Here is a 56350-nt window from a genome sequence, read left to right on the forward strand (position 1 = left end):
GGTCCCGTACTTCAACTACATCACCGAAGGCGACCGCGTGGTGGCCGAGGGCGTCACGCACGGCGAGCTCGCCGACGGGACTCCCTGGCGCGCGACGGAAGGGCTCGGCGGCCGCTTCTGCAACGTCTTCGAGATCAGGAACGGCAAGATCCACCGGCTGCACATCTACCTCGATCCCGACTACGGGGATCAGGACGTGGACCGCTACCCGTGGCTCAAGCGCTCCTCCTGAGCGCCGCGGACGTCGCTGAAACGGACTTCATCCCACCGCTTTCCCGCTGCGTGTCGCCGGTCACGAAACCCCTTGGAATAACCGGGAGCGGCCTAGGGTTTTGATGCATGCACATGGAACTACTCCGGATTGGGAGATGGTGATGGCGAAGGAAGCGAACGAGCTGGCTCGCCCGGCGAGCAGCCTGCTGACAACGGATGACTCGGTGCTGATCCTCATCGACCACCAGTCGCAGATGGCCTTCTCCGTGCAGAGCACGACCATCGCGGAGGTCGCCAACAACACCGCGCAGCTGGCCGCATCGGCCCGGCTGTTCGGGGTGCCGACCCTGCTGACCACGGTCGCGGAGTCCTTCAGCGGCCCGGTGTTCGAGAAGGTCACCGCGGAGTTGGACGACGACGTCGTGCGCAACCGCGTCGAGAGGACGACGGTCAACGCCTGGGAGGACCCGCGGGTGGTCGACTGGGTGCTGAGCACGGGCCGGAAGAAGATCGTCATCGCCGGCCTGTGGACCGAGGTGTGCGTGGCGTTCCCGGTCCTGTCGGCCATCGAAGCCGGGTTCGAGGTGTACTTCGTCGAGGACGCGAGCGGTGGTGTGTCCGAGACGGCGCACCGCGCCTCCGTCGACAGGATGGTGCAGGCCGGTGGCGTCCCGGTGGCGTCGGCCCAGTACCTGTACGAGTTGCACCGCGACTGGGCGAACGCCGACAAGTACAACGACGTCATCGCGATCGCCAAGAAGTACCAGGGCGTGTTCGGCGTCGGCATCGAATACCACCAGGACAAGGCCGCCCGCGGGGCGGAGTGAACGTCCGCAGGTGGAACCGGTGAGCCGCTGGAGCCACCCGCCGTGACTCCAGCGGCTCACCCTCCGCGGAACCTCGCGCTGAAGGCGCCGAGGCCGTCCGCGATCAGAGTTGAGTTCGAGGGGAGCTGATGTCAGTGCTAGCCGCCGTGGTCCGGGAACTGGGGTCCGAGCCGGTCGTCGAGGAGTTCGCGGACCCGGCTCCCGAAGACGCCGCCGACGTCGTCGCGGCCGCCTTGAACCCCGTCGACGTTGCCGTCCTGAACGGGCAGATCCCCTTCAGACGCCTCGCACCGCCGTTCGTGGCCGGCCTCGAAGGCGTGGCCCGGTTGCGGGACGGCCGTCACCGCTACTTCTTCGCCCCGGAGCCGCCTTTCGGCTCCTTCGCGGAGTCGGTGCCGCTGGCCGGCGCCGAGATGACGGCCGCTGTGCCTGCCGGGCTCGATCCGGTGGTGGCGGCAGCGCTCGGCGTCTCGGGACTGGCCGCGCACCTCTCGCTCACCGCCACCGGCGGCTTGGTCGCCGGGGAGGACGTGCTGATCCTCGGGGCCGACGGGCAGGTCGGGCGCGTGGCGGTCCAGCTGGCGAGGGCGTTCGGCGCGGGCCGCGTGATCGGCGTCGTCCGCGACGGCGACAGCCGTCGGGTGCCGCTGGCGCTGGGCGCCGACGCGGCGGTGTCGTCGACCGACGTCGACGGCCTCGCGGAACGCCTCCGGGCGGAGGCTCCGGACGGGGTGGACCTGATCCTCGACCTCGTGTGGGGGCCTGTCGTCGGGCCGTCCCTCGCAGTGGCCCGGCAGAACGCCCGGGTCGTCCAGGTCGGCAACTCCGGTGGTCCGGACGCGACGCTGAACGCCCCTTCGTTCCGGAACAGGGGAGTGCGGTTCCTGCCGCACTCGAACTTCCTGTTCAGCCCCGAGGACCGCGCCGCCGGGTTCGAGGAGCTCGCCGCCCGTGCCGCCCGGGGCGAGGTCGAGGTCGAGGTGGAGCGGGTTCCGCTGGCCGGAGCTCCGGAAGCCCACCGCCGCCTCGTCGCCGGAGCCGCCAAACGAAAGCTGGTGCTCACCACGACGTCCGGAACGGATTGAACCGAACCACTTCACCCGCAGAACACCCTGAAAAGGCGCGTCATGACGACCTTCGCGCGACACCACGTGCAGCCCGATCACATCACCGATCTCACCGCAGGCTTCCTGACGCGTGAGGTGGCTCCCGGCGTGTTCGTGCTGACCAACGGCAACTACCAATCCCTGTTCTTCACCACCGGCGAAGGCGTCGTGCTGGTCGACGCGCCCGAGCCGCTCGTGCGCTTCATCGAGCCCGCGGTCGCGGATGTCACCGACGAGCCGATCACCACGTTGATCTACTCCCACGGGCACTCGGACCACATCGGAGGCGCCCACCTGGTCGGCTCCGATGATCTGGAGATCATCGCCGAGAAGAGCACGGCGGAGTTCGTGGAGTCCAAGCAGGACCCGCGTCGACCGGTGCCCACGTCGACCTTCGACACCGATCAGACGATCCAGAAGGGCTTCCGGAAGATTCAGCTGATCCGCGAGGGCTTCCACTCCGCCGAAGGCGACGTGGTGGTGTACCTGCCGGAGGAGAAGGTCATGGTCGCCATCGACCTGATCGGTCCGGGCTGGGTGCCGCTGCACGCGTTCGACATCACCGAGAACATGTACCGCTACCTGGGCGCCTTCGACCGCCTGCTGGCCTACGACTTCGAGGCGTTCATCTCCGGCCACACCGCCGACGTGGCGCGGCGCCACGACGTCGAGATCACCAAGGAGTACACCTTCGACGTGTACGAGACGGTCAAGCGCATCCACGGTGAGCTCAACTTCGAGGAGCTGCTCGCCGAAGACCGGGACAACGAGCAGGCCGGCATCAAGAAGATCATCGATGTCACCACGCAGCGCGCCACCGAGGAGCTCAAGTCGCGCTGGCTCGACGGTCCGATGAAGGGCGTCGAGCTGTGGACCGAGAGCCACAGCCTCGCCATGGTCCTCTACGTGAGGTGGACCGACTGAGGCCGCTCCGCCAGATTCGAAAGTGTCTCGAATACTCGTAATATGGTAGCTTCCGGGTGTGGTCAAGAGCGGTGGATCGACGCGAACCGAGGGCGTCTACCAGCGGCTTCGCGCCGACATCCTGGGCGGGCGGTTCACGCCGGGGGAGCGGTTGAAGTTCCCGGAGCTGTCGGAGCGGTGCGGGGCCAGCGTCGGTGCGTGCCGCGAGGCGCTGACCAAGCTGGCCGCCGACGGACTGGTGACGACGCGGGCGCACCAGGGCTACATCGTCACCCCGTTGTCGCACGAGGACCTCGCGGACCTGACCCGAGCGCGGGTCGAGGTCGAGTCTCTGGTGCTGCGGCTCTCGGTGTTCGAAGGTGACATGCAGTGGGAATCGCAGGCGGTGGCCGCGCACCACAGGCTGGCGCGAACTCCGTTCCACGGCCCCGACGATCCCGACCACCCCAGCGACGAGTGGTCGGCGGCCCACGCCGCGTTCCACACGGCCTTGCTGGCGGGTTGCGGCAACCAGCGGCTGCTGAACACGGCCCGGTCGCTGCGCCAGGAGGCCGAGCTCTACCTGCAGTGGTCGGTGTCGTTCGGCGGCGAACCCGACCGCGATCTCGACACCGAGCACCGGGAGATCCTGGAAGCGGCCGTCGCCCGCGACGCCGACCGTGCGCAGGAGCTGCTCCGCGACCACATCGCCCACACCGCCCAGCTGCTCATCAGCTGCGCTCCCGACGAGCCCAATGGTGCGGCTCGGCGCATCGTGGGGGAGGCATGACCGACCGGTGAAGCGCGAGCGCTGAAGCGACTTCAGGGAGTGATCGACATGGCAGGCGAGACGCCCAAGAGGGCTGACGACCACCTGCTCACGCCGGACAACGCCGTGCTGGTGCTCATCGACTACCAGCCCGAGCAGGTCGGCACCGTCCGCTCGATCGGGCACGACGAGATGATGCTCAACATCACCGCCGTGGCCCGGGCGGCCCGGGAGTACGACGTGCCGGTGGTCCTGAGCACCGTCGGCGTCGAGCTCGGCGTCAACACCGGCACCATCGCGGAGCTGCGCGACGCGTTGCCCGCCACGAAGGAGATCGACCGGACCACGCTGAACTCCTGGGAGGACGCGGACTTCCGCGCCGCGGTGGAGGCGACCGGCCGGAAGAAGATCATCATGACCGGCCTGTGGACCGAGGTGTGCGTGGCGTTCCCGACGCTGGACCTGCTCCGCGAGGGCTACGAGGTCTACCCGGTCGAGGACGCGATCGGCGGCATCAGCCGCAGCGCTCACGAGCAGGCCATGGTCCGGATGACCAACGCGGGCGCCCAGCCGGTCACCGCCATCTCCCTGGTCGCCGAACTGCAGCGCGACTGGGGCAGGCCGGACGCCGACAAGCTCCGAGGCGTCCTGCGCTGGTACTTCCCGAAGCTCGACGAGCTCGGCACGACCCGCTGAGGACCGGCCGCCCGCGCCGAAGCGGAAACCGACCCGCCGCATCCTCGCGATGTGCGCCGGGGCGGGGTCGGATGCGGTGCGCGGCGCACGAAAGTATCAGCACCCCGCGCTTTATCCGTCTAGTTCGGTTCGCCGTGCCGACATAGCTTGTGGACATCAGGCACCTCTGACGAGTGTTCCCCCCTCGTCGGGTGCTGCCCAATCGGTGTCCACAAAGGAGTGACTCCCGCATGTTCGGCATGCCGCGGCGCCTGCTGTTCGGCTACCTCGCCCTCGCCGTGTTCATGACCGGTGATGGTTTCGAGCTCACGTTCTTGTCCCGCTTCCTCGTCGAGAGCGGTTTCTCGGCCACTCAAGCAGGGCTCGTCTTCACCGTCTACGGGCTGGTGGTCGCCTTCTCGGCGTGGACCACCGGCGTGCTGGCCGAGGTCGTCGGGGCTCGGCGCCTGATGGTGCTCGGCGGCGTCCTGTGGATGGTCCTGCACGCCCTGTTCCTGACGGTGGGACTGCAGAGCGTGATCGGCACGATCCTGATCTACAGCCTGCGCGGGGTGGCCTACCCGCTGTTCATGTACTCGTTCGTCGTGCTCATCGCGCAGTCGGTCCACCCCAGCCGCCTGGCCTCGGCGATGGGCTGGTTCTGGGCCTCGTTCTCGCTGGGCATCGGCGTCATGGGCGCCTACGTGCCGAGCCTGCTGGTCCCCGTGATCGGCGAGTACGCCACGCTGTGGGCCTCGCTGATCTTCGTCGCGGCTGGAACGGCCATGTGCGCCTTCCTCGTTCCCGGTGCCCCGCCGGAGGCGGACCGCTCGCGGGAGCTCGCCCGCGAGGGCCGGACCCGGGAGCTGCTGCGCGGGGTGACGATCCTGGTCGAGAACCGGCAGATCGCGCTGTCGGTGGTCATCCGGGTGCTGTGCAACCTGACGCTCTACGCCTTCCCGATGATGATGCCGCTCTACCTGACCACCGACGAGGTCGGCGGGCAGGCGTGGTTCTCGCTGCCCGAGTGGATGACCCTGTGGGCGATCACCAACGCCATCACCATCGTCTCCAACATCATGTGGGGCCGGCTCGGGGACCGCTTCGGCTGGATGCGCCAGATGCGCTGGTACGGCTTCGGCGGCATGGCGATCGCGACCCTGGCCTTCGCCTACTTCCCGGTGTGGTTCGGGGCGAGCTTCGCGCTGATGATCGTCCCCGCCGTGCTCTTCGCGCTGTCGGTCACCGCCTTCGTGCCCATGGGCGCGATCTTCCCGGCGCTCGCGCCGGAGCACCGCGGAGCGGCGATCTCCGCCCACAACCTCGCCTCCGGGCTCACCACGTTCGCGGGCCCGGGCATCGCCACCGCGCTGCTGCCGGTGATCGGCCCGATCGGCGTGTGCTGGGCCTTCGCGGGCCTGATGGTGCTGGGCACCCTCACCACCTTCTTCATCCACCCACCCCAGCCGGGCATCACCACCGAGACCGGCCGGATGCTCCCGCGCCGCGAGCGCCTGGCCAACGCCGCCTGAGAGGACCTGCGACGATGAACCCCACGACCGTCCCCACCCCGCAGGAGAAGACGATGGACGCCGTCGTCCTCGAACGCCCGCACGAGATCCAGATCCGCCCGGTCCCCGGCCTGGGCCAGGTCGGCCCCGGTGAAGTGCGCGTCGGCGTGCACACCGTCGGCATCTGCGGCAGCGACGTCCACTACTACACCCACGGGCGGATCGGGCCGTACGTCGTCGAGGCACCGATGGTGCTCGGCCACGAAGCCTCCGGCACCGTCCTGGAGGTCGGCGAGGGCGTGACCCACCTGGCCGTCGGCGACCGGGTGTGCATGGAGCCGGGCATCCCGAACCCGCGTTCCCGCGCCTCGCGCCTGGGCATGTACAACGTCGACCCCGACGTGCGGTTCTGGGCCACCCCGCCGGTGCACGGCTGCCTGCAGCCGGAGGTCGTGCACCCGGCCGACTTCACCTACAAGCTGCCCGACCGGCTGTCCCTGGAGGAGGGCGCGCTCATCGAGCCCTTCGCGGTGGCCGTCCACGCGGTGACCAAGGCCGGGATCTCGCCCGGTGACGTGGTCGCCGTCGCGGGTGCGGGGACGATCGGGGTGCTCACCGCCATCGCCGCCGCGGCCAGTGGTGCGTCCCGCGTGTACATCTCCGACGTCGCGCCGGAGAAGTTCGCCAAGATCGAGGCGTACCCGACGATCCACCCCGTCGACGCCACCCGGCAGGACCTGGCCGAGGTGGTGCGCGAGGCCACCGACGGCTGGGGCGCGGACGTGGTGTTCGAGGCCAGTGGTAACCCGCGTGCCTTCGCCTCGCTGTGGGAGACCCCCGCGCCGGGCGGGACGGTCGTGCTGGTGGGCATCCCGGTGGACCCGGTGCCGCTGGACGTCGCGGCCGCGCAAGCCCGGGAACTGCGCATCGAGACGGTGTTCCGCTACGCCAACGCCTACCCGCGAGCCATCGAGCTGGCGGCTTCGCCGTCGGTGGACCTGGGCGATCTGATCAGCGCCACCTACCCGGTGGAGGAGGCCGTCGCCGCCTTCGAGCGCGGCGCCGAGGCGCGACCGGGCGACACCAAGATCCAGATCAGAGTGGCGGGAGCCTGACGGTGGGTGCCGCCGCGCGGAGCAGCACGGGCGACACCGCTTCGCCCGTGCGGGAACTGGTCGTCCCGGACCCGTCGAGCTCCGTGCGGTGGCACCAGCACGACTGGCCGCATCCGCTGGCCCGCTGGCACCACCACCCCGAGGTCGAGGTCCACCTCGTCCGCGAGTCCTCCGGGACGATGATGATCGGTGACTACGTGGGTCCGTTCGGGCCCGGAAACCTGTGCCTCATCGGGTCGTTCCTCCCGCACAACTGGATCTCCCACCTCGACGACGACGAACCGGTGCGCAACCGCGACGCGGTCCTGCAGCTCGACCAGGACCGGTTCTTCGCCGCCGCTGAGAAGCTGCCGGAACTGGAGTCCCTGCGCCCGCTGCTGGACGACGCGGCTCGCGGCATCGAGTTCGGCGGCCGCTCGGCGGAGGAGGGCACGGCGGCCCTGGAAGCCGTGCAGGGCACCTTCGGCCTGCGGCGCCTGGCCGCGGTCACCGAGCTGCTGAGCGTGCTCGCCGAGTCGCCCGAGTCCGACCGCCACTACCTCGACAGCCACGGCGGTTCCTACCGGCTGGACGTCGAGGAGACCGAGCTGTTCAACCGGGCGCTGAACCACATCACCGACCACCTCGCGGATCGGTTGCTGCTCCGGGACGTGGCCGACGAGGTGGCTTTGAGCCGCGACGCCTTCTCCCGGCTGTTCTCCAAGGCCACGGGTGTGGGCTTCAGCCGCACCGTGAGCCGCATGCGCGTCACGGAGGCCTCCCGCCTGCTGCGCACGACGCGGCTGCCCGTCGCGGAGATCTGCTACCGGGTGGGCTTCACCAACCTGTCGAACTTCAACCGCCAGTTCCGCGCCGCCACCGGCACGACCCCGTCCCGCTACCGCCGGCTCAACCAGCACTGACCGAGACCGCCGGGGTCAGCTGGAGAAGTAGCCGCCCCATCCGTCCCGGTAGAAGCCGCGGATGTGCTTCTCGACGTGCTCCTGCGCCGCGGCGCCGTCGCCGGCTTCCAGCGCCTGGTAGATCGCGCGGTGATCGTTCCTGAGCCCGTCGGCGATCGGGTACCACGCGTCGCCCAGGTCCCGGAAGGCGTTCAGCAGCGGTCGGCGCATGGATTCGCGGATCGCGATCGTCATGTCGGCGACGAGCCGGTTGCCGCCCGCTTCGGCGATCGCGACGTGGAAATCGGTGTCCAGCTCGTTGAAGCGCTCGCGGTCGCAGTCCGGGTCGTCCATGGCCGCGAGCAGCTCGCGCATCTCCTCCAGGTCCTCCGGAGTGGCGCGCTCGGCGGCGTGCCGGGCGCTCTCGCGCTCCAACATGACCCGCGCGTCCACGACGTGCTGGATGGGGAAGTTCGCCAGCGCGACGTGCAGGCGCAGCAGCCGGTTCAGGGCGCTGCTGGGCGTGGCGGCCACGGTCGTCCCGGCATCCGGTCCGGTGCCGACCGACATGCGCAGCACGCCCTGCGCCTCCAGCGCGCGGAACGCCTCGCGGACCGCGCCCCGGCTCACGCCCAGCATCTGGGCCAGGTCGCGCTCGGCGGGCAGCCGATCGCCCACCTTCAGCTGTCCGGTCACGATCTGCTCTTCAACCCGCTCGATCACGAGCTCGTAGGTCCGCGCTCGCGCCACTGGGCGCCACGATCCGTCCGCGTTCGGATCGTCGTCGATCTCGCTCCCGGCCATCGGCGCCCCCGAAACCTTTACATCCCGTTCTGAGCCTCTTAGGGTACAGCCACCTTATGGTCCGACCACATAAAGGTCGACATCGGCGGTCTTGACTCAGAGAGGTGTCACGCCCGTGTACCAACCGGATCCAGCGCCGATCGGCGGAAGCCTGGTGCTCTCGGCCGTGCTGGCCGCCCTGCCCCTCGTCACCGTGTTCGTGCTGCTCGGCGCATTTCGCGTGAAGGCCCACTGGGCGGCCCTGTCCGGGCTCGCGGTAGCTCTTGCCGTGGCCGTTGCCGCCTACGGGATGCCGGTCGGCATGGCGTTGTCCTCAGCGGGGCAAGGCGCCGCATTCGGCCTGCTGCCGATCATGTGGATCGTCTTCACCGCGATCTGGCTCTACCAGCTCACGGTGACCAGCGGGCGTTTCGAGGACCTGCGCACCTGCTTCGGCATGATCTCCCCGGATCCTCGTATCCAGGCCGTGGTCATCGCGTTCTGCTTCGGCGGTCTGCTCGAAGCCCTCGCCGGGTTCGGCGCACCCGTGGCGATCACCGGCATGATGCTGGTCGCGATCGGATTCCCGCCGCTGCGCGCCGCGGTGACGGTCCTGCTCGCCAACACCGCGCCGGTCGCCTTCGGCGCCCTGGCCACCCCGATCATCACCGCCGGTGAGCTGACCGGGATCCCCTACGAGCACATCGGTGCCGTGGTCGGGCGGCAGACTCCGGTGCTGGCGCTGGCCGTGCCGTTCCTGCTCGTCCTCATCGTCGACGGACGTCGCGGTCTGCGGGAGACCTGGCAGGCAGCGGCGGCGACCGGTGTCGGCTTCGCCGTCGCCCAGTTCGTCTGCGCGAACTACATGTCGGTGCAGCTGACCGACATCGTGTCCTCCCTCGTCGGCGCCGTGGCGCTGGTGATCCTCCTCCGCTTCTGGCAGCCCCGCGGCGGCGAAGCGGCGCACGACCGCATCGGACGCGCGACACCGGCCGACGGTCCCGGCGATGGCGCTGCTGCGACGCGGACGATCGTGGGGGAGCGGCAGCGGCTCAGCGCCGCCCGGACCGCGATGGCCCTGCTGCCCTACGTCCTCGTCGTGGTCGTGTTCTCGGTGGTCAAGCTGTGGGAGCCGCTGGGCGACGCGCTGGACGCCACGACCGTGAAGATCCCGTGGCCGGGCTTGCACGGCGAGCTGCTGACGGCGTCCGGGGAGCCCTCCAGCACCACCGTTTTCAGCCTGAGCTGGCTGTCCTCGCCCGGAAGCCTGCTGCTGCTCTGCGGGTTCGGCGTCGTGGCCGCCTACCGGATCCCGTTGCGCGCCGCCTTCTCCGACCTGGTCGGCACCGCGAAGTCGCTGCGGTGGTCGGCGCTCGCGGTCGTGGGCGTGCTCGCCCTGGCCTACGTCATGAACCAGTCCGGGCAGACCACCACGATCGGCACCGCCATCGCCGCCGCGGGTGCGGCGTTCGTCTTCCTGTCCCCGGTGCTGGGCTGGATCGGCGTCGCGGTGACGGGGTCGGACACCAGCGCCAACGCCCTGTTCGCGGGGTTGCAGCAGGTGGCAGCGCAGAAGGTGGGCGTGGACCCGGCCCTGCTGGTGGCCGCCAACACCTCCGGCGGTGTGATGGGCAAGATGGTCAGCCCGCAGAACCTGAGCATCGCGGCGAGCGCGGTCGGTCTGGTCAACCAGGAGGCGACGCTGCTGCGGGTGACGCTGAAGTGGAGCCTGGGACTGCTGCTGGCGCTCTGCGTCCTCGTCTTCCTGCAGGCGACCGTCCTCGCCTGGATGCTGCCCTGAGCGCTGTTGAGGGGATTGCGTGGCGGTGCGGGTGGGCGGAACCTGAGCGCCTTCGTGGACTCCGTGCGCCGCTCCTCGAGCATGCCACCACGCGGAGTCCCGGCGTACTCGCCGCGAAGGCGCTGGCGAACCGGCGGTGCGAGTGCCTTGTGCGGTGGAAGGGGATGCGGCTCCGCCGCATGCTCAACCGGCTCCGAGCGGACCCGGCCACCCATCGATCGACGACGAGAGGAAACCCGTGAGCGAGCGGCAAATCCCCCGCTGGTCCGAGCTGAAACCCCTCCTGCGACCGCGGCCCGTCGAGCTCGACGGCACCCGGCGCAGGCTCTCCCGGGCGCACACGATCGCCGACCTCCGGCAGCTGGCGCGTCGCCGCACGCCGAAGGCGCCGTTCGACTACACCGACGGGGCCGCCGAGGAGGAGATCAGCCTGCGGAGGGCCCGGCAGGCGTTCCGGCAGGTCGAGTTCCACCCCGCCGTGCTCCGCGACGTCTCCGCGGTGGACCCGTCCGCGGAGATCCTCGGCGCGCGCTCGGCGCTGCCGTTCGCGTTCGCCCCGACCGGGTTCACGCGGATGATGCAGCACGAGGGCGAGCGGGCGGTGGCCCGCGTCGCCGAGCGGGCCGGCATCCCGTTCTCGCTGTCGACCATGGGCACGACGTCCATCGAGGACGTGGCCCGCACCGCGCCGAACGCGCGGAAGTGGTTCCAGCTCTACCTCTGGAAGGACCGCCGAGCCAGCGAGGACCTCGTCAACCGCGCGCTGGAGAGCGGTTACGACACGCTGATCCTCACGGTCGACACCCCGGTCGCGGGCGCCCGGCACCGGGACGCGCGGAACGGGTTGACGATCCCGCCCGCGCTGTCCGCGCGCACCTTCGTCGACGGCGTGCTGCACCCGGCGTGGACCTTCAACCTGCTCACGACCGAACCGCTGTCGTTCGCCTCGCTGTCCTCCTGGGACGGCACCGTCGCGAGCTGATCAACACCATGTTCGACCCCACGGTGACCTTCGCCGACCTGGAGTGGCTGCGGGAGCTGTGGCCGCACCGGCTGGTGGTCAAGGGCGTGCAGAGCACGACCGACGCCCGCGACGTCGTCGCCGCCGGTGCGGACGCGGTGGTGCTGTCCAACCACGGCGGTCGCCAGCTGGACCGCGCTCCCACGCCGTTGAAGCTGCTCCCGCGGGTCGTCGACGAGCTCCAGGGCCGCGCCGAGATCCTGCTGGACACCGGCATCCTCAGCGGTGCCGACATCATCGCCGCCGTCGCCAACGGCGCGAGCGGCTGCCTGATCGGACGGGCCTTCCTGTACGGCCTGATGGCCGGTGGCGAGCGCGGGGTCGACCGCGCGGTGGAGATCCTGAGCTCCGAGATCACCCGCACCATGCAGCTTCTCGGCGTCAGCCGGATCAGCGACCTCACACCCGAGCACGTCACCCTGCCCGCATGAGACCGGTGGCCTGAGCGCTCGGTGCTCAGGCCACCGGCCGACGCTCACGTTCCGCTACCACCACGCGAGCAATACCCGAAAAGCTCCTAGTGCCGGACGATCTGGCGCTCGACGTGGTCGTGCAGCACCTGCCGCATCCGCTCGACGGAGCGGCCGGGCCTGGCGGAGAGCACCTGGATGCCCAGGCCGTCGATCAGCGCGGTCAGCGGCACGGTGAGTTCCTCGGGGTCGGTGTCGCTGACGAACACGCCCTGCTGCTGGCCCTCCCGGATGGTGCGGGCGATCGTGTCGTGCCAGCGGGTGTAGGAATCCGAGTGCAGCACGCCCATCTCCGGGTTGCGCGCGCTCTCGTTCCACACCTGCAACCAGATCGACCACTCCAGCCGCAGCAGGCCGGGTTTGGGCAGCTGCAGCTCGACGAGCCGCAGCAGCCGTTCGTGCGCGTCGTCGATGCTGTGCAGTTCGGCGACCTGCCGGTCGAACGCCTGCCGCACCGAGTGCCGCAGCGCTTCGGTGAGCAGGTCGTCCCTGCCGGGGAAGTGGTAGTGGATGGTCGCCGCGCTGACCCCGCACGCCTTGGCGACGTCGGAGATCCGCACCGCGTGGTAGCCGTGCTCGGCGATCAGGTGCCAGGCGGCGTCGAGGATCTGCTGGTGGCGCCCGGCCTCGCGCGCGTCGGTGGTGCGGGCCAGGACGGCCGAGCGCTGCGGGGCGGCGGCGACCGTGTCGGCCTCGTCGCTGCCGTTGATCAGCCAGTTCACCGTCACGTTGCCGACTTCGGCGATGCGGGTGAGCTCGGCGGGGGTGAAGCGCCTCGTGCCTGCCAGCGACTTCGACAGCTTGGTGGCGTCCAGTCCGATCTGCTCGGCGAACGCGCGCTGGCTGCCCGGGTGGGCGCGCAGCACGTCCTTCACCCGGCCGCGCAACGGCGACTCCATGTCCTCCACGACCCTGAACACTAACAGGCATTGCGACAATCGCAACGCGGGAGCTCGTCGCAACGCTGCGAGCAGCTGGTCGCAGCGTTGCGCACCTCGAAGAATGCCAGTTGAAATGCGGTTATGGCGACCGGCACTTGACGGGACGGACAAAAGGGCTCAAGGTTTACGCCGTTGCGCAACTGACTCATCAGTCGAATCGCAACGCCCATCCGCTCGGAGAGCGCCTGCTGCCCGGCGTGGAACACACGCATCGGGCCACGGCTCGCTCCCGGCGGCCCGCGAGAGACACGGCACGACGAGGCGCGGCGCGGCACGACCCGGCCGGCAGGCGTCGGCCACGAACATGTGGAGGTGCTTCCGTCATCCCTGCGACAGGCGGAAAAGTTCGAATCGACAGACGGATCTTCTGGTTCTCGGTGCTGCTGGTGGCCGCGATCTGCGTCCCGGTCATGATCGCCCCGGAACGTGGTCAACAGGCTCTCGACAGCGTGCTCGGCGTGCTGACCGGGAAGTTCGGGTGGCTCTATCTCTGGTTCGCCGCCGCGGTCGCGGGCTTCCTCGGGTGGCTGGCGTTCAGCCGCTACGGCCGGGTGAAGTTCGGCGGTCGCGACGACAGGCCAGAGTTCTCCACCCACAGCTGGCTGGCGATGATCTTCACCTCGGGCATCGGCGGTGGGATCATCTACTGGGGTGTCATCGAGTGGTCGTACTACTACGTCGAGCCACCGATGGGCATCCAGCCCCGCAGCACCGAGGCGGCCGACTGGGCCGCCGCCTACCCGCTGTTCCACTGGGGATTCACCGCGTGGGGCCTGTTCTGCTTGCCCGCCCTCGCGCTGGCCTACGTCTACCACGTGCGCAAGCAGCGGACCCTGCGGCTCAGCGACGCGTGCCGCGGAGTCATCGGTGACCGGGCCGACGGCTGGCTCGGCCGGCTCATCGACGTGCTGTTCATCTTCGGCCTGATCGGAGCCGCGGGCACCTCGCTGGGGCTGGAGGTCCCGCTGGTGTCCGAGGGGATCGCCGCGATGACCCCGTTGGAGAAGGGCACGCCGCTGGACATCGGGATCGTCGTGGTCTGGACGGTGCTGTTCGGCGTGAGCGTGTTCCTGGGGATGCAGAAGGGGCTCAAGCGCCTCGCCGACATCAACGTGTGGCTGGCGCTCGGGCTCGGGCTGTTCATCCTGGTGCTGGGCCCGACGGTGTTCCTGATCGACACCTTCACCCAGAGCTTCGGCATCCTGCTGCAGAACTTCGTGGAGATGAGCTTCTACACCGACCCGGTGGGCGGCTCCGGGTTCGAGGAGACCTGGACCATCTTCTACTGGGGATGGTGGATCGCCTACGCGCCCTTCGTCGGTCTGTTCACCGCCAAGATCTCCAAGGGCCGCACGGTCCGCGGGCTGATCGGGGCGATGTGCCTGGCAGGCAGCGCCGGGTGCTGGCTGGCGTTCATGCTGCTGGGCAACACCTCGCTGTACTTCGAGCTCAACAAGATCGCGCCGATCGCCGACATCGTGCAGAACCAGGGCGACACTGCGGGCATCATCGCCACCCTCGCGCACCTGCCCTTCGGTGCGTTCGCGGTGGTGGCCTTCCTGCTGCTGATGGTGGTCTTCCTGGCCACGACGCTGGACTCCTCGGCCTACACCATGGCGGCGGTGGCGTCCAAGGACCTGCCGCAGGACGTGGAACCGGCGAGGTGGCACCGCGTCTTCTGGGCGATCGTGCTGGCCGGGGTGTCGATCGTGCTGATGTACACCGGAGGCCTCGAAGCCCTGCAGACCTTGTCCATCATCACCGCGTTCCCGCTGATCTTCGTGCTGGTGATCGTCGCGGTGTCGCTGGTCAGGTGGCTGCGAGCCGACTTCGGCGAGGGAAGGGTCGATCGCTCCCTCGTGATCGCCCCCACCGAGCGCGAAGACCCCGAGAAGGAACCCGTGGCGGCGTCGAGCTGACCACCCGGATCGGGACCGTCCTCACCCGACGAGCGACGGTCCCGATCCCTTCGCGCACGGTCAGGCGGCCACGCGGCTTCGGGCGAGGTGCCTGCCGACCCGATGGGCGCGGACGACGGCCGATCCCAACGTCGCCCCGCCACCCGGGTAGGCGTCCCGGAACAGGGTCGCGGAGCAGTTCCCCGCGGCGTAGAGCCCTGGAAGGGGCTCGCCCGCGTGGTCGAGCACGCGCCCGTCGGCGTCGGTGGCCAGACCACCGGCGGTGCCGAGCGCACCCGCGTGCACGGGCACGGCGTAGAACGGGGCGCGTTCGACCGGAGCGAGGCACGGGTTGGGCCTCACGGCCGGGTCGCCGAGGTGGCGGTCCTGATCGCTCTCGCCTCGCCCGAAGGCGGGATCCGCGCCCTGCCGGGCGTTCTCGTTGAACGCCCCGACCGTGGTCAGCAGACCGTCTTGGTCGATCCCCGCGGTCCGGGCGAGCTCGTCGAGGGTGTCGGCGCGGATCATCCACGACTGAGCCGACGACGCCCCGGCCACCGGGTAGCGGTCCAAGTACCTCTGGTCGAAGACGAGGAACGCGGGGCTGTTGGCGAGGTGCCCGGTCGCCGGGTCGATCGCGCCGAACGCCCGGTTGAGGTCGTGGTAGTTCGTCGCCTCGTTGACGAATCGGCGTCCCGAGGTGGTGACGGTGATCGAGCCCGGGAGCGTCATCTCGACGTTGCCCATCCGGCCCGAGGGCATGCCGTCGTAGCGGGCCGTGGGCGGGGTCAGGACCGGCACGCCCCACACCGCCGTCATCTCATCGACCGCGGCACCCGCCCGCAGACCGAGCACCAGTCCGTCACCGGTGTTGCTGGGCGCGCTGATCGGAGTGATCGGATAGGGGAGGAAAGCCTTGCGCAGAGCGGGATTCCACTCGAAACCGCCGGAGGCGAGCACCACCGACGCGGCGCGGAACCCGGTGTTGCCGACGGTCACGTCCCAACCGCCGTCCCGGCGTTCCAGGCCCGTCACCCGGGCCGGGGCGACGACGTGGACGCCGCGCTCGATCGCCGCGACCAGCAGCCGTCCGACCAGCGCGCCACCCATCGTGCGCACGCCCGCGGCGGCGCGGCGTTCGAGCAGGTCGGCGTCGATCGGGGCTCCCGCGAGAGCGTCGCGCTCGGCCATGGTGATCAGCGGGAAGTAGGTCGGCGGGCGGAGCAGTTCCGCGAGACCGGGCCAGGGGTTGGGGTCGAAGGGCTCCTGGTCCAGGCCCCGGCCGGCGGCGGCGCCTGCCCACTCCGGGTGGTAGTCCGGGCGGGCGAGAGCCCGCATGCGGACCCCGACGTTGCTGAGGAACCGGACGGCCTCGGGAGCGGTCGTCACGTACCGGTCGATCTCCGCCGCGCTCATCCGTCCGCCGCTGCCGGCGTGCAGGTAGGCCTTGGCGGCCTCGGCCGAGTCCTCGAATCCGGCCTCGGCCATGAGGTGGTTGCCGGGTGCCCAGATGACGCCGCCACCGACGGCGGAGGTGCCGCCGAGCTGCTCGGCCTTCTCCAGGACGACGGTGGACAGGCCCGCGTCGGCGGAGGCCGCGGCGGCGGTCAACCCGGCGGCGCCGCTGCCGATGACCACCACGTCGTACCGGGCGAGGGGGCTGGAGGTGAGCAGGCTCATGAGGTCATCAGCTCCACGGCGACCTTGCCGACCAGCTGGGATCGGGATCGCAGCAGCGGGAAGGCCTCATCGATGCGGTCGAACGGAAGGCGGTGGGTGATCAGCGCGGTGGCCGCATCGCGGTGCTCGTCGAGCAGTTCGAGCGCCTCGCCGATGCGGCGCTGGCTGTTGCGGCTGCCGAGCAGATCGATGTCCTTGACCGGCAGCGTGCGCATGGACAGCGTCACCGACCGGTCGGAGATGCCGACGAGCACGACGCGCCCGGCAGTGGTGACCGCGTCCACGGCGGTGGTGAACGCAGCCGGGGACCCGGTCGCCTCGATCACCAAGGAGGGCTCTGCCGGAAGCGCGAGGGCGTGATCGGGCTTGACCACGACGGTGCTGGTGGCGCCGAACCGGCTGGCGAACTCGCTGCGCTCGGGAGCGGTGTCGGCGGCGATGACGTCGACACCCAGCGAGGTGAGGTGCAAGGTCGCCAGCAGCCCGATCGGACCGCAGCCCATGACCAGCGCCTGCTCTCCCTTCTCCGGCCGTCCCCGCAGCACCGCCTGCATCGCGATGCTGGCCGGTTCGGCCAGCGCGGCGAGGCCGGTGGGCAGGTTCTCCGGGATCGGGTGCAGATCGCCCAGGGGGGCGGGCAGCAGCTCGGTGAGCCCGCCGTCCTCGTAGCAGCCGAGGCACGACGAGCTCCGGCACGCATTGACCCGTCCGATCCCGCAGGCGTAGCAGGTCCCGCACCAGCGCATGGGCGAGACCGCGACCCGATCACCCGCCTGGAACCGGCTGCCGGGCGGCGCGGACTCCACGACGCCGGCGATCTCGTGCCCTTGCACGATCGGCAGCTCGGTGGCGTAGTCGTCCTCCCAGATGTGCAGGTCGGTGCCGCACAGCGTCACGGTGTGGACGCGGACGAGCGCCTCGCCGGGACCGGGGTGCGGCGGCGGCACGTCCTGGATCTCGATGCGCTCGCGGGCGAGCGTGCGGGCGACCTTCACCGCAGGCCGCCGAACACGATGGTCCACTCCCGCACCGAGCGGTCGGCGATCAGGTCGTTCTTGCGGAACGGGTCGTCGTCGAGCACCGAGATGACCTCCGCTGCGGATTCGCCCTCCAGGACCAGCAGCGCGCCTGCTCCCGAGTCGACCGGTCCGGAGATCCGCAGCCTGCCGGTGTCGTGCAGACCGGCGAGGAAGTCCTTGTGCTGCGGCCGGATCGCGTCGCGCTCGGCTTCGGTGTCGGTGCCGTAGGTGTAGATCACCGCGAAAGTGCCCATGTCGGAAGGACTCCTGAGTCGTCGGAGGTGGAGTGCTGAACGCTCATCAGCTTCACCCGGCGATTGTGCGGAGTCCAATACATGGTTGGTCAGACATCATGTGCCGATCGCACATTATTCGATGGTGGGCAGCATGTCGGAGGCGATGTCGAGCAGGGCGCGCACGGCGTCGGTGACCCGGTCGGGATGCCAGAGCAGCGCGCTCCGCAGCCGAGGGGGAGTGCCCTCCAGCGGTACCCACACCGCCCCGGCCGGCATGATCGGTCGGAGGCAGGTGGGAGCCAACGACACCCCGAGACCGCCCGCGACCAGCGAGAGCACGACGTAGGGGTCCTTGACCTCCTGAGCGACCTGGGGCCGGAAACCGTTCGCGTGGCACGCCGTGAGGATGACCGCGCGCAAGGCGGACTGGCCCGGCATGAGAACCCAGTCCTCGCCGGCGAGATCGAGCAGCGAGATGCGTTCCCGCGCGGCCAGCCGGTGGTCGGAGGGCAACGCCGCCCCGAGGTCCTCCGCGGAGATCGTGCGGCTCGGCAGCGCACCCGGTGCCGGAAGGCCGACGAACGCGGCGTCGAGCGTCCCGTGCTCGATCAGCCCGACGGCGTCCTCGGTGGTCACCCGGTCGACCAGTTGAAGGGCGACTCCCGGGTGCGCGGTGCGCAGCGCGCGGGTCAGCCGCGGGAGCGTGAGGTGGTTGAGCGCACCCGAGAACCCCAGGCGCACCCGCCCGTAGACCTCGCCCGGGCAGGCGCTGGTCGCCCGCAGGGCGAGGTCGGCTTCACCGACGATCCGACGGGCGTGCGGGAGGAACGCGTGCCCGGCCGAGGTCAGCGCCACGGTTCTGGTGGTGCGCTCGAAGAGCGGTGTGCCGACGTGCTTCTCCAGCTTCTTGATCGTCTGGCTCAGCGGGGACTGGGCCATGTGCAGCCGCTCGGCCGCGCGTCCGAAGTGGCGTTCCTCCGCAACGGCCAGGAACGCGTCGATCCACCGCATCTCCACGTGGACTCCGGTCCTCTCGTCAGTAGGTGGCGCGGCCGCCGCTGGCGTCGTAGACCGCTCCGGTGGAGAAGCTGAGCTGCTCCGAGCACAGCCATCCGATCAACTCGGCGATCTCCCCTGCCTGGCCGAACCGGCCCATCGGGGTCAGCGCCTGCGAGCGGGCGAGCACGGCGGGATCGGTGCGCGCGTTCATCCCGGTCGCCACCGCTGCCGGGGCGACCGCGTTGACCAGCACTCCGGTCGTGGCGAGCTCCTTGCCCAACGACTTCGTCAGCGCCACGACTGCGGCCTTCGACGCGGAGTAGGCGCTCTGCGCCGGGTTGCCGTCCTTGGCGGCGATGCTCGCCAGGTTCACGATCCGGCCCCATCCGGCCCGCACCATGCCCGGGACGACGCTGCGGCAGAGCAGGAACGTGCCGTCGACGTTGACCTGGAAAGTGCGCCGCCACTCGTCGAGATCGAGTTCGGCGAGCGGTCGGGAGGGCCCCACGATTCCTGCGCTGTGCACGAGGATCCCGACCGGTCCGATATCCCGCACCAGCGCGGCGACGGCGTCGGGGTCGGTGACGTCGAGCTCCTCGTCCGCGCCCGGCACGACGTCGGCGGTGACGACGCGGACGCCCTCGCCGCGCAGCTTCGCGGCGGTCGCGGCGCCGATCCCGCCGGCACCACCGGTGATCAGGGCGACCACGCCCGCCGGGTAGCTCACGCGGTCCTCCCGATCCGGGTGTCCGCACCCGCGAGCTCGCGGCCGGTGATCCACCCGAACGTCATGGCCGGTCCGATGTTGATCCCGCCGGCGGGGTAGTGGCCGCCCAGCACGCTCGCCTGATCGCATCCGACGGCGTGGAGCCCGGGAACCGGGTCGTCCTGGGCGTCGAGGACCCGCGCGCGCTCATCGGTGGCGAGCCCGGCGAAGGTGCCGAAGCTTCCGGGCACGACCCGCACCGCGTAGAACGGCCCCTTCTCCAGCGGAGCGAGCGATGGGTTCGGCGTCACGGCCTGGTCGCCGCCGTACCGGTTGAACGGTGTGGAACCACGTCCGAACGCGGGGTCCTCGCCGCGACGCGCGGCGGTGTTGAACTCCGCGACGGTCGCGGCGAGCCCCGCCGGGTCGATGCCGCACTTGCGGGCGAGTTCCTCGATCGTGCGTCCGCGCTGGAGGTACCCGCTGCGCAGGTAGGGGAACAGCGGAACCGGGCGGGGTTTGGCCATGCCCAGCGGGTAGCGGCGGACGAACCGGGAATCGGCGATCTGCCAGGACTGCACCGGTTCGTCCTCCGGGGTCGCGGCGATCATCGCGGAGACGTAGTCGTGGTAACCGTTGGCCTCGTTGACGAATCGGCGCCCGGTGCGCAGCACACCGATGCTGCCCGGCTTGGCTCGGTCCATGATGTGCGGGAAGACACCGGTGCGGCCGTTGCGGTAGGGCACGAGGGAGACCGGGCACCAGGCGGCGGGGGAGGCGAGGTCGGTGCGCAACCGGCCGCCCGCGGACTCGCCGAGCGTGATGCCCGAGCCGTCGGCGGTGGCCGGGGCGAGGCTCCAGTGCCGTTCGCCGCGCGGGAACAGGGCGCGGCGGCGGTGCTCGTCCTGCGGGAAGCCGCCGGCGGCCAGCACCACGCCCCGGGACGCCGAGAACCGCACCGGACCGTCCGAAGTGGACGCCAACACGCCGGTGACGCGGCCGTTCTCGGTGGTCAGCTCGGTGACCTCGGTGGACACCCGGATCTCGACGCCCAGGTCCAGGGCGGAGCGCAGCAGCCTGGCGACCAGCGCGGTGCCGTTGACCAGCTGCATCCCGCGCCGCTTCGTTGCCAGGTCCACCAGGTGCCGGGTGACCCGGCGGGCGGCGTGCAGCAGTCCGCGGACGTCGCCGCGCGACGCGGCCAGGAAACCGGCGAGATCCGGCCCGGCCATGATTCCCATGCCGAGGAACGAGGTCTCGTAGAGCTGGGGGCGCAGGAGCCGCGCCACGTCGCCGCCGAGACCGCGGAGGTCGGTGGGAGCGGGGGCGACCGAGCGGTGCCCGGTGCCCGCGCCGGGGAGCTCGCCGTAGATGTCGCAGATCTTCGCGCCCGGGGCGAACGTCAGGGCGGTGCGCTCGTGGAAGAACCGCACCATCCCCGGGGCGGCGGCGAGGAAGGCGTCCACGCGGGTCGGCTCGTAGTCCTCGCCGAGCGCGTTGCGCAGGTAGGTGCGGAACTCGTCGGTCTCCTCCCGGACCCCGTCGGCGCGGGCGAGCGGGTTGCCCGGTGCCCACATCCAGCCGCCCGACCAGGCCGTCGCGCCACCGCAGACGTCGGCGCGTTCGAGGACCGCGACCCGCAGCCCGTGGTGGGCCGCGGTCACCGCGGTGGCCAGCCCCGCGGCGCCGGAACCGACGACGACCACGTCGTGGTCGAGCGGGGGCGGGGAGGTTCGAGTGGTGGTCACGCTGAGCTCCTCCAGGCGTCCCGGGCGGGATTGTGTGCACCGCGCGCCAGGACTATGTAAGATTTGATGCAAAATCATTCACCGACTGTGCTTTTCAGCGACTATAAGCGGAACGTGCTGCAGCGCAAGACCCTGCAGCCAGGAAGGTGCACCGTGGAGATCCGGTGGCTCGAGGCGTTCATCGCCGTGGCCGAGGAACTGCATTTCGGTCGTGCGGCCGCGCGGCTGCGGCTGGCCCAGTCGCCGCTGAGCCAGACCATCCGCAAGCTGGAGAAGGAGCTCGACGCGACGCTCTTCGACCGCAGCACCCGCAGCGTTGCGCTCACCCCGGCCGGGCAGGCGTTCCTGCCGCACGCGCATCGCGTGTTCGAGGAGCTGGAGCTCGCGCAGCAGGCGACCCGGGCGACCTCGGGGGTGGTGTACGGGACGGTGGCCATCGGGTTCTCCGGAGCCCTCAACCACCTCACGCTCCCGCCGCTGACCAGGGCCGTCCGTCAGCGCTACCCGAACATCTCGCTGTCGCTGACCGGCCGCGTCATGACCAGGGGAGGGGTCGAGCAGCTGGAGCAGGGCGGCCTGGACATCGCCTTCGTCGGGCTGCCGATCGACCCGTCCCCGGTGCGCACGCGGCGGGTCGGGCGCGAACCGCTGGGTGCGGCGCTGCCGATCGACCACCCGCTCGCCGGGGAGGCCGCCATCGACCTCGCCGACCTGGCCGAGGACGGCTTCATCACCATCCCGGCCGCCGCTGGATCATCGCTGCAGGAGCTGACCACGCAGGCGTGCGTCAAGGCGGGTTTCCGCCCGCGCGTGGTCCAGGAGATCACCGACCCGTACATGATCCTGACGCTGGTGTCGGCCGGGGTCGGCGTCGCGCTCATGCCGGCGGGCATCTCCGGGATCATGCCCTCGGCCTCGGTGTTCGTGCCGCTGCGCGGCGAGCAGACCCACATGGAGCACGCGCTGGCGTGGCTGGACGACAACCCCTCGCCCGTGACGCGGGCGGTGCTGGAACTGGCCGAAGAGGTGCTGCCCCGTCCGGCCGACTGATTATGTCGTTTGAACACATGGTGCAGGTGAAACCAAGTATTGGACTGGGCATAGTCGTTGCTGCGATTCTCTTCCGCACCGCCCGGCACTCCCCGCTCGGGAACCGGATCTCCGTCGATGACGCCGGATCGGAAGGAACGCCATGTCCCCCACGCCAGCAGAGGCCCCGCCGACGAGCGGTACCCGCAACAACCCCCGGAAGGCCGCGCTCTCCGGATTCCTGGGCAGCACGCTGGAGTACTACGACTTCTTCATCTACGGCTCGGCCGCCGCGCTGGTGTTCGGCGAGGTCTTCTTCCCCGACGCCGGTGCGACCGGAGCGCTGCTGTCGATCGCGACACTCGGCGTCGCCTACGTCGCCCGCCCGCTCGGCGCGATTCTCTTCGGGCACTTCGGCGACCGGTTCGGCCGCCGCAACGCGCTGATGACCACGCTGCTGCTCATGGGTCTGTCGACGTTCCTGATCGGCTGCCTGCCGAGCTACGAGCAGGTCGGCATCGCCGCCCCGATCATGCTGGTCGCCCTGCGGCTGCTGCAAGGACTGTCGGCAGGCGGTGAATCGCCCGGCGCGAGTTCGCTGACCGTGGAGCACGCCCCCGACGGCCGTCGCGCGTTCTTCACCAGCTTCACCATGAGCGGCATCATGTTCGGGATCGTCATCTCGAGCCTGGTGTTCATCCCGATCGCCTCGCTGCCCGACGAGCAGCTCCTGTCCTGGGGCTGGCGCATCCCGTTCTGGCTGAGCATCGCGGTCACCGCCATCGCCTACTTCCTGCGCCGCTCGCTGGACGAGCCCGAGGTGTTCTCCGAGCTGCAGGAATCCGCGGAAACCGCCAAGGCCCCGGTGTTCGAGCTGTTCCGGCACCACTGGACGACCCTGCTGCGCATCGCGACGTGCTCGATCTTCACCATGGTCAACACGATCGTCAACGTCTTCGCGCTCGCCTACGCCACCCAGGTCGCCGGGATCTCGAAACCGACCATGCTCGCGGTGATCTCGGTGGCCAACATGGTCGCCGTCGTCACCCAGCCCGCCTACGGGATGCTCGCCGACCGGGTCGGTCGCAAGCCGGTCTTCATCACCGGGCTGCTCGGGGTCAGCGTGATGGTGTTCGTGTTCTTCCACGCCATCGGCACGCAGAACGTGCTCTGGATCTACCTCTCGGCGGTCCTGCTGATCGGCTTCTGCTACGCCGCGCCCAACGGCGTGTACCCGGCCTACTTCCCGGAGCAGTTCCCGGCGCGGGTTCGCTACAGCGGCATGGCGATCGGTCTGATGATCGGCCTGCTCGCCGCCGGGTTCACCCCGCTGCTCGCCACGACCCTCACCGCGGGCGACGAGTCGAACTGGACTCCGGTGGCCTGGATGTGCGCCGCGTTCGTGCTGGCCTCCGCTGTCGCCGCGCTGACCGGACCGGAAACCTTCCGCACGCCCACCTCCCGCCTCGGCGAGAGCCGGGCGAAGATCGCCGACGCCCCTGCACCGGCGGTGCGGTGATGACCCGGGCCCTGCGGGCGGCGGTCATCGGGTGCGGCAACATCGCGGACAACCACGCCGCCGCGTACCGCGACCTGACCGGCGTCGAGCTGGTCGCCTGCACAGACGTCTCGCCGGATCGCGCCGAGCGGTTCGCCGCCCGGCACGGTACGTCCGCGGTCGGCCCGGACGAGCTGTTCGGCCTGGACCTGGACCTGGTCAGCGTCTGCACTCCGCACCCGACGCACGAATCCGTCGTCACCCGCGCCGCCGCGCACGGCGTGCACGTGCTGTGCGAGAAGCCGATCGCCGTCGAGCTCGGTTCGGCCGCCCGGATGGTGGCCGCCTGCGAGGCGGCCGGCGTCGCCCTCGGCGTGGCGTTCCAGCGGCGCTTCTGGCCCGCCGCGCAGCGGATCCGCGACGCGATCGACGACGGCACGCTGGGAACCCCGGTGCTCGGGCACGCTTCGGTGCTGCTGCACCGCGACACCTCCTACTACACCGCCGACGCGTGGCGCGGTTCGTGGGCGAGCGATGGTGGCGGGGTCCTGATGACCCAAGCCGTGCACAACATCGACCTGCTGCAGTGGTTCATGGGAGACGCGGTCGAGGTGACGGCGAACCACACGACCGTCAAGCACGGCGAGGCCATCGAGGTCGAGGACACGGCCGTGGCGACCCTGCGCTTCGCCTCCGGCGGCCTGGCCACGCTGGCCGCCTCCACCGCGCTCACCCCCGGCCTCGGCACGCGGGTGCGGGTGCTCGGAGGCACCGGCGCGAGCGCGGGTCTCGCCGAGTACCCGGAGGGGAGCGAAGCGCGGATCGACGTGTGGGCGGTGCCCGGCGCCGAGGCGGCGGAATCGCCGTTCGGTCCCGGTTTCCGCGCAGACCTCACCTTGCCAGAGATCAACGGCAGCCTCGCCCCGCTGCACACCCTGCAGATCGTGGATTTCGTCAACGCCGTCCGCGAAGACCGCGATCCGGCGGTCACCGGGCGGGAAGCCGCGAAGTCGTTGGCGATCCTCACCGCGCTGTACGCCTCGGCCGCATCCGGCCGACCGGAGCAGGTCCCCGCTCTGAAGGAGGAGATCACCTCATGAACCCCATCGGGCTCGCCCACCTGACCCTGCTGCGGCTGAGCCCTCCCGAGCTCGTCAGCACCGCCGCGGAGGCCGGTTTCGACTTCGTCGGCGTCCGGGTCAACGCGGTGACGGCGGGGGAGCACCAGTACCCGATGGAGCCGGGTTCGCCGATGTCGCGCGAGACGCTGCGACGGCTCGACGATTCCGGCCTGATCGTCCGCGACGTCGAGTTCCTGACGCTCCGCCCGGAAACCGGTCCGGCCGACTGGCGGCCCGCCCTCGACGCCGGTGCGGGTCTCGGTGCCAGCACGATCAGCGTCGTCGGCTCCGACCCGGACCGCGAGCGCCTGGCCGACACGCTGGCCGCGCTGACCGCCGACGCCGCTCCGCTCGGCATCCTGCCCACTCTGGAACCCATCAGCTACCAACCGGTGAGCACCGTGGCCGAGGCCGCCGCGATCGCCGGGTCCACAGGTGCCGCCGTGCTGCTCGACGCGCTGCACATCCAGCGCGGTGGCAGTTCGATCGACGACGTCCGCGCTCTCGATGCCGACCTCGTCCCGTGCCTGCAGGTGTGCGACGGCCCGCTCGCCGCCCCGGAGCATCTCGACCTGCCCGAGGAGCTGCCGCTCGGGATGAAGGCCGACGGATCGGTGCTGCAAGCGGAGGCCCGCGTCCAGCGGGAACTCGTCGGACACGGCGAACTCCCGCTGCCGGAGCTTCTCGCCGCCGTGCCCGCCGGAACACCGCTGAGCGTCGAGGTTCCGCACGCCGCGTTGCAAACGCGCCTCACCCCGCTGGAGTTCGCGCGGCGCAACCTGGCCGGCGTGCGCGCACTGCTGACCGAGACGAGGACCCATGTCTGAGGTGATCGCCCCGGTCCGCCACCGAGTGGGCCTGGTGGGCGCGGGGATCGGCGGCTCGCTCTCGCCCGCGCTGCACGAGCGCGAGGCGGCTGCGCTCGGTCTTGACTACACCTACCGCCTGCTCGACCTCGACCACCTGCCCCCGAGCTGGACCTTGCGCGAGGCGGTCGGGGAGGGCACGACGGGGTTCAACGTGACGCACCCGGCGAAGCAGACCGTCCTCGACCAGCTCGACGAGCTCTCCCCGGACGCGCGGGCGCTCGGCGCGGTCAACACCGTCTCCGTCGACGGGAATCGGCTCATCGGTCACAACACCGACCACAGTGGATTCCTGTCCGGTCTGCGGTACGGACTACCGGGAATCCGGCAGGACCGGGTCGTCGTGGTCGGCGCCGGGGGTGCCGGGTCTGCCGTCGCCTACGCCCTGGCGGGCACCGGAGCGGCGGTGGCCATCGCCGATGCGGACCTCCACCGCAGCGAAGACCTGGTCGCCCGGCTGCGCGAGAGCTTGCCGGACGCCACGATCACCGGGCTGCCCGTCGAGAGGGTGCCCGCCGAGCTCGCTCGGGCCGACGGAGTCGTCAACGCGACCCCGATCGGCATGACCGGACACCCCGGTCGGCCCTTCGACACCGGCGCCCTCGAACCTCGGCACTGGGTCGCCGAGGTCGTCTACCGGCCGTTGTCGACGGCCTTGCTGCAGGACGCGCGCGCGACCGGGTGCCGCTGCCTCGACGGGGGAGCGATGCTCGTCTCCCAGGCCGCGCGAACCCTCGCCCTGCTCACCGGAATCACACCCGACCTAGACCGGATGCGGCGGCACCTCGGCGAACTCGTCGCAGCCGAGGAGGAAGTGAACCATGACTGACGATTGGGACCACGAGGTCGACCTCCTCGTCCTCGGCACCGGCGCGGGCGGCATGGGTGCCGCGGTCGTCGGCGCCGAGGAGGGGCTTTCCGTCCTGGTGCTGGAGAAGACCGAGTGGCTCGGCGGCACCACGGCCTACTCGGCCGGAACGTGCTGGATCCCCGGGCACCCGCACCAGGACGATCCCGCCGCCGACAGCGCCGCCGCGAGCAGCTACCTCGACGCTCTCGTCGGCGACCGCGCCCCGCGCGAACTCCGCGAGACCTACCTCGCGCAGGGCCCCGCCATGCTCGACCACCTGAAGCGGGTCGGCGTGGAGTTCTGGCACTCCAAGACCGTCGTCGACTACCACCCGGAGATCCCCGGGTCAGGCGTCGGCCGGGCACTGGAGCCGCGGACCTTCGACGGGCGCGCGCTCGGGAAGGCCCGCTTCGGTCGAATCCGTCCGCCGGTAACGGAATTCGCGCTCTTCGGCGGCACGCTCATGGTCCGGCGGCCCGAGGTCAACCAGCTGCTGACCATCTTCAACGGATCGGTGCGCGGGATGGCGGTGGCACTGCGCCTGGGGGTGCGTTGGGCAGCGGACCGGCTCCGCTACCCGCGCGGCACCCGGCTCGCCATGGGCAACGCCCTGGTCGCCAACCTCTACGACAAGCTCCTGCGGCGCTCCGGCGACGTCTGGTTCACCGCCCGCACCACCGGACTCGTCGCCGACGAGTCCGGGCAGGTCGTCGGCGCGGTCGTCTCGCACCGCGGTCGCACCGTCAGGGTCGCGGCCCGGCGCGGCGTCGTCCTGGCGGCCGGCGGGTTCTCCGCCAGCCCGGAACTGCGCGCCGAACACCTGCCCCGGCCCACGCCGCAGTTCACGCGTGCCGGGGAGGGCGCGACGGGCGACTCGATCGCCCTCGCCCGTTCCGTCGGCGGCGTCCTCGGCGAGCCCGTCGGCGACAACGCCCTGTGGTTCCCCAGCTCGATCGGCCGCCGCCGAGACGGTTCCACCGCGGTCTTCCCGCACATCTGGGACCGCGCGAAACCCGGCATCATCGCCGTCAACGCCGCAGGGCGGCGGTTCGTCGACGAGTCGGTGTCCTACCACCGCTTCACCCGCGCGATGTACGACTCGCACAAGTCCGAGCCCACCATCCCGGCCTGGCTCGTGCTCGACTCCCGCACCCTGGCCCGATACGGACTCGGCATGGTCTACCCCCACCTGCCCAAATCGCTGCTCAAGCGGCACATCGACGCGGGCTACCTGCGCACAGGGCGCACGGTCCGCGAGCTCGCCACCGCCATCGGCGTCGACCCGGACGGTCTGGAACGCACGGTGGCCGAGACCAACCGCGCCGCCGCCACCGGCGTCGACGAGGAGTTCGGGAAGGGGCAGAGCGCGTTCGGCCACCAGTACGGCGACCCGGCGCACACCCCGAACGTCAACTTCGGTCCCATCGAGACGGCTCCCTTCTACGCGATCGCCGTGGTGCCCACACCGCTGGCCACCGCGCTCGGCCTGCGCACCAACACCGATGCGCAGGTGCTCGACGCCTCGGGCGAACCCGTTGCAGGCCTCTACGCCTGCGGGAACGACGCCCACTCGATCATGGCGTCGGAGTACCCGGGAGCCGGCTGCCAGGTCGGAGCCGGCCTGACCTTCGGCTACCTCGCGGCCCGCCACGCCGCCCGCCGGGAACCGGCTCAGCGCAACCGCTGAGGGGCTCACCGGCTCCCGTCCTGGGCGAGGGTGGGATGGTCGTCGGTGGTGGGGTCGGGTTCTTCCGGTGCTGTTGAGCGTTCGGCGGAGGTCGGGTCTGCGAGGACCTGCCTGGCCCGGTCGATGTCGAGGTTGCGGTCCCACTTGGCGATGACCAGGGTGGCCACGGCGTTGCCGTAGAAGTTGACCAGGGCGCGGCACTCGGACATGAACTTGTCGATGCCGAAGATCAGCATGATGCCCGCGGCGGGAACGGTCCCGACGGTCGACAGCGTCGCTGTCAGGGCGATGAAGCCGCCGCCCGCAACGCCCGCGGCGCCCTTGGAGGTGAGCAGCATGACCGCGAGCAGGCCCAGTTGCTGGGTGATGCTCAACGGGGTGTTGGTGGCCTGCGCGATGTAGAGCGTGGCCAGCGACAGGTAGATCGCGGCGCCGTCGAGGTTGAAGCTGTAGCCGGTCGGCACGACGAGACCGACGGTGGTGCGGTCGGCGCCCATGAACGTCATCTTGCGCATCAGGCCGGGCAGCGCGGGTTCGGCGGTGGAGGTGCCCAGCACCAGGAAGAACTCGTCCTTGAGGTAGCGGAAGAGCTGGAAGATGTTGAGCCGGACGTAGGCGGCGAGGAATCCGCCGAGGACGACCACCACGAACAGGATCGAGGTGATGTAGAACAGGGCGATCAGCGATCCGAGACTGGTCAGCGTGGACAGTCCGAACTTGCCGATGGCGTAGGCCATCGCGCCGAAGGCCCCGAGCGGGGCGGCCTTCATCACGAAGCTCAAGACCTTGAACACGATGTCGGTGAGCCGCTTGACGCCGGCGATGACGGGTTCGCCGACCGGCCCGACCGCCTTGATCGCGATGCCGAAGAGCACCGCCAGGAAGATGATCTGCAGGATGTCGCCTTCGACGAAGGCGCCGAAGAAGCTGTCCGGGACGATGTGGGTGAGGAACTCCCACCAGTGCTGCGACTCGCCGGACTCGATGTACTCCTGGGCCTTCCCGCTGGTCTGGATCGTCGACGGGTCGGCGTTGACGCCCTCGCCGAGGCGGACGGCGTTGATCGCGACCAGCCCGATGACCATCGCGATGATCGTGCCGACCTGGAAGTAGGTCAGGGCCTTGAGCCCGGTCAGACCGACCTTCTTCAAGTCGGCGACGCTGGCGATGCCGCCGATGATCGTGAGGAAGACGATCGGGCCGATGAGCATCTTCATGGCGTCGATGAAGGTCGTCCCGATGGGCTCCATCGCCTCACCGAGGTCGGGCCACCGCCAGCCGACGACGATGCCGATGACGATGGCGAGCAGGACCTGGACGTAGAGCTGCCGGTACCAGGGCCTGGTTCTCGGCTTCCCGTCGTCCGGAACCGGCTGCTGTGCGGTCTGCGTCATTGCGTCTCCTGCACGTCGATCGTCGAGGCCCTGCGGCCGGGACCGGGCCGGTGGGGCGGTGATTCGGCTCGAAGCCCCTCATCCGGGGAGGTGGCCATGACAGTGACCCGGTACGCGGTGCGCCGTCCAACAGGGACTCGCTACCCGACGGATAGGTTTCACGAATGAATGCCGATTAAGCTGGGCGGATCCGAGGTCGCCGACTCCCGAGGAAGGTGCGGATGGACGCGCGTCAGCTCGAGTACTTCGTGGCCATCGTGGACAACGACGGCTTCGGTCGTGCCGCGCAGAAGCTGCACATCGCGCAGCCGTCGCTGTCGCAGGCGGTCGCCGGCCTCGAACGCGAGCTCGGAGTGCGGCTGTTCCACCGGATCGGGCGCGGCGCGGTGCTCAGCGATGCGGGCAAGGAGCTGATCGGCCCGGCGCGCCAGGTCCTGCGCGACCTGCGCACGGCCAGAGCCACGATGGACTCGTTGAAGGGCGTGCAGCGCGGTCGCGTCGAGCTGGTGACGATGCCGTCACCCGGCATCGAACCGCTCAGCACGCTGACCCGCCTGTTCGCCCAGCAGCACCCGGGCGTGATCGTCGGCGCGGACGCCGCCTTCACCCCGGAAGAGGTCGTGCAGAAGGTCCGGGACGGCGCGTGCGAACTCGGCCTGGTCGGAGCTCCCGGCAGCGTGATGGCCCCAGGGGTTGACGTGCTGCCGCTGGAATCGCAGAACTTCGTCGTGGTCGGCGCGGACGACGCGGGCTTCCCGGAGGAGGACCCCGTGCCGCGGGCGGCGCTGGCGGGTGCCCGGCTGATCGCCTCGCCGCCCGGCAGCCAGATGCGCCGCATCGTCGACGAGATGCTCGCCTCCGGCGAGGACCTGGAGATCGTGGCGGAGGTCGCCCACCGCACCTCGATCCTGCCGCTGGTGCTGCAGGGAGTCGGGCTCGCCGTGCTGCCCTCGGCCTGGGCGCCCCTGGCCCGCCGGGCCGGCGCCCGCGCGGCGCGCATCGACCCGCCGTCCCAGCTGCACGTCTCGCTGGTCAGTCGGTCCGCACCGCTGACACCGGCCGCTCAGGCGTTCCTGACCGTGGCCCGCTCCTACGCGCCGGTCGACCACCTGGAGCAGATGACATAGCCAGCACCTATCAACCGGATCGGCAGCGCGTGTTGGACGTCGGGTCGCCCGCCGGTCTTCACTCGGTGGCAGGACGAGTCGACCGCAGCAGGGAGTCACCCGATGTCAGCACAGCGCACGTTCACCATCGCCGCCATCCCCGCGGACGGCGTGGGCACCGAGGTGGTCGCCGCCGGCCGAGCCGTGCTGGACGCGCTGGCCGCCGGATCGGGTGGCCGCTTCGCCTTCGACTGGACCGAGTTCCCCTGGGGCTGCGGGTACTACGAGAAGACCGGTCGCATGATGGACGAGGACGGCCTGGAAGCGCTCCAGGACTTCGACGCGCTGTACTTCGGCGCGGTCGGCTGGCCGTCGGTGCCCGACCACATCAGCCTGTGGGGGTTGCGGCTGCGGATCTGCCAGAGCTTCGACCAGTGGGCCAACGTCCGGCCGGTGCACTTCCACCCCGGCATCACCTCGCCGCTGCGCAAGGCCGACGACACCCCGCTGGACTGGGTGGTGGTCCGGGAGAACAGCGAAGGCGAGTACGCCGGTCTCGGCGGCCGCAACCTCGCGGGTCGCGGGCCCGGCAACGAGGTGGCGCTGCAGACCGCGCTGTTCACCGAGAAGGGCTGCGAGCGCATCATGCGGTTCGCCTTCGACCTCGCGCGCGGGCGCGAGCGCAAGAAGGTGTCGTCGGTGACCAAGAGCAACGCCCAGCAGTACGGCATGGTGCTCTGGGACGAGGTCTTCGAGCGCGTGGCGGCCGACTACCCGGACGTGGAGACCGAGAGCGTGCTGGTCGACGCGATGTCGGCGAAGTTCGTCCTGCACCCGGAGGACCTGTCGGTGGTGGTGGCCTCCAACCTCAACGCCGACATCCTCTCCGATCTCGGCTCCGCCCTGGCCGGCAGTCTCGGGCTCGCCGCCAGCGCGAACCTCAACCCCGACCGCCGGTTCCCGTCGATGTTCGAGCCCGTCCACGGCTCCGCCCCCGACATCGCAGGTCAGGGCCTGGCCAACCCGATCGGCGCGATCGGCAGCGCCGCGCTCATGCTGGAGCACTTCGGCCTGGCCGACGAGGCCACCCGCGTCCGCGAGGCCATCGAGGCCACCACCGCCTCGGGCCTGCTGACCCCCGACGTCGGCGGAACCGCCAAGACCGACGAGATCGTCGAAGCGATCCTCACCCACCTCGCCTGATCCCTGGGTGCCCACCCCGAGAACGCGGATCGGGGTGGGCACTCAGGCGGCCAGCGCTGCGAGCGCGCGCTCGATGTCGGCGGGTGTGTTGTGGACGTGCGGTGAGAGCCGGAGCCCGCCAGCGCGTTCGGCCGCGTCGACGCCCGCGACGTCCAAGCGGTGAAGTGCTCGTGCCACGGTGTCCGGTGGTTCCGGCTCGAGGAGGACGAGAGTGGAACGGCGCGAACCGGTTTCGGGGCTGCGCAGGCTCCACCCGCCGGGCAGGCCTGCGATGAGCTGGTCGATCAGCGCCTGGTCGTGCCGCTCGATCTCGTCGATCCCGCGCTCCAACAGCAAGGACACGGCTTGGTGCCAGGCGGGGAAGATCGAGAGGTTCGCGGTGCAGAAGACGTCGTAGGCGGCGGCGCCCAGGTCTTGGCGCAGGGCGTAGCGGCCGGGCGGGTTCGCGATCTCGTCGACCTGGGCGAGCCAGTACCCCTGCTCGTACTCCAGCCTCCGCACGAGCGCCGGGTGCAGCCAGGCGAATCCCGTCGCATAAGGGCCGCACAGCCACTTGTAACCGCAGCTCACCAGCGCATCGACGCCCAGGTCGTAGACGTCGGCGGGGCGGGCGCCGACCGCTTGAGAACCGTTGAGCACGAAGGCGACGTCCTCCCGCTGACGGCACACGTCGACCAGGGCGGACACGTCCGCGGCATGGCCGCTGAACGAGAACACCCAACTCGTGCACACGACTCGGGTGCGGTCGGTCAGCGCCGCGTCCAGGTCCTCCGGTTCGAGGGCGCCGGACGGCGCGGGAACGGTGCGGAGGCGCACTCCTCGGCGCCGCAAGGGAAGCCACGGGTAGATCGTGGCGGGGAAATCACCTTCGACCAGCAGCACTTCATCGCCGTTCCTCAGGGGCAAGCCGTGCGCCAGCAGGTTCAGGCCGTGGGTGGTGCTGTTGCCGAGCACGATCTCGTCGCCACCGGCACCCACCAGCTCGCCGAGCGAGCTGCGCAGCGCGGCGGGCACCTGGAAGAACGCCTCGCCGGACATGCGGCGCGGGTCGAGCTTGGCCTCGATCGCCTCGCGCGCCGCTGCTGCCGCGACCAGCGGCATCGGTCCTTGGTGAGCCGTGTTGAGCCACGCGCGGTCGAGGGGCGCGAACTGTTCGGACAGCGGAGCGGCCACCAGCCCCACCTACCCAGGTGGCTGCGGACGCGAAACATGCCGCTCGCGGTCGGTGCCGGTCGGCGGCGCGAGGTGACTTATGGCCCTGGAGGGTTGGCCGGGTCGTGCGGAGCATCGGGCGGTGTTGACCCAACCCGGGACACGTGGCCGCGGCGCGTCGTTCCACACCCGAGGAAGGAACTGCATGGGCACTCTCACCACCACCGACGGCACGGAGATCTACTACAAGGACTGGGGTTCGGGCAGGCCCATCGTGTTCAGCCACGGCTGGCCGCTCTCGGCCGATGACTGGGACGCCCAGATGTTGTTCTTCCTGGAGCGCGGCTTTCGGGTGATCGCCCACGACCGGCGCGGGCACGGGCGCTCCAGCCAGCCCGGCGACGGCCACGACATGGACCACTACGCCGACGATCTCGCCGCGGTGACAGCCCACCTCGACCTGGCGGACGCGATTCACGTGGGTCACTCGACCGGCGGCGGTGAAGTGATCCGGTACCTGGCCAGGCACGGCGAGGCGCGGGTGTCCAAGGCGGCCATCATCAACGCGGTCCCACCGCTGATGGTCGCGACCGACGCCAACCCCGGCGGTCTTCCCCGGCAGGTGTTCGACGACTTGCAGGCGCAGCTGGCGGCCAACCGCTCGCAGTTCTACCGCGACCTCCCGTCGGGACCGTTCTACGGCTTCAACCGGCCGGGTGCGGAACCCTCGGAAGCTCTCATCCAGAACTGGTGGCGCCAGGGCATGATGGGCGGGGCGAAGGCGCATCACGACGGCGTCGTCGCCTTCTCCCGAACCGATTTCACCGATGATCTGACGAAGATCACCGTGCCGGTGCTGGTGATGCACACCGAGGACGACCAGATCGTGCCGTACGAGAACGCCGGGCCGCTGTCGGCGAAGCTGCTGAAGAACGCGACGCTGAAGACCTACCAGGGTCTCCCGCACGGCATGCCCACCACGCACGCGGAGACGATCAACGCCGACCTGCTGGCGTTCCTGACCGAGGACTCCTGACAACCGCGTCCCCTCCCCGATTCCGGCATCGGGGAGGGGACGGCCGGTCACCAGACGGTGTAGCCGCCGTCCACGACGAGGTCGGTCCCGGTGCAGTAGCTGCTGGCGTCGGAGGCGAGGAAGACCACCGCCGGGGCGATCTCGCCGGGCTCGGCGACGCGGTTCATGGGAGTGCCGTCGATCCAGGTCCGGCGCCACTCCTCGTTGCTCAGGCCGCGTTTGGTCAGCTCGGTGCCGACGTAGCCGGGGGAGACGGAGTTGACCCGCACACCGCGAGCGGCCCACTCACCGGCCAGGGACTTGGTGAGGTGGATGACGCCCGCCTTGGCGGCGTTGTAGGCGGACTGTGGTTGCGGGCGGTTGGAGATGTGGCCGCTCATGCTGCCGGTGTTGATGATGCTCCCGGACCCCTGCGCGAGCATCCGCTTGCCCGCGGCCCGGCAGCTGTAGAACACGCCGTCGAGGTTCACCGACATCACGCGGCGCCAATCGGCGGGGTCGAGGTCTTCGCTGGGGTGGTTGTGCACGATGCCGGCGTTGTTGACCGCGACGTCGACGGAACCGGCCACGCTCACCACGTGCTCGAACGCGGCGTCCACGCTGTCGGGGTCGGTGACGTCCGCGGCGACGAACTCGACGCCGTGGCGTTCGGCCGACGCCCTACCGGTGTCGGGGTTGACGTCGCAGATGAACACGCGGGCACCGGCGTCGCGGAGACCGAGCACGATGGCCTCGCCGATGCCCTGCGCGCCGCCGGTGACGATCGCGTTCCTGCCGTTGAGCGCGAACAGGTCGGTCATGTTCCCTCCCGGGGTGGATGGACGTTGACATCGCGGATCTCGTGCGCACCAGCGGGAAGCAGCTGATCACAGAACTTCGGCGTGCGCCTGGTAGAGAGGTTTGAGCGCGTCGTAGAGCGCGCGGTGCGCCGGGAAGATGCGGTCGTAGGCCTGCGCGGGTCCCGGTTGCGGGACGAAAGTGCGCTCCACGCTCACCCCGGCCAGCGCCTGGTCGAAGTCCTCCCACACGCCGGCACCGACGCCCGCGGCCATCGCGGCGCCGTAGGCGCCTCCCTCGGAGGAGCCGGTCACCACGGCGATCTCCCGGTCGAGGACGTCGGCGAGCATCTGCAGCCACAGCGACTCGCTGGTCGCACCGCCGGAGGCGATGACGCGCTCGCAGTCGAGCCCGGCGTCGCCGCACACCTCCAGGATCTCCCGCAGGTTGAGCAGAACCCCTTCCATCACGCTGCGCGCCAGGTGGCCGACGTGGTGGATCGGCGTCAGGCCCACCCAGCTGCCGGTCGCCTCCGGGGCGACGTGCGGGGACCGCTCGCCGAGCAGGTAGGGGAGGAAGCGGAGGCCGTCGGAACCGGGGTCGACGGCTTGGGCGAGGCCGATGAGCCGGTCGAAGGAGATCGGATCGGTGGTGGTGGCGGGCGCGAGCGCGTCGCGCAACCACTGGAAGGCGCCGCCCGCGCTGAGCGACACACCCATGCAGTGCCAGCGTCCCGGTGCGTTGCCGCAGGACACCTGGACCCGGCCTCCGGGGTTGTCCGGGCAGGAGGACGCGCCACCGGCGACGATCCCGGCGGTACCGAGGGTGAACCCCACCGCGCCCGCGTCGACGAGACCCATCGCCGTGGTCTGGATGACCGCGTCTCCGCCGCCGCCGAAGACCGGGGTGCCGGCGGGGACGTTCCACCGCTCGGCCAGTTCGGGTTTCACCCGCCCGGTCTGGTCGGTGGACTCCACGACGTCGGGCAGCAGCGAGCGGTCGATGTCGAGGAGCTGGAGCAGCTCGTCGGACCAGGCGCGGCGGGCCACGTCGAATAGGCCGGTGCCCGAGGCGTCGGAGACGTCGGTGGCGCACGTCCCGGTCATCCGCAGCCGCAGGTAGTCCTTGGGGTTGAGGACGCGTGCCGTGCGGGCGAAGAGCTCCGGCTCGTTCTCCCGGAACCAGACGATCTTGCCGCCGGTGAAGCCGGGCAGCATCCGGTTGCGGGTCATCCGCAGGAGCTCGTCGAGCCCGCCTGCCCGCTCGGTGATCCAGTCGCACTGCGGCGCGGCCCGCTGGTCGTTCCACAGGATCGCGTGCCGCAGCGGATCGCCGGAGGCGTCGAGGGCGGTGAGCCCGTGCATCTGGCCGCACAGCCCGATCCCCGACACCTCCCGCCCGCCCTCGGGCAGCGACGCGGTCAGCGCCGTGATCGCCTCATCGGTGGCGCGCCACCACTCCGCCGGGTCCTGCTCGGCCCATCCCTGCCGGAGGTTGATCATGGCGTAGTCGCGGCTCTGCTTGGCGAGGACTTCGCCGTCGCCGTTGACGGCGATGACCTTGCAGGTGGAGGTGCCGAGATCGATGCCGATGAGCATGCTGCTACGTCCTTCCGCGCCTCATCGCGCGCCGTGGCGAAGCCTGATGTGCTTGAGCTGTAAGTAGGATTCGAGACCCTCGTGGCCGTGTTCGGAACCGAAACCGCTTTCCCGCCGGCCGCCGTAGGGGGCGTTCATGATTCCGGCGTCGACGTTGTTGACCGCGACGTTGCCGAAGTCCAGTTCGCGCGCGAGCGCGAACGTTTCACGGGTGTCGTCGGTGTAGGCGTAGGCGGCCAGTCCGCCGGGAGCGGCGTTGGCCCGCTCGATGACGTCGTCGAGATCGGAGAACCGCGCGACTCCGACGAGCGGGCCGAAGGTCTCCTCGTGCATCACCAGCGCCTCGTCCGGTGCGTCGGCGACGACCGTGGGACGCAGGAACAGGCCGGGCTTGAGCTCCGCCACGGGCCCACCCCCGGCGACCAAGGAGGCGCCGCGCTCGCGCGCGTCCTCGATGTGGTCGAGGGTGCGGCGGTAGGTCTCCTCCATCGTCATCGAACCGACGTCCGCGGACGGAACCTCCATCCCGTCGGCCACTTCCAGCGCGTCGGCGGCAGCCGCCAGGCCTGCCAGGAACTCGTCGTGGACGCCGTCCTGCACGTAGATCCGGTTGATCGCGATGCAGATCTGCCCGGCGTTGCGGAACGAACGGCGCGCGGCGCCGGTGATCGCGGCGCCGATGTCCGCCCGCTCGGTGACGATCATCGGGCAGCTGCCGCCGAGTTCGAGGGAGAGGCCGGTGATCCCGTTGACCGAGCGGAAGATCGACTGGCCGGTGCGCATCGACCCGGTGAAGGCGACCTTGCGGATCGCCGGGTGCTCGACCAGGGCCTGACCGGTTGCGCCGTCGCCGTGGACGAAGTTGACCACGCCGCTGGGGAAGACGGCGGCGACGCACTCGGAGAGGATCTGCGCGCAGCCCGGGGTGTGCTCGGAGGGCTTGATGACGATGGTGCACCCGGCCGCGGTCGCTCCCGCCAGCTTCCAGCCGATCAGCTCGATCGGGTAGTTCCACGGGACGATGCCGGCGACCGGGCCGATGGGCTCCTTCTCCACGATGCTGGTGAAACCGGCGGCGTCGTTGGGGATGGTCCGGCCGAACACCCGCTGCGCTTCCTCGGCGTAGTAGTGCAGGGCCGTGATGAACTTCCGGACTTCGCCGCGCGCTTCGTCCAGCGGCTTCCCCTGCTCCCGCGTGATGGCCGCGGCCATGTCGTCGACGCGGTGCGCGCATTCCGCGGCGAGCTCGTGCAGGTACCGGGCGCGGTCGGCCGGAAGGGTTGTGCGCCAGGTCCGGAAGGCGGTCGCGGCCGAGGCCACCGCCGCGTCGACGTCCGCGGGTGATGAGCGAGGGGCGATCGCGGCCAGTTCGCCGGTCGCGGGGTTGTACCGCTCGATCAGGCCCTCGGAGGCGTCGTGCCAGGTACCGGTGTGGAAGTTCCGGCAGGTGATCACTTTGTTCTGAGGCATCCGGTTCTGCTTTCGTGGCGCTGACGCGAGATCCGGCGATCAGTGCCGTTGATGTTCAGCGGACGGGTTGCAGCGGGGAGACGAAGAACGCGGCGTGGCCGGCCTGGGGGCCGCTACCGGAGAACCGGTGTCGTTCGTTGACTTCGTATGATGATCGGACGATAGTTCTCGCATGGTCCTGTCGCAAGCCCCGATCCCGGCAGCATCGAGTGCGCAGACCCGAGCAGCGCCGCCGGAACGCCCGCCGCGCCTGCCCGACGTGGTGGCCGAACGCCTGCAGAACGACCTGCTGGCGCAGGGATTGCGCCCGGGGGACCGGTTGCCCACCGAACCGCAGCTCGTCGAGCGCTACGGGGTCAGCCGGACGGTGATCCGGGAAGCCGGTCGCATCCTCGAACAACGCGGGCTCGTCGACATCCGCCCCGGCCGCGGGATGACGGTGTCCACACCGGACGGTTCCGCGATCGTCCAGCACTACTCGCTGATGCTGGGCATGAACGCGACGACGTTCCAGCAGCTGATGGAGACCAGGCTGATCATCGAGGTCGAGGTGACCGCGCTCGCGGCGGCCCGCCGCACCGACGAGGACCTGGACGAACTGCGCGCCTCGCTGGGGCGCGTGGAACGGCACATGAGCGACTACCAGGTGTGCCTCGAAGAGGACGTGCGCTTCCACGAGGTCGTCACGCGCGCAGGCGGGAACCCGTTCTTCTCCTGGTTCATGGACCCGGTCAACACCTGCCTGCGCGAGTCGTACAAGGACGCCGGGTCCTTCCTCGCGAGCCTGCCCCAGACCTTGGCCGAGCACGGCGCGATCCTGGAGGCGATCGCAGCCGGCGATTCGAACGCGGCGCGGGAGGCCTCGCGCGCGCACCTGAACCGGGTCGTCTCGCAGCAGGACGAACTGGTCCCGGGACGATCACCGCGCTGAAAGACCGCCGCGCCCTTGACCTCCAGCGCACTCGAGGTTCGACACTCGACGAGTCCCGGCGCCGTCGATCGTCCAGCTCCGACCGATCGGCGACGCCGGGACCTCCGCGTCCAGGACCGATGGCAGCGGTGATGCCGCCGCAGGCCTTGTACCGTGGCCGAGAGCGCTGCACGCGCTGAACCCGCCGCATCGAGAGGAGCGCCCACGTGCCTCACCTGCTTCAGGTCGACTTCCCCATGGACGGGCCGTTCGGTGCGGCCATGGCGGAGGCGTTCGGCGAGCTGGCGCGGAGCATCAACGACGAGCCCGGGCTGATCTGGAAGATCTGGACGGAGAACCGCGACGCCGGGGAAGCCGGCGGCGTCTACCTCTTCGAGTCGGAGGACGACGCCGAGCGGTACCTGGCGATGCACTCCGAACGCCTGCGGTCGATGGGCGTCGAGAACGTGCGGGGAAAGATCTTCGAGGTCAACGAGGCGCTGTCGGCGATCAACCACGGCCCCACCCAGGCCGGCTGACCCCTCGGCCGCCGCGCTCAGCTCCCCTTGAGGTCCCGCTCGGAGGTCAGCACGTCGACGACGTGCTGCCGTTTCCCCTCGAGCCCGTGCCGCGCGCCGAGACGACGCTGACCAACCGCCCGTCCTCCTGGAGTCCCGGCACGACGAAGGAGACCGTTCGATGAGCATCGACATCAGCGACAGCGGCCAGGTGCGCACCATCGCCATCAACCGCCCGACCAAGGCCAACGCCCTGCTGGCGAGCGACGTCCCGGCGCTGGAGCGAGCGGTCGTGGAGGCATCCGAGGACTGCCGCGTGCTCGTCTTCACCGGCACCGGGGGCCGGAACTTCTCGGCCGGGATGGATCTCGACACCTTCCAGGGCGTGTCCGAGACCGAGGCCCGCGGCATCATCGCCGGCATCGGATCGATGATGCGCGCGGTCCGCCACGCACCGCAGATCTCGGTCGTGGCGCTCGAAGGGGCGTGCATCGGCGCCGCCTTCGAACTGGCCCTCGCCGCCGACCTGCGGGTCGCCCACGCCGAGGCGCTGGTCGGGCTCCCGGAGGTCAAGCTCGGCATCCCGTCCGTGGTCGACGCCGCGCTGCTGCACCACTACGTCGGGCTCTCCACCGCCAAGGAGATGCTGCTGACGGGAGAGCCGAAGGCCGTCGGCGAGCTGGCGCACACCGGGTTGATCAACAAGACCGTCCCGCGGGGGAGCGTGGTGACGGTGGCAGCGGAATGGGCGGACCAGCTGGCTGCCCTGCCCGCTCTGGCGATCCGCGAGCAGCGAGCGCTCATCGACGAGTGGCTCAACGTCTCCCTGCAGAACGCGGTGGACCAGTCGATCAACACCTTCGGCCGGATGTTCCGCTCCGGCGAGACCTCCGAGAACGTCCGGCGCTACACGGCGAGCCGGGGCTGAGCGCGCACGTCCGGCACCGGACGTGCGCAACCGCAACACCGGCACCTCCGCTGCGCTCCGGCCCGGGTGCCGTGAGGTGGAACACGGCGAAACCGGGACGAAATACCTGGTCGCAGGGCCCCCACCGGACTGCATGCTCGTGGAGGTTCCCCCGGAGGGGACGTTTCGAGAGCCGGTTCCACTGGTTGCGGGAGGGAAAGCTGATGGGTCAGATCGCCGAGGTCACCGGACTGTTCGACCAGCGCACATCGCAGGACGTGCCGACGCAGGAGCTTCCCGTCACCGGGCGGTTGGGCGAGTTGATCCCGACGCCGCGCGAGGCGGGGACGAGCATGCGGCTGGTGGTCGACCGAGGGGCCGCCGAGGGGGCGGAGTTCGCGATCTCCGCGCCGCTGACCGTGATCGGACGGCACCGCGACTCCGACATCGTGATCGACGACGTGACGGTGTCCCGGTACCACGCGGAGCTGGAGATCGAGGACGGCCGGTGCTTCCTCTACGACGGCGGCTCGCTCAACGGAACCTACGTCAACAGGCGGCCGGTGGAGCGCATCGAGCTGTCCGACTCCGATGAGATCTGGATCGGCAAGGCGCGGTTCACCTTCCACGTCGGCGCGGCGGCCGACGTCCCGGTGCCCGCCCAGCGGTGAGAACGGGCGCGCGTCCGGTGGCGAGACCGCCGGGCGCGCGCCTCGCCGCGTTCACGTGAGCTGACGACGCGCGCGGCGGGGACCGCTGCGCTTGAGAGTCCGATGGGGGCGGGCTCTCGCGAGTGGGCACTCGGCTCAATCCTGCTGCTGCTCGGCTGTTTCGCGGTGTGGGAGCCCGACGAACATGTCCTGGTGCAGGGTCGCCACGTGCCGCTCGGCGACGTCGCCGGCGCACGCGGCGTCGCGGTTGCGCAGGGCTGCGACGAGTTGCACGTGCTCGCGGTTGGACTCGCGCAGGTGCTGCATGGGGTAGGGCAGGTAGTAGCGGTAGAGCTCGCGCAGCAGTCGCGCGTACTCCTGCTGCACCGCACCGATCCCGGTCGCGGCGGCGACGGCGAGGTGGAACGTCTCGTCGAGCTTGTGGAAGTCCGCCCAGTCCGCGGCGTCGTTCATCTGCTCGGTGAGCGCGTGCAGGTGCTCGACCTGGTCGGGGGTGGCGTTACGGGTCGCCAGGTGCGCGATGCCGCATTCCAGGACCAGGCGGCGGTCGATGAGGTCGTGCACCTCCGCGCTCGCCGCGCGGTAGATCTCGGTCTCCCGGACCGTGCTGCGAGCGGGGGCGTCGACCACCCGCGTGCCACCACCGCGTCCGCGGCGGCGCTCCAGGATTCCTTCTTCGCACAGCGCCACCAGCGCGCGTCGCACGGTGATCTCGGAAACCTCCAGGGCGGCGGCGAGCTGAGCGTTGCCCGGCAGCCACTCGCCCGGTTCGAGCAGCCCGAGGTCGACCGCGAGGGAGATCCGGGCGCGGACGGTGTCCATGGCCGAGAGCCTGCGGATGCCGGAGAGCGCGGACGCGGACAGGGGTGCGGCGGGGTTCTCGTGGTGCTCGTCGGCGTCGGCCCTGGTCATGGTGTCCACGGTAACCAGGAGCCCAAAACTTGTTCAAGATGACCACTCTTGTTTAAGTGCTCATCTTGCTCTATTTTGTTTTCATCGCTGAGCGATACCCGGACTGACCTGCGAAGAAAGAAGGCGAGCGAGATGTCCCGACTGTTGCCGCTGGCGCTGGCGCAGGTGTCGCCGCAGGCAGCGACGGCACCCGTGTCGGAGTTCGCCGGCGACGTCGAGCGCCTGCTCGCCGGACACCCGCGGACACGCCTGGTGGCGTACCCGGAGCTGCACCTGTGCGGCGTCGAGGGCACCGGTCCGGAGCGCAACGCGCGGTTGCAGGAGGCGGCCGAGCCGCTGGACGGTCCCCGCTCCCGGCAGCTCGGCGAGCTGGCGGGGGACCTGGGGATCTGGCTGATGCCGGGCAGCGCGTGCGAGCGCGGGGAGAACGGCGAGCTGTTCAACACCGCCCTCTGCTACTCGCCGGCGGGGGAGCTGCACGCCTTCTACCGCAAGGTCTTCCCGTGGCGGCCGTACGAACCGTACGAGCCCGGCGACCGATTCGTCGTCGCCGACGTTCCCGAGTTCGGCCGGCTGGGATTCTCGATCTGCTACGACTCCTGGTTTCCCGAGGTCGCCCGGCATCTCGCGTGGATGGGCGCCGAGGTGATCATCAACCCGGTGCAGACCACGACGAACGACCGCGAGCAGGAGATCGTCCTCGCCCGGGCGCACGCGATCGCGAACCAGGTCTTCGTCGCCAGCGTCAACGCCGCCCGCCCGGTGGGCGTCGGTGGCAGCCTGATCGTCGACCCGGAAGGGCACGTGCGGCGGCAGGCCGCCGGGGGCGAAGCCGAGGTGCTGACCGACGTCCTCGACCTCGGCGACGTCGCGCGGGTGCGCGAATCCGGCACCGCGGGTCTCAACCGCATGTGGTCGCAGTTCACCGACCACGACGCCCCCGTCGAGCTACCGCTCTACCGGGGGCGCATCGAACCAGCTACGTGGCACCCGGAGACCCCGGAAGCCGGCATCCGCATCCCCGGCCCCGAAGCGGCCGGCTGACCGCCGCAACGACGCGGCGCGCACCGAGGAGCTACTCATGCCCGAAGCACCACCGTCGCTGCAACGGACCCTCACGGTCAGATCCGTCGTCCTGTTCGGACTGGCCTACATGACGCCGCTGATCGCGCTGGGCACCTTCGGCGTCGTCGCCGAGGAAACCAGCGGGGCGGTCCCCACCGCCTACCTGGTGGCGATGGCCGCGATGCTGTTCACCGCCTACAGCTACGGGAAGATGGCCGCCACCTACCCGGTCGCCGGCTCGGCCTACACCTACGTGCGGCGGGCGCTGGACTCGCGCGTGGGATTCCTGGTCGGCTGGGCGGTGCTGCTCGACTACTTCTTCCTGCCGATGGTGATCTGGCTGCTCGGCGGCACCTACCTGCAAGCCCAGTTCCCCGCTGTGCCCTTCTGGGTCTGGATCGTCTCCTTCATCGCGGCCACCACCTGCCTGAACGTGCTGGGGATCAAGGTCGCCGAGAAGGCCAACTTCCTGCTCATGGCCTTCCAGTTCCTGGTGATCGGCATCTTCGTCGTGCTGTGCGTGCGCCACGTCCTCGACGCCCGCGGCGCCGTGGGCCTGCTCGACAGCTCGCCGCTGCTCAACCCCGCCACCACTGCCGCGGGTGTCTCCGCCGGTGCCGCGCTGGCCGCCTACTCCTTCCTCGGGTTCGACGCCGTCACGACCCTGACCGAGGAGTCGGTGAACCCGCGCAGGACGATTCCGCGCGCCATCCTGCTCATCGCGCTGATCGGGGGCGGCGTCTTCGTCCTCGTGACGTTCGCGGCCCAGCTCGTGCACCCGGGAAGCGCCTTCGCGGACTCCGACTCAGCCGTGTTCGAGATCGCCACGGTCATCGCTGGAGATCTCGGCACGGCAATGCTGCTGGCGGGGCTGGTGATCGCGCAGTTCGCCTCCGGCCTCGCAGCGCAGGCCAGTGCCGCACGCCTGCTGTTCGCGATGGGCCGCGACACCGTCCTGCCCCGCAGGCTCTTCGGCGCCCTGGACCCGCGCTTCCGCACTCCGGTGGCCAACATCGTCCTCACCGGTTGCGTCGGCCTCGTCGCCTTGGTGCTCGACGTCTCCACCTCGACGTCGTTCGTCAACTTCGGCGCCTTCACCGCCTTCACCGCGGTCAACATCAGCGTCATCGCCCTGCACGTCCGCCACCGCCGGGAAGGCCGACGGCAGGCGTGGTGGACCCTCGCCATCCCCGCAGCCGGAACCCTCATCGACCTCTGGCTGCTGATCAACCTCGAATCCACAGCCCTGGTCCTCGGCGGGATCTGGCTGGCGGCAGGCGTCGTCTACCTCGCCTTCCGCACCCGCTTCTTCCGCACCCCACCACCGGAGATGACCGCACAACCCGACGAGCAAGCCCTGGCCGGCACGAGCCCGTAGGAAAACGGCTACGGCGCGCCAGGTCCCTGGACCCAGCGCGCCGTAGCCCCCGCCCCAAACCCGCTGGCACCACACCCCCGAAGACCCACCCCGAAGGACCCGGACCCTGAAAACTGCCGTAATCCGGAACCCGAAAACTGCCGTAATCCGGTGCCCGATTACTGCGGTAATCCGGGTTCGGAACCTGATTGGCGCGGTGTGGACAGGTGTCGTCTCAGAGGCGTGCCGCGTTGAGCGCGTCGCTCAGCCGCTTGGCGGCCGCGCGCACCGCTTCGGCCCGCACGTCGCCGTCGGACCCCGTGAAGTCCTCGCTGTGCCCGCCGAGGCTGATCGTCCCGACCAGGGAATCGCGCGAGCCGAGGATCGGGGCGGCGACGGCCGAGACCCCGTTGAGGTAGTCGTTGCGGCTGCGCGAAACCCCCTCGGCGCGAACCTGATCCAGGTGGCTGGCGAATTCTCCCGGGTCGGAGAGGGTCATCTCGGTGAAGGCCGGGAGCGGGTCTCGCAGCGCCCGGCTTCGAAGCTCGGAGTCGAACGCCGCCATCGCCACGGGCGCGGCTGCGGCGTGGTACGGCAGGACTGATCCGATCGAAACGGCTGCCAGGACCATCGGTTTGCCGCCCTCGACCCTGTCAATGCACACGGCCCCGGCGGCGGAGGGGACCATCAAGAACGCCGTGTCGCCGAAGTCCGACGCCAGCGCTTCGAGCTCCGGCCGGGCCTCGGTTCGCAGGTCGAACCCGGCGAGCGCGGCGGCGCCGATGGTGAACATCGGCATCCGGACCCGGTAGGCGCCGCTGTGATCCCGGTGCACCCAGCCGGCCTCGACGAGGGTGCTCATCAGCCGGTGGACGGTCGGTTTGTTGAACCCGCTGGTCGCCGTGAGTTCGGCGAGCGTGATCACGGGCCGTTCGGCGCTGAACTGCCCCAGCAGCTGACAGGCGCGCAGCACCGATCCGACGGTCTCCCGCCCTGAGCTGTCTTCGACAGCTTCTCGTGCCACCGCCACCTCCCCTTTCGTGTTTCGGGACAGCGTCAGGCTAACGGCCTGCTGACCGCATCTGCTTGACATGGTCGTGTCCCTCGCGCACAGTTTCGGAACGCGTATCGCATCACGATACACAAGGGAGCTGTCAGTGGATCTGCGCGAGATGATCACCGAAAGACTCGTCTACGCACCCGGCGTCTGGGACGGGCTGACCGCCCGGCTGGCCGAGCAGGCGGGCTTCCCCGCGCTGTGCGCGTCCGGGTTCGCGATCTCGGCGGCGTTGGGCTACCCGGATGCCGAGCTCTACACGATGTCGGAGAACCTGCAGGCCGTCCGGACGATCCGCGAGGCGAGCCCGCTACCGGTCATCGCCGACATCGACACGGGCTACGGCAACGCCGTCAACGCCGCGCGAACAGCGCGCCGGTTCGCCGACGCCGGGGTCGCCGCGGTGTTCATGGAGGACCAGCGCTCGCCCAAGCGCTGCCCGCTGATCCCCGGTGCCGAGCTCGAACTGCTCGACCTGGCGGAGGCCACGGGCAAGATCCGCGCCGTCCGCGACGCCGCGCAGGGGACCGGAATGCTCGTGATCGCCCGGACCGACGCCAAGGGCGACGAGGCGCTCCGCCGGGCGGAGGCCTACGTCGAGGCCGGAGCCGACCTGATCATGCCGGTCACCAAGACCTTCTCGACCGTCGAGGAGTGGCGGCGCTGCCACGAGATCACCGGAGCCCCGCTGATGGCGACCCTCACGGCCTCGGCCTGGACCGAGCGGGAGTTCACCCCCGAGGTGATGGAGCAGATCGGCGTGCGCATCGCGCTGCTGCCCACTCAGGTGCTGATGGCGGTGACCGGTGCCGCGCAGGAGTGCCTGAACCGGCTCGCCGCTGGGGAACCGCCTGCCCAGGTCGGCGCGGGAGCCACGCCGCACCACGAGTTCGTCGAGCTCATCGGGATGCCCGAGATCGAGCGGCAGCAGCACGCGTACCTGCCCGCCACCGAGACGGTCTGAGGGAGGCGTCATGGCGAGCACGATCACCGAGAAGATCCTGGCCGGGGCAGCGGGCGTCGACCAGGTCAAGGCGGGTGACAACCTGCCCGCGCGTCCCGACTACATGATCGCCTACGACTTCCCCGGCTACACCGATGTGATGTTCCGGCAGATGCACGACGACTTCGGCATCCGTGCGCTGGCGGAGCCGGAGCGCTACGTGGTCTTCATCGACCACATGCTGACCAAGGGCACCGACAAGGAGCAGGAGGTCCACCAGGTCACCCGCGACTGGTGCGCGTTCTACGGCATCGAGCTGCACGAGGCCCGCGGCATCGGGCACCAGGTGATGGCCGAGCTCGGCTACGCGCTGCCCGGCAACTTCCTGATCCACTTCGACGGCCACATCTCCGGCGCGGGCGCGTTCGGCGCGCTGGGCTGGGGCGTGCGCCGGGACCTGCTGGAGGCCTGGGTCTCCGGGCAGATCTACCTCGACGTCCCCCGGACCACGAGGTTCGAGCTGACCGGTGAGTTCGCCCCGGGCGTCGACAACCGGGACCTGGTGCACCACATCATCGGCGAGTTCGGGGCCGACGGGTGCGCGCACCAGGTGATGGAGTTCGCCGGCCCCGGCGCGCGGTCGATGTCGATCGACCGCAGGCAGGGCCTGTGCGGCATGGCGATGTTCACCGGCGCGGTGTCCGCGGTGTTCGAACCCGACGAGGCGGCGCTCGCCTACGCGAAGCGGGTCGCTGCAACGGATTTCACGCCCCAGCTGCCGGACCCGGGAGCCGACTACGCCGCGGTGCACACCATCGACCTGTCCGCGCTGAGCCCGCAGGTCGTGCTGCCCGGATCAGCTCGCTCGGCCAACACCCGTCAGGCCGCGGAGCTGTCCGGAACGCCGGTCACCAAGGCGTTCATCGGTTCCTGCGCCAGCGGGCGGATCGAGGACATCCGGGCCGCTGCCCTCGTCCTCGACGGCAGGGAGGTTGCCCCGGGGGTCGAGCTCAACGTGGTCCCGACCTCGGACGCGGTGCACCGGCAGGCCGAGGACGAAGGGCTGCTCGACGTGCTGCGGGCGGCCGGTGCTCACATCGCCCGCTCCAGCTGCGACTTCTGCTTCGGCTACCAGAAACCGCTGCAACCGGACGAGAACTGCATCTCCACCGGCGTCCTCAACATCTCGGGCCGGATGGGCAGCACCGACGCCAACATCTACATGGGATCGGCGTACACGGTGGCGGCAAGCGCGGTGACCGGCACGATCGCCTCGGCGGGGGAGGTGACGCGATCATGAGCGCCGCCCGCGACTACCCGCCGCCACCGGACCTCATCCGCGGGCGCGTGGCCTGGGTGTTCGGCGACGACTTCGACATCGACCTGGTGATCGGGGTCGAGAACATCAAGTCCTACGACGCGGATTTCCTGCGCGGCAAGGTCATGCAGGCCTACGACCCCACCTTCGCCGACCGCGTCCGGCCCGGCGACGTCATCGTCGGCGGCCGCAACTTCGGCTACGGCCACCCGCACTACCCGCCGATGGTGGCACTGCGCGATCTGGGCATCGCCGCGGTGCTGGCCGAGTCCTTCTCCCCGGGGTTCTGGCGCGGGGAGACGCACAACGGCATGCCGCTGCTGACGGTGCCCGGCATCAGCACCGCGGTCACCATCGGTGATGCCGTGCAGGTCGACTGGAGGACGGCGGTGGTCGGCGTCGACGGCGGCGCCGAGTTGCGCGGCGACCCGCCCAGCCCTCGCGTGCGCCGCGTGATCGAAGCCGGCGGCTCGGTCAAGCTCCTGCTGGCCGAGCACGCCCGCAATCCCAGCCACCAGCACTGATCCCCCCCACGTTCCTCGACCCGGTCAACGACGATCAGGAGTCAGCACCATGTCTGAGACGGTCCCACCAGCCGCCGCACCCGCCACCACCGGATCCTCGCCGACGATGGCCCGACGCGCCGCCGCGGCGGGAGGCGTCGGCACGCTGATCGAGTACTACGACTTCAGCGTCTACGCCTTCCTCGCCGTCACCATCGGCCCCCTGTTCTTCCCCAGCGGCCACCCGGCCGTGTCGCTGCTGCTCACGTTGGCGGTCTTCGGATCGGCCTACGTCATGAGACCCGTCGGAGGCTGGTTCTTCGGCAGGCTCGGCGACCGTCGCGGTCGTCGGCAGGCGCTCGTCGTGACGGTCGTGGCGATGGGAATCTGCTGCGGTCTGCTCGGTCTCCTGCCGACCTATTCCACGGCCGGAGTCCTCGCCCCGGTGCTGCTGGTGCTGATCCGCCTGGCGCAGGGCTTCTCGGCCGGCGGTGAGATCGGCGGCGCGGCGACCTACGTCGCCGAGTCGGCACCGGTCAAGCGCCGCGGGCTCTACGGCTCGGTCACGGCACTCGGCTCGACCCTCGGGTTCGCGGTGTCCGCGGCCGTGGTCGGCCTGGTCAGCACCTTGACCACGGCCGAGCAGATGACGGCGTGGGGCTGGCGGATCCCGTTCCTGGTCTCCATCCCGCTGGCGATCCTCTGCCTGTGGGTGCGGGTCCGGCTGGAGGACACCGCCGAGTTCGCGGAGATGGCCGACAAGCGAGAGGTGGTGCGCAGCCCGCTGCTGCAGGTCGTCAAGCAGCACCCGATTTCCCTCCTGCGGGTCATCGGCATCGCGATCGCCATGAACGGCAGCGGCTACATCGGCCTGACCTACTTCAACGTCTACCTGATCAACGACCTGGGCTTCGACAAGCAAGCCGTGTACTGGACCTCGGCCATCGGGATCGGGCTCGCCTGCGTCACCTACCCGATCGCGGGTGCGCTCTCGGACCGGTTCGGGCGGCGGCCCGTGCTGATCACCGCCTACGTCGGCTACCTCGTCATCGCGTGGCCCGCCTTCGCGATCCTCGGCGCGACGTCGAGCATCCTCGTCGTCGGACTCGTCTACGTCGTCTACATGTCGTTCAACGGGTTCGCGCAGGTCCCGGCCTTCCCCCAGTTCACCGAGCTGTTCCCGCGGCAGGTGCGCTACACCGGTGTCGCGCTCGGGTTCAACCTCGGGACGATCATCGCCGGCGGCACCGCTCCCTACATCGCCGCACAACTGGTGCAGAGCACGGGAAATCCGATGGCGCCCGCCTTCTGGGTCATGGGAGTGGCGGTCGTCGGTCTGATCACCGTGCTGACCCTGCGCGAGACCGGCAGGGATCGCTTGCCGGTCTGACCGTCCGGTCCACCGGTTTCCGGGAAACCGTCTGAACGCACCGCAGGAGGTCGACCGTGCCCGATTCGCGCTGCACCACACCGGGTTCCGAGGCGCTGAGATGACCGGTACCAGGGAGGTCGACTTCCTCTGCGTCGGTGGCGGGCTCGGTGGTCTCGCCGCCGCGCTGCGGGCCGCCGACCTCGGCGCCGAGGTCCTCGTCGCCGAGCGCTCCGAGGTGATCGGCGGGGTCGCCGCGTACAGCGGGGGTTTCGTGTGGGTGGGCGGCGATCCGCTGACACCGGAACCGAGCGACGCCCTGGAGACCGTCGAGTCCTATTTGGACCACGTCCAGGGCGAACGACCGGTGGAGCGGGAAGCCCGGCGCGCGTACCTGCACGACGCGCGTGAGGCGACGGCGTGGTTCGCCGCAGCCGGAGTTCCGTTCCGGGTGATTCCCGGCGCGTCGGACCTCTACCACCCGGCGCCCGGCTCGACGGCCGAAGGACGACTGCTCGAATGCGTCGTCGACGGCCGGGACCTGGGCGCGTGGCGGCCGCACCTGCGGCAGGGGCCCTACTACGACATCGGTGTGAGCCGGACCGAGTCGTACTCGGCTGCGCGGGAGGAGCTGAACGACGACCGCCTGACCCACGGCATGGGCCTCGTCGGCGCCTTCGCGCGGGAGGCGCTCGTGCGTCGCGGGGTGGAGTGCCTGCTCGAGTCCAGGGTGCGCGAGCTCCTGGTCGAGGGCGGAGACGTCGTCGGTGCGGTGCTGGACGGGCCGCACGGGCGCACCCGGGTCCGGGCCCGCGGCGGGGTGCTGATCGCGGCGGGCGGCTACGGCGGTTCACCGCACGCGGCGGAGCTGGAGGACGTGCCGGCACTCGTCGAGAGCGCCCCGCCCGTCGTCGACGGCGATTCGATCGCACTCGCGGAGCAAGCAGGTGCCGGCCTGATTCGCGGCGCCGACCCGTTCTTCAGCGTCGGGTACGGGTTCCCCGGCGAGGTCCACCCCGGAACGGACGTTCCCCTCGTGCGGCCGCTGCTGACACACCTCGGACTGCCGCATTCCCTGATCGTCAACCGCGACGGCCGCAGGTTCGGCGACGAGAGCTACTACGGCGCGCTGATCAGCGCCCTGCGCCGCTTCGACACCCGCCTGCGCCGGTGGTCGAACGTGCCGTGCTGGTTCGTCGTCGACGACGAGTTCCGCGCGCGCTACCGGCTGGGACCCCATTCGGCGGGGGAGCGCTGGCCGGACTCGATCCCTCGGGCGGACAGCATCACCGAACTGGCCGCGGCGACGGGCATCGACCCCGACGGCCTGCGCCTGACCGTCGCGGAGTTCAACCGCGCGGCGGATCGGGGCGAGGACCCCGAGTTCGAGCGCGGGATCCGGCCGTTCGTGCGACGGACCTACGGCGACGCCGAGCACGGGCCGAACCCGTGCCTCGGCGCCGTGCGCACCCCGCCGTTCTACGCCCTCGAGCTGTCCCTGGTCGGGTTCGGCATGGGCACGCTCGGACTGTGGATCGACCGGGACGCCCGCGTGCTCCGCCGCGACGGGTCCCCGGTCGGTGGTCTCTACGCGACGGGCAACGCCGCCGCGACCCGCGAGCTGCGCGGCTACGTGACGGGTCTGGCCAACGCCCGCAACTACACCTACGCCTACCGAGCGGCCGGTCACGCCTGCGGCCGCAGCCGAGAAACGCACCTCTGAGGAGCTCCGATGCCCATGCGCAGCCCGTACCCGGATGTCGACGTGCCCGACGTGTCGCTCACCGAGTTCCTGTTCGGAACCGGTGTCGGGAACCACGCCGAAGCGACCGCGCTCGTGGAAGGGACCACCGGGGACGCGATGACTTTCGGGCAACTGCACGCTGCCGTGGAGGGCGTCGCGGCGGGGCTGCACGCCTGGGGAGTCCGGGCGGGCGACGTGATCGCGCTGGTCGGATCGAACTCGCCGCGATGGGTGCTGGCCTTCCACTCAGCGTTGCGCGCCAACACCACCGTGACGACGTGCAACCCGCTCTACACGACAGGGGAGCTGGCGAACCAGCTCACCGACTCGGGAGCTGCTTTCGTCATCACGGAAGGCAAGCTGCGCGAGAAGGTGGTGGAGGCCGCGGCGAAAGCCGGGCTGGACCCGGATTCGGTGTTCACCCTCGATTCGACCGACGGTCACACGAGTCTCGCCGAGCTGGCCGCAGGCGGAGGGGAGGCGCCGGCGCCGGTCACCGGAGCCGAGGGCACCGCGGTGCTGCCGTACTCCTCGGGAACCACGGGCCGCGCCAAAGGTGTCGTGCTGACCCACCGCAACCTCGTCGCCAACGTCCTCCAGTTCGACCGGATGGTGACGTCGACCAGGGGGAGCGCCCAACTCGCGGTGCTCCCGCTGTTCCACATCTACGGGATGACGGTGCTGATGAACCACTGCCTGCACACCCGCGCACCCTTGATCACGATGCCGCGATTCGACCTCGCCGAGATGCTGCGCCTGGTGGACGAGCACCGCGTGCGCAAGCTCTACGTCGCACCGCCGACCGTGCTCGCGCTGGCGAAGGACCGGCTCGTCGACTCCTACGACCTGTCGAGCGTGGAGATGGTCTTCTCCGGCGCCGCACCGCTCGATGGTGACCTCGGCAGGGCGCTCACCGACCGGTTGGGGTGCGCGGTCCTGCAGGGCTACGGGATGACCGAGATGTCACCCGTGTCGCACGCGATTCCGGAGGACCGGCTGGATCTGGATCCGGCGAGCTGCGGATTCGCGCTGCCTGGGATCGAGCACCGGTTGGTCGACCCCGCGACGGGTGAGGACGTCGGCCCCGGAGGGCGCGGGGAGCTGTGGGTGCGGGGCCCGAACGTGATGTCCGGGTACCTGAACAACGCCGAGGCCACCGCGCAGACCCTCGACGCGGACGGTTACCTGCACACCGGCGACGTCGCGACGGCGACGCCGGAGGGCGTGATCACGATCGTCGACCGCGTCAAGGAGTTGATCAAGTACAAGGGCTACCAGGTGCCACCGGCGGAGCTGGAAGCGGTGTTGCTCACCCACCCCGCGGTCGAGGACGCGGCGGTGATCGGAGTCTGCGACGCCCGTGGAGAGGAGGTGCCGAAGGCCTTCGTCGTGCGGAGCGACGGGAGCGCGTTGAGCGCTGACGACGTGATCACGTACGTGGCCGATCGGATCGCCCCGCACAAGAAGGTCCGGGCCGTCGAATTCGTCGACGCGATCCCGAAATCAGCGTCCGGGAAGATCCTTCGCAACCAGCTGCGCGAGGCCGAACTCCGGCCCTGAACCGGTCGGCGGCACCGGTGCGTCAACGCATCAGACGGGCTGGACGCGTGGCGCTGGTGACGAGCTGGTGGAGGAGTTCGTCGACGATCGCGGGGTGTTCGAGCGGCACCATGTGACCCGCGTTCGGGATCATCTCGAGCCGGGCGCCCGGTACTTCGCGGGCGATCGCGGCGCTGTGCTCGGGCCGGATGGTCACGTCGTGCTCGGCCCCGACCACGAGCGTGGCGGCGTTGCCCAGCACCGGCAGCGCCGCGCGCTTGTCGAGCGTCAGGAACTCGGGGATGAGCGCCACCAGCGCGTGGACGGGATTCGACCGCGTCAGCTGCAGGACGAAGTCGACCACCGAGGGCGGTACCCGGGAGGCGAACGCGAAACCTCGCGCCACCGCGAGGGCGGCGTTCCTGAGGGCCCGGCAGGAGACCGAGGTGAGCCGCAGCCGGTCGATGGCGGCCAGCACGAGGTTGGCCGCCTCGGGCGGCAGCACAGCCCGCCCGTTGACCGGCGCGGCCGCCGTCGTCACCAGCCCGACCCCGACCACGCGGTCGCCGAAGAGCTCCGGGCGCTGCTCGGCGAGCGCCATGACCGCCATGCCGCCCATCGAGTGCCCGACCAGCACGACCGGCCCCTGCGGGACGGCCTGGTCCAGCACCGCGGCCAAGTCGTTGCCGAGCTGGTCGAGGGTGAGTCCGTCCAACCCGCCCACCGCGGACCGGCCGTGGCCCCGGTGGTCGTAGGAGACCACGCGGGCGTGGCGGGCGAGCGAAGCGCGCTGGAAGTGCCAGAAGTCGTTGTCGGCCAGGTATCCGTGGCAGAGCACCACGGTCACCGGCGCACCCGGATCGCCGTCGACGTCGACGTGCAGGGGGACCCCGTCGGCAGCGGTCACGAGCGCGGCATCGACGTCGGCGAGGGCTTCTCGCGCGGGTTGGGCCGGCGCGGACTCGGCGGCCCGGAGGGCGAGGCCGGACAGCGACTCGCGCGCACGTCGGACCGCCCACCGGACCCGCGCGCCGACGGGCGCTTGCGCGCCCCAGGGCGGGCTGATCACCACGCGCGCACGCTCTTCGCGTCGGGAGCGGCGGCCTGCGGCTCGTCCGACCCGCAGGCCGTCCGGGTGCTGCCGATGCGGCAGGTCAGCCGCACGTCCCATGCGGGCCCGGGGGAGGGGCGGCCCGCGTTGTGCAGTTCGCTCACGTGCGCCTTCCGTGTCGGGGACAGATCCGGCCACCACCGCCGCACAAGACGACAGCCGGCTGAACGAAGCGCCGTGACCAAACCGTGATGCTCACCCGAATGTAACCGACGGTTATCTCCAGTTCAAACAACTACCTCGAATGGGCTAACAGTCATTTCATGTTCGGAGAGGAATGGCTCCAGTGAGTGACGAGTGCCTTACGCTGTTGATTCACGCGGTGGGATCAGTGCGGAGTGAAATCAATTCGATCTGGGCCACGGAGCCGCATGATCCTGCACCTGATCAACGCCACTGGGCCCGCCCTGCCGCTGAGCAGCACCTGGCGGACAAAGCCCCGAGGCTCGGGAGCGGCGGGAGTGGGGGAGGATTGTCGGGTTGCCCGCTTCGCGAGGTGGTGTCCTCCTGTTGGTGTGCGACGAGCTTGGTCCACCACACCACGGAGCGGGACGCATGACGCCTAGGTCGCAGGACGATGACTTCTGGCAGGAGCGCCGGATCTGCTTCCTCGCCACGCAGCGTCCCGACGGCAGCCCGCACCTCGTCCCCGTCGGCGCCACGTTCGATCCTGAAACCGGCATCGCGCGCGTCATCAGCAGCGCTGCGACCAAGAAGGTGCGCAACGTCCTGGCGGGCGGTCCGGCTATGACGGTCGCTGTCAGCCAGGTCGAAGGGCGGCGGTGGAGCACGCTGGAAGGCACTGCGCTGGTCAAGGACGATCCGGAGTCCGTCGCCGAAGCCGAACGGCGTTACGCCCAGCGCTACCGGCAGCCTCGCCCCAACCCCGATCGCGTGGTCATCGAGATCACCGTCACCCGCGTGATGGGCAACGTGCGCCCTCCCGGCTGGTGACCGCTCGGCGGTCAGGCATCGACGACCGTTTCGGCCGGTCGGGGTGCTTGGCGGCCGAAGGGCGTCATGATCGCGACGTTGAACCAGCCGAGGAAGGCGCCGAGCAGCCCGCCCAGCACCGCGGGCACCGAGGTGATCAGCGGCAGCAGGACGCTGTCGGCGGGCAACGACAGGCCGCCGAAGTTCGTGTAGGTCCCGATGAAGTACGTGGCCAGGCCCATGGACAGGCCGTTGAAGTAGGGGAGGCTCCCGGTGTCCTGCGCGAACGGCAGGAGCTGCATCACGTAGATGAGCGGGACCAGGGCCAGCGGAAGGCCCACGAACCACGCCACGTCACCGCCGGCGACGATCGCGGCATCGCCCACGATCGTGCCGACGAACAGCGAGAAGATCAGTGCGATCGCCGCGCTGACGACGCCGCTCAGGAACGACGGGACGATGACGCGGAGCGCCGCCGGCTTCGCGCCCAGGGCGAAGTACTCCGCCCACACGATGAACGCCAGCCACAACGGCAGCGACCACGTGCCCAGCCACAGGCCGAAAGGCAGGGCGACGGCGACGGTCACCGGCACGGCCACCCACAGGGGAATGGACTTCATCGCTGCTCCTCCAGAGGATCGACTTCGTCGACCGACCTCGCGCTGTGCCGGGCCCGGCCCGCACGTCGCATCGTTGGTGAACGCGGGCCAGCGGTGTCGAACGAGCAGGCCCCGTTCAGACCGCGGGGCCCTCGTGGCCGGTCGAGAAACCGTCGAGTGGGTCGGTGTCAGACTTCCACCCGCAGGTCCAATGCGCACTCCGCGTACGACGAAAGTGGCGTTGTCGTCGACAATCTCGCACCACAAGTGTCGAGATCTGCACGCGTAGGCGAACGCTTTTCGCGCTCAGGGCGAAGATGGTGACGCCCGGCGCTGTGACGCAGCGTTGTGCTGATCTTCCCCGTCGAACCGCGGCGTCTGGTCGTTCGAAGCCGAGCGGTGACTGCGTCGAACCTCGTTCGGTCGAGCCCGTTCGAATCGGCGCGCTGAGCGGCCGATTCGAACGGCCGGGTCACTCGGTGCCGATCCGCGCGATGGCGGTGTAGACGCAGGAGTGCTGCGGTTCGAAGTTGCTCGCCTCGGGGCGCCACTGCTGCGCGAAGACGAGGCCGGGATCGACCAGGGGCGCGTCGCCGAGCAGGGTGCGGACCTCGGCGTGCGTCCGCGCGTAGGTCGGGGTGGCCATCGCCTGGCTGAGCCTGGCCGCTTCACCGCCGTCGATGGCGGGTTCGTCGTCGGTCACGTGCGAGAGGATGTGCACGCTGCCGGCCGGCAGCTTCTCCCAGTAGCGGCGCACGAGCTCCGCGGTGTGCTCGGTGCCCGGGAAGTACTGCAGGACGAGCAA

Annotated in this window: 52 protein-coding genes and 1 pseudogene (2 of these 53 running past the window's edge); 34 read left to right on the top strand and 19 right to left on the bottom strand. The window is 70.3% G+C overall.

From position 1 onward, the window contains the following. The 9 genes from KBO27_RS16010 to KBO27_RS16050 form a co-directional block, all read left to right on the top strand. A protein-coding gene (locus KBO27_RS16010; protein WP_210970787.1) for a nuclear transport factor 2 family protein crosses the window boundary here: on the top strand, nt 1–232 show its 3' portion. The gene continues 206 nt to the left of window position 1, outside the view; 232 of the gene's 438 nt are visible here — the last part of the coding sequence; the start codon falls outside the window, past its left edge; its stop codon occupies nt 230–232. A gap of 142 nt (nt 233–374) precedes the next feature. Beyond that, entirely contained in the window at nt 375–1040 is a 666-nt protein-coding gene (locus KBO27_RS16015) for a hydrolase (protein ID WP_210970788.1), read from the top strand. A 128-nt stretch (nt 1041–1168) separates the two neighbouring features. Next, a complete protein-coding gene (locus tag KBO27_RS16020; protein ID WP_210970789.1) occupies nt 1169–2125 on the top strand; it encodes a quinone oxidoreductase family protein in 957 nt (318 codons plus the stop codon). Nucleotides 2126–2167: 42 nt separating this feature from the next. After that, nucleotides 2168–3070: an MBL fold metallo-hydrolase gene (locus tag KBO27_RS16025; protein ID WP_210970790.1), complete on the top strand. Its 903-nt coding sequence runs from the start codon at nt 2168–2170 to the stop codon at nt 3068–3070. 58 nt (nt 3071–3128) lie between these two features. Next, nucleotides 3129–3839: a GntR family transcriptional regulator gene (locus KBO27_RS16030; RefSeq protein ID WP_210970791.1), complete on the top strand. Its 711-nt coding sequence runs from the start codon at nt 3129–3131 to the stop codon at nt 3837–3839. 48 nt (nt 3840–3887) lie between these two features. Further along, nucleotides 3888–4514: a hydrolase gene (locus tag KBO27_RS16035; protein WP_210970792.1), complete on the top strand. Its 627-nt coding sequence runs from the start codon at nt 3888–3890 to the stop codon at nt 4512–4514. Nucleotides 4515–4744: 230 nt separating this feature from the next. Then, nucleotides 4745–6025, top strand: a complete 1281-nt coding sequence (locus KBO27_RS16040; protein WP_210970793.1) for an MFS transporter — start codon at nt 4745–4747, stop codon at nt 6023–6025. 14 nt (nt 6026–6039) lie between these two features. Continuing rightward, entirely contained in the window at nt 6040–7119 is a 1080-nt protein-coding gene (locus KBO27_RS16045; RefSeq protein WP_210970794.1) for an NAD(P)-dependent alcohol dehydrogenase, read from the top strand. 2 nt (nt 7120–7121) lie between these two features. Beyond that, complete coding sequence (locus KBO27_RS16050) at nt 7122–8021, top strand: helix-turn-helix domain-containing protein (RefSeq protein ID WP_210970795.1); 900 nt, start codon at nt 7122–7124, stop codon at nt 8019–8021. Between the two features lie 15 nt (nt 8022–8036). On the opposite strand, the gene KBO27_RS16055 is transcribed toward KBO27_RS16050, so the two are convergent. Further along, entirely contained in the window at nt 8037–8804 is a 768-nt protein-coding gene (locus tag KBO27_RS16055; RefSeq protein ID WP_210970796.1) for a FadR/GntR family transcriptional regulator, read from the bottom strand. A 115-nt stretch (nt 8805–8919) separates the two neighbouring features. Between KBO27_RS16055 and KBO27_RS16060 the strand changes: the two genes are divergently transcribed. Both KBO27_RS16060 and KBO27_RS16065 read left to right on the top strand, forming a co-directional pair. Then, complete coding sequence (locus tag KBO27_RS16060; RefSeq protein ID WP_210970797.1) at nt 8920–10584, top strand: L-lactate permease; 1665 nt, start codon at nt 8920–8922, stop codon at nt 10582–10584. A gap of 238 nt (nt 10585–10822) precedes the next feature. Then, nucleotides 10823–12036: pseudogene (locus tag KBO27_RS16065) on the top strand (alpha-hydroxy acid oxidase). Between the two features lie 86 nt (nt 12037–12122). Here KBO27_RS16065 and KBO27_RS16070 read toward each other — a convergent pair. Further along, on the bottom strand, nt 12123–12974 hold the full coding sequence (locus KBO27_RS16070; RefSeq protein WP_210970990.1) for a TetR/AcrR family transcriptional regulator: 852 nt from the start codon (nt 12972–12974) through the stop codon (nt 12123–12125). 239 nt (nt 12975–13213) lie between these two features. On the opposite strand from KBO27_RS16070, the gene KBO27_RS16075 reads away from it, so the two are divergent. After that, nucleotides 13214–14935, top strand: a complete 1722-nt coding sequence (locus tag KBO27_RS16075; protein ID WP_307870437.1) for a BCCT family transporter — start codon at nt 13214–13216, stop codon at nt 14933–14935. 60 nt (nt 14936–14995) lie between these two features. On the opposite strand, the gene KBO27_RS16080 is transcribed toward KBO27_RS16075, so the two are convergent. The 6 genes from KBO27_RS16080 to KBO27_RS33690 form a co-directional block, all read right to left on the bottom strand. Then, nucleotides 14996–16594, bottom strand: coding sequence for an FAD-dependent oxidoreductase (locus KBO27_RS16080; RefSeq protein ID WP_210970799.1), 1599 nt, complete (start codon nt 16592–16594; stop codon nt 14996–14998). Then, nucleotides 16591–17616, bottom strand: coding sequence for an alcohol dehydrogenase catalytic domain-containing protein (locus KBO27_RS34585; RefSeq protein ID WP_210970800.1), 1026 nt, complete (start codon nt 17614–17616; stop codon nt 16591–16593). Before KBO27_RS34585 ends, KBO27_RS16080 begins: the two co-directional genes overlap by 4 nt. Further along, a complete protein-coding gene (locus KBO27_RS16090; RefSeq protein ID WP_210970801.1) occupies nt 17586–17867 on the bottom strand; it encodes a YciI family protein in 282 nt (93 codons plus the stop codon). Before KBO27_RS16090 ends, KBO27_RS34585 begins: the two co-directional genes overlap by 31 nt. 114 nt (nt 17868–17981) lie before the next feature. Beyond that, on the bottom strand, nt 17982–18860 hold the full coding sequence (locus KBO27_RS16095) for a LysR substrate-binding domain-containing protein (protein ID WP_210970802.1): 879 nt from the start codon (nt 18858–18860) through the stop codon (nt 17982–17984). A gap of 25 nt (nt 18861–18885) precedes the next feature. Further along, nucleotides 18886–19575 carry an SDR family NAD(P)-dependent oxidoreductase gene (locus KBO27_RS16100; protein WP_307870438.1) on the bottom strand — a complete coding sequence of 230 codons (690 nt, stop codon included), beginning with the start codon at nt 19573–19575 and terminating at the stop codon, nt 18886–18888. After that, nucleotides 19572–21302, bottom strand: a complete 1731-nt coding sequence (locus KBO27_RS33690) for an FAD-dependent oxidoreductase (RefSeq protein WP_307870439.1) — start codon at nt 21300–21302, stop codon at nt 19572–19574. The genes KBO27_RS16100 and KBO27_RS33690 overlap by 4 nt, the downstream gene beginning before the upstream one ends. A 153-nt stretch (nt 21303–21455) precedes the next feature. Between KBO27_RS33690 and KBO27_RS16105 the strand changes: the two genes are divergently transcribed. The 6 genes from KBO27_RS16105 to KBO27_RS16130 all read left to right on the top strand — a co-directional run bounded on the left by KBO27_RS16105 (nt 21456) and on the right by KBO27_RS16130 (nt 28353). Continuing rightward, nucleotides 21456–22352 (top strand): LysR family transcriptional regulator, encoded by an 897-nt coding sequence (locus KBO27_RS16105; RefSeq protein WP_210970804.1) that lies wholly within the window; start codon nt 21456–21458, stop codon nt 22350–22352. A gap of 142 nt (nt 22353–22494) precedes the next feature. Beyond that, on the top strand, nt 22495–23850 hold the full coding sequence (locus KBO27_RS16110; RefSeq protein ID WP_210970805.1) for an MFS transporter: 1356 nt from the start codon (nt 22495–22497) through the stop codon (nt 23848–23850). Next, nucleotides 23850–24929: a Gfo/Idh/MocA family protein gene (locus tag KBO27_RS16115; RefSeq protein WP_210970806.1), complete on the top strand. Its 1080-nt coding sequence runs from the start codon at nt 23850–23852 to the stop codon at nt 24927–24929. Before KBO27_RS16110 ends, KBO27_RS16115 begins: the two co-directional genes overlap by 1 nt. Then, on the top strand, nt 24926–25777 hold the full coding sequence (locus KBO27_RS16120) for a sugar phosphate isomerase/epimerase family protein (RefSeq protein ID WP_210970807.1): 852 nt from the start codon (nt 24926–24928) through the stop codon (nt 25775–25777). The genes KBO27_RS16115 and KBO27_RS16120 overlap by 4 nt, the downstream gene beginning before the upstream one ends. Beyond that, the gene (locus KBO27_RS16125) at nt 25770–26645 is read left to right on the top strand and encodes a shikimate dehydrogenase (RefSeq protein ID WP_210970808.1); all 876 of its coding nucleotides are present in this window, start codon (nt 25770–25772) and stop codon (nt 26643–26645) included. Before KBO27_RS16120 ends, KBO27_RS16125 begins: the two co-directional genes overlap by 8 nt. Continuing rightward, entirely contained in the window at nt 26638–28353 is a 1716-nt protein-coding gene (locus KBO27_RS16130) for an FAD-binding protein (RefSeq protein WP_210970809.1), read from the top strand. Before KBO27_RS16125 ends, KBO27_RS16130 begins: the two co-directional genes overlap by 8 nt. A gap of 5 nt (nt 28354–28358) precedes the next feature. Here the strand turns inward: KBO27_RS16130 and dctA are convergent, their stop codons facing one another. Continuing rightward, complete coding sequence (gene dctA / locus KBO27_RS16135) at nt 28359–29747, bottom strand: C4-dicarboxylate transporter DctA (RefSeq protein WP_210970810.1); 1389 nt, start codon at nt 29745–29747, stop codon at nt 28359–28361. A 221-nt stretch (nt 29748–29968) separates the two neighbouring features. Here dctA and KBO27_RS16140 point away from each other — a divergent pair, with 221 nt between their 5' ends. Both KBO27_RS16140 and KBO27_RS16145 read left to right on the top strand, forming a co-directional pair. Continuing rightward, nucleotides 29969–30874, top strand: a complete 906-nt coding sequence (locus tag KBO27_RS16140) for a LysR family transcriptional regulator (protein WP_210970811.1) — start codon at nt 29969–29971, stop codon at nt 30872–30874. A 102-nt stretch (nt 30875–30976) separates the two neighbouring features. Beyond that, entirely contained in the window at nt 30977–32056 is a 1080-nt protein-coding gene (locus tag KBO27_RS16145; RefSeq protein ID WP_210970812.1) for a tartrate dehydrogenase, read from the top strand. A gap of 42 nt (nt 32057–32098) precedes the next feature. Here the strand turns inward: KBO27_RS16145 and KBO27_RS16150 are convergent, their stop codons facing one another. Next, nucleotides 32099–33229 carry an aminotransferase class V-fold PLP-dependent enzyme gene (locus tag KBO27_RS16150; protein WP_210970813.1) on the bottom strand — a complete coding sequence of 377 codons (1131 nt, stop codon included), beginning with the start codon at nt 33227–33229 and terminating at the stop codon, nt 32099–32101. A gap of 184 nt (nt 33230–33413) precedes the next feature. On the opposite strand from KBO27_RS16150, the gene KBO27_RS16155 reads away from it, so the two are divergent. Further along, nucleotides 33414–34244, top strand: coding sequence for an alpha/beta fold hydrolase (locus KBO27_RS16155; protein ID WP_210970814.1), 831 nt, complete (start codon nt 33414–33416; stop codon nt 34242–34244). Between the two features lie 47 nt (nt 34245–34291). On the opposite strand, the gene KBO27_RS16160 is transcribed toward KBO27_RS16155, so the two are convergent. The 3 genes from KBO27_RS16160 to KBO27_RS16170 form a co-directional block, all read right to left on the bottom strand. Further along, on the bottom strand, nt 34292–35044 hold the full coding sequence (locus KBO27_RS16160) for an SDR family NAD(P)-dependent oxidoreductase (protein WP_210970815.1): 753 nt from the start codon (nt 35042–35044) through the stop codon (nt 34292–34294). Between the two features lie 66 nt (nt 35045–35110). After that, nucleotides 35111–36619, bottom strand: coding sequence for a xylulokinase (gene xylB / locus KBO27_RS16165; RefSeq protein ID WP_210970816.1), 1509 nt, complete (start codon nt 36617–36619; stop codon nt 35111–35113). 21 nt (nt 36620–36640) lie between these two features. Further along, nucleotides 36641–38089 carry an aldehyde dehydrogenase family protein gene (locus KBO27_RS16170; protein WP_210970817.1) on the bottom strand — a complete coding sequence of 483 codons (1449 nt, stop codon included), beginning with the start codon at nt 38087–38089 and terminating at the stop codon, nt 36641–36643. 172 nt (nt 38090–38261) lie between these two features. On the opposite strand from KBO27_RS16170, the gene KBO27_RS16175 reads away from it, so the two are divergent. From KBO27_RS16175 to KBO27_RS16190, 4 genes are all read left to right on the top strand, one after another. Beyond that, nucleotides 38262–39020 (top strand): FadR/GntR family transcriptional regulator, encoded by a 759-nt coding sequence (locus tag KBO27_RS16175; protein WP_210970818.1) that lies wholly within the window; start codon nt 38262–38264, stop codon nt 39018–39020. A 206-nt stretch (nt 39021–39226) separates the two neighbouring features. Continuing rightward, complete coding sequence (locus KBO27_RS16180) at nt 39227–39538, top strand: monooxygenase (RefSeq protein ID WP_307870440.1); 312 nt, start codon at nt 39227–39229, stop codon at nt 39536–39538. A gap of 160 nt (nt 39539–39698) precedes the next feature. Beyond that, nucleotides 39699–40445 (top strand): enoyl-CoA hydratase/isomerase family protein, encoded by a 747-nt coding sequence (locus KBO27_RS16185; RefSeq protein ID WP_210970819.1) that lies wholly within the window; start codon nt 39699–39701, stop codon nt 40443–40445. 203 nt (nt 40446–40648) lie between these two features. Then, nucleotides 40649–41095: an FHA domain-containing protein gene (locus KBO27_RS16190; protein ID WP_210970820.1), complete on the top strand. Its 447-nt coding sequence runs from the start codon at nt 40649–40651 to the stop codon at nt 41093–41095. A 135-nt stretch (nt 41096–41230) separates the two neighbouring features. On the opposite strand, the gene KBO27_RS16195 is transcribed toward KBO27_RS16190, so the two are convergent. Next, entirely contained in the window at nt 41231–42007 is a 777-nt protein-coding gene (locus KBO27_RS16195) for a FadR/GntR family transcriptional regulator (protein WP_210970821.1), read from the bottom strand. Between the two features lie 132 nt (nt 42008–42139). Here KBO27_RS16195 and KBO27_RS16200 point away from each other — a divergent pair, with 132 nt between their 5' ends. Beyond that, nucleotides 42140–43051 (top strand): carbon-nitrogen hydrolase family protein, encoded by a 912-nt coding sequence (locus tag KBO27_RS16200; RefSeq protein WP_210970822.1) that lies wholly within the window; start codon nt 42140–42142, stop codon nt 43049–43051. Between the two features lie 37 nt (nt 43052–43088). After that, nucleotides 43089–44450, top strand: a complete 1362-nt coding sequence (locus KBO27_RS16205; RefSeq protein ID WP_210970823.1) for an APC family permease — start codon at nt 43089–43091, stop codon at nt 44448–44450. 214 nt (nt 44451–44664) lie between these two features. On the opposite strand, the gene KBO27_RS16210 is transcribed toward KBO27_RS16205, so the two are convergent. Continuing rightward, entirely contained in the window at nt 44665–45453 is a 789-nt protein-coding gene (locus tag KBO27_RS16210; RefSeq protein WP_307870441.1) for an IclR family transcriptional regulator, read from the bottom strand. A 133-nt stretch (nt 45454–45586) separates the two neighbouring features. Here KBO27_RS16210 and KBO27_RS16215 point away from each other — a divergent pair, with 133 nt between their 5' ends. From KBO27_RS16215 to KBO27_RS16240, 6 genes are all read left to right on the top strand, one after another. Continuing rightward, on the top strand, nt 45587–46450 hold the full coding sequence (locus KBO27_RS16215) for an isocitrate lyase/PEP mutase family protein (protein ID WP_210970825.1): 864 nt from the start codon (nt 45587–45589) through the stop codon (nt 46448–46450). A gap of 10 nt (nt 46451–46460) precedes the next feature. Further along, entirely contained in the window at nt 46461–47729 is a 1269-nt protein-coding gene (locus KBO27_RS16220) for a 3-isopropylmalate dehydratase large subunit (RefSeq protein ID WP_210970826.1), read from the top strand. Continuing rightward, nucleotides 47726–48271 (top strand): 3-isopropylmalate dehydratase small subunit, encoded by a 546-nt coding sequence (locus KBO27_RS16225; protein WP_210970827.1) that lies wholly within the window; start codon nt 47726–47728, stop codon nt 48269–48271. The genes KBO27_RS16220 and KBO27_RS16225 overlap by 4 nt, the downstream gene beginning before the upstream one ends. A gap of 49 nt (nt 48272–48320) precedes the next feature. Beyond that, entirely contained in the window at nt 48321–49640 is a 1320-nt protein-coding gene (locus KBO27_RS16230) for an MFS transporter (RefSeq protein WP_210970828.1), read from the top strand. A 100-nt stretch (nt 49641–49740) separates the two neighbouring features. Beyond that, nucleotides 49741–51342: an FAD-dependent oxidoreductase gene (locus tag KBO27_RS16235; protein ID WP_210970829.1), complete on the top strand. Its 1602-nt coding sequence runs from the start codon at nt 49741–49743 to the stop codon at nt 51340–51342. Nucleotides 51343–51351: 9 nt separating this feature from the next. Then, complete coding sequence (locus KBO27_RS16240) at nt 51352–52923, top strand: AMP-binding protein (protein ID WP_210970830.1); 1572 nt, start codon at nt 51352–51354, stop codon at nt 52921–52923. Nucleotides 52924–52945: 22 nt separating this feature from the next. Here KBO27_RS16240 and KBO27_RS16245 read toward each other — a convergent pair whose 3' ends face one another. Both KBO27_RS16245 and KBO27_RS16250 read right to left on the bottom strand, forming a co-directional pair. Continuing rightward, entirely contained in the window at nt 52946–53974 is a 1029-nt protein-coding gene (locus tag KBO27_RS16245; protein WP_210970831.1) for an alpha/beta fold hydrolase, read from the bottom strand. Beyond that, entirely contained in the window at nt 53968–54117 is a 150-nt protein-coding gene (locus KBO27_RS16250) for a hypothetical protein (protein ID WP_210970832.1), read from the bottom strand. The genes KBO27_RS16245 and KBO27_RS16250 overlap by 7 nt, the downstream gene beginning before the upstream one ends. A gap of 451 nt (nt 54118–54568) precedes the next feature. On the opposite strand from KBO27_RS16250, the gene KBO27_RS16255 reads away from it, so the two are divergent. Next, nucleotides 54569–54967 carry a pyridoxamine 5'-phosphate oxidase family protein gene (locus tag KBO27_RS16255; protein WP_210970833.1) on the top strand — a complete coding sequence of 133 codons (399 nt, stop codon included), beginning with the start codon at nt 54569–54571 and terminating at the stop codon, nt 54965–54967. Nucleotides 54968–54978: 11 nt separating this feature from the next. Here the strand turns inward: KBO27_RS16255 and KBO27_RS16260 are convergent, their stop codons facing one another. Together KBO27_RS16260 and KBO27_RS16265 are read right to left on the bottom strand one after the other, a co-directional pair. Further along, nucleotides 54979–55566, bottom strand: a complete 588-nt coding sequence (locus KBO27_RS16260; protein WP_210970834.1) for a DUF1097 domain-containing protein — start codon at nt 55564–55566, stop codon at nt 54979–54981. Between the two features lie 451 nt (nt 55567–56017). After that, on the bottom strand, nt 56018–56350 hold the final stretch of the coding sequence (locus KBO27_RS16265; RefSeq protein ID WP_210970835.1) for an SAM-dependent methyltransferase. 486 nt of this gene lie beyond the right edge of the window; only the last 333 of its 819 coding nucleotides appear in the window; its start codon lies off the right edge, out of view; it ends in the stop codon at nt 56018–56020.

It is taken from the genome of Saccharopolyspora endophytica (genome assembly GCF_018070075.1).
GTDB classification, from domain to species: Bacteria; Actinomycetota; Actinomycetes; order Mycobacteriales; family Pseudonocardiaceae; genus Saccharopolyspora; species Saccharopolyspora endophytica.

What these genes read in the sequence shown, in the direction of transcription:
- KBO27_RS16015 (WP_210970788.1), top strand. Translation starts at nt 375, where the DNA reads ATGGCGAAGGAAGCGAACGAGCTGGCTCGCCCGGCGAGCAGCCTGCTG.
- KBO27_RS16020 (WP_210970789.1), top strand. Translation starts at nt 1,169, where the DNA reads ATGTCAGTGCTAGCCGCCGTGGTCCGGGAACTGGGGTCCGAGCCGGTC.
- KBO27_RS16025 (WP_210970790.1), top strand. Translation starts at nt 2,168, where the DNA reads ATGACGACCTTCGCGCGACACCACGTGCAGCCCGATCACATCACCGAT.
- KBO27_RS16035 (WP_210970792.1), top strand. Translation starts at nt 3,888, where the DNA reads ATGGCAGGCGAGACGCCCAAGAGGGCTGACGACCACCTGCTCACGCCG.
- KBO27_RS16040 (WP_210970793.1), top strand. Translation starts at nt 4,745, where the DNA reads ATGTTCGGCATGCCGCGGCGCCTGCTGTTCGGCTACCTCGCCCTCGCC.
- KBO27_RS16045 (WP_210970794.1), top strand. Translation starts at nt 6,040, where the DNA reads ATGAACCCCACGACCGTCCCCACCCCGCAGGAGAAGACGATGGACGCC.
- KBO27_RS16055 (WP_210970796.1), bottom strand. Translation starts at nt 8,804, where the DNA reads ATGGCCGGGAGCGAGATCGACGACGATCCGAACGCGGACGGATCGTGG.
- KBO27_RS16070 (WP_210970990.1), bottom strand. Translation starts at nt 12,974, where the DNA reads ATGGAGTCGCCGTTGCGCGGCCGGGTGAAGGACGTGCTGCGCGCCCAC.
- KBO27_RS16080 (WP_210970799.1), bottom strand. Translation starts at nt 16,594, where the DNA reads ATGAGCCTGCTCACCTCCAGCCCCCTCGCCCGGTACGACGTGGTGGTC.
- KBO27_RS16090 (WP_210970801.1), bottom strand. Translation starts at nt 17,867, where the DNA reads ATGGGCACTTTCGCGGTGATCTACACCTACGGCACCGACACCGAAGCC.
- KBO27_RS16095 (WP_210970802.1), bottom strand. Translation starts at nt 18,860, where the DNA reads ATGCGGTGGATCGACGCGTTCCTGGCCGTTGCGGAGGAACGCCACTTC.
- KBO27_RS16110 (WP_210970805.1), top strand. Translation starts at nt 22,495, where the DNA reads ATGTCCCCCACGCCAGCAGAGGCCCCGCCGACGAGCGGTACCCGCAAC.
- KBO27_RS16115 (WP_210970806.1), top strand. Translation starts at nt 23,850, where the DNA reads ATGACCCGGGCCCTGCGGGCGGCGGTCATCGGGTGCGGCAACATCGCG.
- KBO27_RS16120 (WP_210970807.1), top strand. Translation starts at nt 24,926, where the DNA reads ATGAACCCCATCGGGCTCGCCCACCTGACCCTGCTGCGGCTGAGCCCT.
- KBO27_RS16125 (WP_210970808.1), top strand. Translation starts at nt 25,770, where the DNA reads ATGTCTGAGGTGATCGCCCCGGTCCGCCACCGAGTGGGCCTGGTGGGC.
- KBO27_RS16130 (WP_210970809.1), top strand. Translation starts at nt 26,638, where the DNA reads ATGACTGACGATTGGGACCACGAGGTCGACCTCCTCGTCCTCGGCACC.
- dctA (WP_210970810.1), bottom strand. Translation starts at nt 29,747, where the DNA reads ATGACGCAGACCGCACAGCAGCCGGTTCCGGACGACGGGAAGCCGAGA.
- KBO27_RS16140 (WP_210970811.1), top strand. Translation starts at nt 29,969, where the DNA reads ATGGACGCGCGTCAGCTCGAGTACTTCGTGGCCATCGTGGACAACGAC.
- KBO27_RS16145 (WP_210970812.1), top strand. Translation starts at nt 30,977, where the DNA reads ATGTCAGCACAGCGCACGTTCACCATCGCCGCCATCCCCGCGGACGGC.
- KBO27_RS16155 (WP_210970814.1), top strand. Translation starts at nt 33,414, where the DNA reads ATGGGCACTCTCACCACCACCGACGGCACGGAGATCTACTACAAGGAC.
- KBO27_RS16160 (WP_210970815.1), bottom strand. Translation starts at nt 35,044, where the DNA reads ATGACCGACCTGTTCGCGCTCAACGGCAGGAACGCGATCGTCACCGGC.
- xylB (WP_210970816.1), bottom strand. Translation starts at nt 36,619, where the DNA reads ATGCTCATCGGCATCGATCTCGGCACCTCCACCTGCAAGGTCATCGCC.
- KBO27_RS16170 (WP_210970817.1), bottom strand. Translation starts at nt 38,089, where the DNA reads ATGCCTCAGAACAAAGTGATCACCTGCCGGAACTTCCACACCGGTACC.
- KBO27_RS16175 (WP_210970818.1), top strand. Translation starts at nt 38,262, where the DNA reads ATGGTCCTGTCGCAAGCCCCGATCCCGGCAGCATCGAGTGCGCAGACC.
- KBO27_RS16185 (WP_210970819.1), top strand. Translation starts at nt 39,699, where the DNA reads ATGAGCATCGACATCAGCGACAGCGGCCAGGTGCGCACCATCGCCATC.
- KBO27_RS16190 (WP_210970820.1), top strand. Translation starts at nt 40,649, where the DNA reads ATGGGTCAGATCGCCGAGGTCACCGGACTGTTCGACCAGCGCACATCG.
- KBO27_RS16195 (WP_210970821.1), bottom strand. Translation starts at nt 42,007, where the DNA reads ATGACCAGGGCCGACGCCGACGAGCACCACGAGAACCCCGCCGCACCC.
- KBO27_RS16200 (WP_210970822.1), top strand. Translation starts at nt 42,140, where the DNA reads ATGTCCCGACTGTTGCCGCTGGCGCTGGCGCAGGTGTCGCCGCAGGCA.
- KBO27_RS16205 (WP_210970823.1), top strand. Translation starts at nt 43,089, where the DNA reads ATGCCCGAAGCACCACCGTCGCTGCAACGGACCCTCACGGTCAGATCC.
- KBO27_RS16220 (WP_210970826.1), top strand. Translation starts at nt 46,461, where the DNA reads ATGGCGAGCACGATCACCGAGAAGATCCTGGCCGGGGCAGCGGGCGTC.
- KBO27_RS16225 (WP_210970827.1), top strand. Translation starts at nt 47,726, where the DNA reads ATGAGCGCCGCCCGCGACTACCCGCCGCCACCGGACCTCATCCGCGGG.
- KBO27_RS16230 (WP_210970828.1), top strand. Translation starts at nt 48,321, where the DNA reads ATGTCTGAGACGGTCCCACCAGCCGCCGCACCCGCCACCACCGGATCC.
- KBO27_RS16235 (WP_210970829.1), top strand. Translation starts at nt 49,741, where the DNA reads ATGACCGGTACCAGGGAGGTCGACTTCCTCTGCGTCGGTGGCGGGCTC.
- KBO27_RS16240 (WP_210970830.1), top strand. Translation starts at nt 51,352, where the DNA reads ATGCCCATGCGCAGCCCGTACCCGGATGTCGACGTGCCCGACGTGTCG.
- KBO27_RS16255 (WP_210970833.1), top strand. Translation starts at nt 54,569, where the DNA reads ATGACGCCTAGGTCGCAGGACGATGACTTCTGGCAGGAGCGCCGGATC.
- KBO27_RS16260 (WP_210970834.1), bottom strand. Translation starts at nt 55,566, where the DNA reads ATGAAGTCCATTCCCCTGTGGGTGGCCGTGCCGGTGACCGTCGCCGTC.